At 38.6% G+C, this 57,671-nt stretch carries 55 protein-coding genes and 3 tRNA genes (2 of these 58 cut by a window edge); 36 read left to right on the top strand and 22 right to left on the bottom strand.

The genetic code is table 11. The features are described 5' to 3' along the window. Together AAH582_RS24785 and apaG are read right to left on the bottom strand one after the other, a co-directional pair. Positions 1-282: the 5' portion of an ABC-F family ATP-binding cassette domain-containing protein gene (locus AAH582_RS24785; RefSeq protein WP_343320860.1), read on the bottom strand. Its footprint begins 1,584 nt before the window's first position; the window shows 282 of its 1,866 coding nt (coding positions 1-282); the start codon lies at positions 280-282; its stop codon lies off the left edge, out of view. Between the two features lie 355 nt (positions 283-637). After that, a complete protein-coding gene (gene apaG, locus AAH582_RS24780) occupies positions 638-1,024 on the bottom strand; it encodes a Co2+/Mg2+ efflux protein ApaG (RefSeq protein WP_046673176.1) in 387 nt (128 codons plus the stop codon). Between the two features lie 149 nt (positions 1,025-1,173). On the opposite strand from apaG, the gene AAH582_RS24775 reads away from it, so the two are divergent. The 10 genes from AAH582_RS24775 to AAH582_RS24730 all read left to right on the top strand — a co-directional run bounded on the left by AAH582_RS24775 (position 1,174) and on the right by AAH582_RS24730 (position 11,473). Continuing rightward, positions 1,174-1,884, top strand: coding sequence for an SAM-dependent methyltransferase (locus AAH582_RS24775; protein ID WP_343320859.1), 711 nt, complete (start codon positions 1,174-1,176; stop codon positions 1,882-1,884). Positions 1,885-2,077: 193 nt separating this feature from the next. Next, positions 2,078-2,833, top strand: a complete 756-nt coding sequence (locus AAH582_RS24770; protein ID WP_343320858.1) for an alpha/beta fold hydrolase — start codon at positions 2,078-2,080, stop codon at positions 2,831-2,833. Between the two features lie 22 nt (positions 2,834-2,855). Further along, the gene (locus tag AAH582_RS24765; protein WP_046673179.1) at positions 2,856-3,341 is read left to right on the top strand and encodes a hypothetical protein; all 486 of its coding nucleotides are present in this window, start codon (positions 2,856-2,858) and stop codon (positions 3,339-3,341) included. Beyond that, positions 3,331-4,431, top strand: coding sequence for a Nif3-like dinuclear metal center hexameric protein (locus AAH582_RS24760; protein WP_343320857.1), 1,101 nt, complete (start codon positions 3,331-3,333; stop codon positions 4,429-4,431). Before AAH582_RS24765 ends, AAH582_RS24760 begins: the two co-directional genes overlap by 11 nt. Further along, complete coding sequence (locus tag AAH582_RS24755; RefSeq protein WP_046673181.1) at positions 4,431-5,183, top strand: zinc ribbon domain-containing protein; 753 nt, start codon at positions 4,431-4,433, stop codon at positions 5,181-5,183. The genes AAH582_RS24760 and AAH582_RS24755 overlap by 1 nt, the downstream gene beginning before the upstream one ends. Positions 5,184-5,326: 143 nt before the next feature. Then, positions 5,327-8,644 carry a S41 family peptidase gene (locus AAH582_RS24750; protein WP_343320856.1) on the top strand — a complete coding sequence of 1,106 codons (3,318 nt, stop codon included), beginning with the start codon at positions 5,327-5,329 and terminating at the stop codon, positions 8,642-8,644. A 238-nt stretch (positions 8,645-8,882) separates the two neighbouring features. Beyond that, positions 8,883-9,806 carry a CPBP family intramembrane glutamic endopeptidase gene (locus tag AAH582_RS24745; RefSeq protein WP_343320855.1) on the top strand — a complete coding sequence of 308 codons (924 nt, stop codon included), beginning with the start codon at positions 8,883-8,885 and terminating at the stop codon, positions 9,804-9,806. Further along, positions 9,781-9,990, top strand: coding sequence for a DUF2007 domain-containing protein (locus AAH582_RS24740; protein WP_046673184.1), 210 nt, complete (start codon positions 9,781-9,783; stop codon positions 9,988-9,990). Before AAH582_RS24745 ends, AAH582_RS24740 begins: the two co-directional genes overlap by 26 nt. Before the next feature lie 3 nt (positions 9,991-9,993). Further along, positions 9,994-10,794 carry a phosphatidate cytidylyltransferase gene (locus AAH582_RS24735; protein WP_046673185.1) on the top strand — a complete coding sequence of 267 codons (801 nt, stop codon included), beginning with the start codon at positions 9,994-9,996 and terminating at the stop codon, positions 10,792-10,794. A gap of 7 nt (positions 10,795-10,801) precedes the next feature. Further along, positions 10,802-11,473 (top strand): DUF2461 domain-containing protein, encoded by a 672-nt coding sequence (locus AAH582_RS24730; RefSeq protein ID WP_343320854.1) that lies wholly within the window; start codon positions 10,802-10,804, stop codon positions 11,471-11,473. Here AAH582_RS24730 and AAH582_RS24725 read toward each other — a convergent pair whose 3' ends face one another. Then, a complete protein-coding gene (locus AAH582_RS24725; RefSeq protein WP_343320853.1) occupies positions 11,474-12,670 on the bottom strand; it encodes an anhydro-N-acetylmuramic acid kinase in 1,197 nt (398 codons plus the stop codon). Positions 12,671-12,770: 100 nt separating this feature from the next. Here AAH582_RS24725 and gcvH point away from each other — a divergent pair, with 100 nt between their 5' ends. Continuing rightward, complete coding sequence (gcvH, locus tag AAH582_RS24720) at positions 12,771-13,151, top strand: glycine cleavage system protein GcvH (RefSeq protein WP_046673188.1); 381 nt, start codon at positions 12,771-12,773, stop codon at positions 13,149-13,151. A 63-nt stretch (positions 13,152-13,214) separates the two neighbouring features. Here the strand turns inward: gcvH and AAH582_RS24715 are convergent, their stop codons facing one another. From AAH582_RS24715 to mqnB, 3 genes are all read right to left on the bottom strand, one after another. Beyond that, positions 13,215-13,970, bottom strand: coding sequence for a DUF6263 family protein (locus AAH582_RS24715; RefSeq protein WP_343320852.1), 756 nt, complete (start codon positions 13,968-13,970; stop codon positions 13,215-13,217). A 112-nt stretch (positions 13,971-14,082) separates the two neighbouring features. Beyond that, positions 14,083-15,069, bottom strand: a complete 987-nt coding sequence (locus AAH582_RS24710; protein WP_046673190.1) for a pyruvate dehydrogenase complex E1 component subunit beta — start codon at positions 15,067-15,069, stop codon at positions 14,083-14,085. A 123-nt stretch (positions 15,070-15,192) separates the two neighbouring features. Continuing rightward, positions 15,193-15,834: a futalosine hydrolase gene (gene mqnB, locus AAH582_RS24705; protein WP_046673191.1), complete on the bottom strand. Its 642-nt coding sequence runs from the start codon at positions 15,832-15,834 to the stop codon at positions 15,193-15,195. 580 nt (positions 15,835-16,414) lie between these two features. Between mqnB and AAH582_RS24700 the strand changes: the two genes are divergently transcribed. The 8 genes from AAH582_RS24700 to AAH582_RS24665 all read left to right on the top strand — a co-directional run bounded on the left by AAH582_RS24700 (position 16,415) and on the right by AAH582_RS24665 (position 22,532). Then, the gene (locus AAH582_RS24700) at positions 16,415-16,828 is read left to right on the top strand and encodes a 6-pyruvoyl trahydropterin synthase family protein (RefSeq protein WP_046673192.1); all 414 of its coding nucleotides are present in this window, start codon (positions 16,415-16,417) and stop codon (positions 16,826-16,828) included. Between the two features lie 28 nt (positions 16,829-16,856). Further along, a complete protein-coding gene (gene folE, locus AAH582_RS24695) occupies positions 16,857-17,486 on the top strand; it encodes a GTP cyclohydrolase I FolE (RefSeq protein ID WP_046673193.1) in 630 nt (209 codons plus the stop codon). A gap of 241 nt (positions 17,487-17,727) precedes the next feature. Further along, complete coding sequence (locus AAH582_RS24690; protein WP_046673194.1) at positions 17,728-18,363, top strand: O-methyltransferase; 636 nt, start codon at positions 17,728-17,730, stop codon at positions 18,361-18,363. A 22-nt stretch (positions 18,364-18,385) separates the two neighbouring features. After that, a complete protein-coding gene (locus AAH582_RS24685) occupies positions 18,386-18,910 on the top strand; it encodes a glucosaminidase domain-containing protein (RefSeq protein ID WP_046673195.1) in 525 nt (174 codons plus the stop codon). Between the two features lie 15 nt (positions 18,911-18,925). Then, positions 18,926-19,759, top strand: coding sequence for a glucosaminidase domain-containing protein (locus AAH582_RS24680; protein WP_046673196.1), 834 nt, complete (start codon positions 18,926-18,928; stop codon positions 19,757-19,759). Between the two features lie 70 nt (positions 19,760-19,829). Next, complete coding sequence (locus AAH582_RS24675) at positions 19,830-20,582, top strand: hypothetical protein (RefSeq protein WP_231585235.1); 753 nt, start codon at positions 19,830-19,832, stop codon at positions 20,580-20,582. A 22-nt stretch (positions 20,583-20,604) separates the two neighbouring features. Then, the gene (locus AAH582_RS24670) at positions 20,605-21,666 is read left to right on the top strand and encodes a DUF3078 domain-containing protein (protein WP_343320851.1); all 1,062 of its coding nucleotides are present in this window, start codon (positions 20,605-20,607) and stop codon (positions 21,664-21,666) included. Then, positions 21,666-22,532 carry an N-acetylmuramoyl-L-alanine amidase gene (locus tag AAH582_RS24665; RefSeq protein WP_343320850.1) on the top strand — a complete coding sequence of 289 codons (867 nt, stop codon included), beginning with the start codon at positions 21,666-21,668 and terminating at the stop codon, positions 22,530-22,532. The genes AAH582_RS24670 and AAH582_RS24665 overlap by 1 nt, the downstream gene beginning before the upstream one ends. 25 nt (positions 22,533-22,557) lie before the next feature. Here AAH582_RS24665 and AAH582_RS24660 read toward each other — a convergent pair whose 3' ends face one another. The 6 genes from AAH582_RS24660 to AAH582_RS24635 all read right to left on the bottom strand — a co-directional run bounded on the left by AAH582_RS24660 (position 22,558) and on the right by AAH582_RS24635 (position 28,964). After that, positions 22,558-24,273, bottom strand: a complete 1,716-nt coding sequence (locus tag AAH582_RS24660) for a sodium:solute symporter (protein WP_343320849.1) — start codon at positions 24,271-24,273, stop codon at positions 22,558-22,560. 94 nt (positions 24,274-24,367) lie between these two features. Next, positions 24,368-24,577, bottom strand: coding sequence for a hypothetical protein (locus AAH582_RS24655; RefSeq protein WP_046673201.1), 210 nt, complete (start codon positions 24,575-24,577; stop codon positions 24,368-24,370). A gap of 7 nt (positions 24,578-24,584) precedes the next feature. After that, positions 24,585-27,038 (bottom strand): PIG-L family deacetylase, encoded by a 2,454-nt coding sequence (locus AAH582_RS24650; protein WP_343320848.1) that lies wholly within the window; start codon positions 27,036-27,038, stop codon positions 24,585-24,587. 659 nt (positions 27,039-27,697) lie between these two features. Continuing rightward, complete coding sequence (locus tag AAH582_RS24645; RefSeq protein ID WP_236560329.1) at positions 27,698-27,928, bottom strand: DUF6952 family protein; 231 nt, start codon at positions 27,926-27,928, stop codon at positions 27,698-27,700. A gap of 4 nt (positions 27,929-27,932) precedes the next feature. Next, positions 27,933-28,247 carry a thioredoxin family protein gene (locus tag AAH582_RS24640; RefSeq protein WP_046673204.1) on the bottom strand — a complete coding sequence of 105 codons (315 nt, stop codon included), beginning with the start codon at positions 28,245-28,247 and terminating at the stop codon, positions 27,933-27,935. Positions 28,248-28,331: 84 nt separating this feature from the next. Then, positions 28,332-28,964, bottom strand: coding sequence for a peroxiredoxin (locus tag AAH582_RS24635; protein ID WP_343320847.1), 633 nt, complete (start codon positions 28,962-28,964; stop codon positions 28,332-28,334). Between the two features lie 288 nt (positions 28,965-29,252). Here AAH582_RS24635 and AAH582_RS24630 point away from each other — a divergent pair. The 3 genes from AAH582_RS24630 to AAH582_RS24620 all read left to right on the top strand — a co-directional run bounded on the left by AAH582_RS24630 (position 29,253) and on the right by AAH582_RS24620 (position 30,488). Beyond that, positions 29,253-29,336 (top strand) — tRNA-Tyr (locus tag AAH582_RS24630). A 233-nt stretch (positions 29,337-29,569) separates the two neighbouring features. Beyond that, a tRNA-Arg gene (locus AAH582_RS24625) sits at positions 29,570-29,641 on the top strand. A gap of 172 nt (positions 29,642-29,813) precedes the next feature. Beyond that, positions 29,814-30,488, top strand: a complete 675-nt coding sequence (locus AAH582_RS24620) for a phosphatase PAP2 family protein (RefSeq protein WP_343320846.1) — start codon at positions 29,814-29,816, stop codon at positions 30,486-30,488. Positions 30,489-30,518: 30 nt separating this feature from the next. Here the strand turns inward: AAH582_RS24620 and AAH582_RS24615 are convergent, their stop codons facing one another. Continuing rightward, positions 30,519-31,706, bottom strand: a complete 1,188-nt coding sequence (locus AAH582_RS24615; RefSeq protein ID WP_343320845.1) for an MFS transporter — start codon at positions 31,704-31,706, stop codon at positions 30,519-30,521. A 539-nt stretch (positions 31,707-32,245) separates the two neighbouring features. Between AAH582_RS24615 and AAH582_RS24610 the strand changes: the two genes are divergently transcribed. From AAH582_RS24610 to AAH582_RS24595, 4 genes are all read left to right on the top strand, one after another. Next, a complete protein-coding gene (locus tag AAH582_RS24610) occupies positions 32,246-35,449 on the top strand; it encodes a S41 family peptidase (protein ID WP_343320844.1) in 3,204 nt (1,067 codons plus the stop codon). 296 nt (positions 35,450-35,745) lie between these two features. Continuing rightward, on the top strand, positions 35,746-36,507 hold the full coding sequence (locus AAH582_RS24605) for a hypothetical protein (RefSeq protein WP_343320843.1): 762 nt from the start codon (positions 35,746-35,748) through the stop codon (positions 36,505-36,507). Positions 36,508-36,642: 135 nt separating this feature from the next. Beyond that, positions 36,643-36,715 (top strand) — tRNA-Lys (locus AAH582_RS24600). Positions 36,716-36,963: 248 nt separating this feature from the next. Next, positions 36,964-37,428, top strand: coding sequence for a response regulator (locus tag AAH582_RS24595; RefSeq protein ID WP_046673283.1), 465 nt, complete (start codon positions 36,964-36,966; stop codon positions 37,426-37,428). Between the two features lie 98 nt (positions 37,429-37,526). Here the strand turns inward: AAH582_RS24595 and AAH582_RS24590 are convergent, their stop codons facing one another. The 5 genes from AAH582_RS24590 to AAH582_RS24570 form a co-directional block, all read right to left on the bottom strand. Continuing rightward, positions 37,527-38,612 (bottom strand): hybrid sensor histidine kinase/response regulator, encoded by a 1,086-nt coding sequence (locus AAH582_RS24590; RefSeq protein WP_046673284.1) that lies wholly within the window; start codon positions 38,610-38,612, stop codon positions 37,527-37,529. 81 nt (positions 38,613-38,693) lie between these two features. Beyond that, positions 38,694-40,844: a sensor histidine kinase gene (locus AAH582_RS24585; protein ID WP_046673285.1), complete on the bottom strand. Its 2,151-nt coding sequence runs from the start codon at positions 40,842-40,844 to the stop codon at positions 38,694-38,696. Positions 40,845-40,853: 9 nt separating this feature from the next. After that, positions 40,854-41,618 (bottom strand): methyltransferase domain-containing protein, encoded by a 765-nt coding sequence (locus tag AAH582_RS24580; RefSeq protein ID WP_046673286.1) that lies wholly within the window; start codon positions 41,616-41,618, stop codon positions 40,854-40,856. After that, complete coding sequence (locus AAH582_RS24575) at positions 41,618-42,427, bottom strand: hypothetical protein (RefSeq protein ID WP_046673320.1); 810 nt, start codon at positions 42,425-42,427, stop codon at positions 41,618-41,620. The genes AAH582_RS24580 and AAH582_RS24575 overlap by 1 nt, the downstream gene beginning before the upstream one ends. Before the next feature lie 238 nt (positions 42,428-42,665). Then, on the bottom strand, positions 42,666-44,000 hold the full coding sequence (locus tag AAH582_RS24570) for a metal-dependent hydrolase family protein (protein ID WP_046673287.1): 1,335 nt from the start codon (positions 43,998-44,000) through the stop codon (positions 42,666-42,668). Between the two features lie 212 nt (positions 44,001-44,212). Here AAH582_RS24570 and AAH582_RS24565 point away from each other — a divergent pair, with 212 nt between their 5' ends. The 5 genes from AAH582_RS24565 to AAH582_RS24545 all read left to right on the top strand — a co-directional run bounded on the left by AAH582_RS24565 (position 44,213) and on the right by AAH582_RS24545 (position 48,359). Further along, complete coding sequence (locus AAH582_RS24565; protein ID WP_343320842.1) at positions 44,213-45,070, top strand: LytTR family DNA-binding domain-containing protein; 858 nt, start codon at positions 44,213-44,215, stop codon at positions 45,068-45,070. Positions 45,071-45,170: 100 nt separating this feature from the next. Further along, the gene (locus tag AAH582_RS24560) at positions 45,171-45,953 is read left to right on the top strand and encodes a CPBP family intramembrane glutamic endopeptidase (RefSeq protein WP_343320841.1); all 783 of its coding nucleotides are present in this window, start codon (positions 45,171-45,173) and stop codon (positions 45,951-45,953) included. Positions 45,954-46,055: 102 nt separating this feature from the next. Then, on the top strand, positions 46,056-47,273 hold the full coding sequence (locus tag AAH582_RS24555; protein WP_343320840.1) for an SH3 domain-containing protein: 1,218 nt from the start codon (positions 46,056-46,058) through the stop codon (positions 47,271-47,273). A gap of 134 nt (positions 47,274-47,407) precedes the next feature. Further along, positions 47,408-47,884, top strand: a complete 477-nt coding sequence (locus tag AAH582_RS24550) for a hypothetical protein (RefSeq protein WP_343320839.1) — start codon at positions 47,408-47,410, stop codon at positions 47,882-47,884. A gap of 7 nt (positions 47,885-47,891) precedes the next feature. Further along, positions 47,892-48,359 carry a hypothetical protein gene (locus AAH582_RS24545; RefSeq protein WP_343320838.1) on the top strand — a complete coding sequence of 156 codons (468 nt, stop codon included), beginning with the start codon at positions 47,892-47,894 and terminating at the stop codon, positions 48,357-48,359. 127 nt (positions 48,360-48,486) lie between these two features. Here AAH582_RS24545 and AAH582_RS24540 read toward each other — a convergent pair whose 3' ends face one another. From AAH582_RS24540 to AAH582_RS24525, 4 genes are all read right to left on the bottom strand, one after another. Continuing rightward, positions 48,487-49,236: a LytR/AlgR family response regulator transcription factor gene (locus tag AAH582_RS24540; RefSeq protein WP_343320837.1), complete on the bottom strand. Its 750-nt coding sequence runs from the start codon at positions 49,234-49,236 to the stop codon at positions 48,487-48,489. 125 nt (positions 49,237-49,361) lie between these two features. After that, positions 49,362-50,429 (bottom strand): sensor histidine kinase, encoded by a 1,068-nt coding sequence (locus tag AAH582_RS24535; RefSeq protein WP_343320836.1) that lies wholly within the window; start codon positions 50,427-50,429, stop codon positions 49,362-49,364. A gap of 6 nt (positions 50,430-50,435) precedes the next feature. Continuing rightward, entirely contained in the window at positions 50,436-51,050 is a 615-nt protein-coding gene (locus AAH582_RS24530; RefSeq protein ID WP_343320835.1) for a tetratricopeptide repeat protein, read from the bottom strand. A 152-nt stretch (positions 51,051-51,202) separates the two neighbouring features. Continuing rightward, the gene (locus tag AAH582_RS24525) at positions 51,203-53,350 is read right to left on the bottom strand and encodes a TonB-dependent receptor (protein ID WP_343320834.1); all 2,148 of its coding nucleotides are present in this window, start codon (positions 53,348-53,350) and stop codon (positions 51,203-51,205) included. 271 nt (positions 53,351-53,621) lie between these two features. On the opposite strand from AAH582_RS24525, the gene AAH582_RS24520 reads away from it, so the two are divergent. From AAH582_RS24520 to AAH582_RS24495, 5 genes are all read left to right on the top strand, one after another. Then, positions 53,622-54,590, top strand: a complete 969-nt coding sequence (locus AAH582_RS24520; protein ID WP_343320833.1) for a D-2-hydroxyacid dehydrogenase family protein — start codon at positions 53,622-53,624, stop codon at positions 54,588-54,590. 23 nt (positions 54,591-54,613) lie between these two features. Further along, entirely contained in the window at positions 54,614-55,660 is a 1,047-nt protein-coding gene (locus AAH582_RS24515; protein ID WP_343320832.1) for an 8-amino-7-oxononanoate synthase, read from the top strand. 247 nt (positions 55,661-55,907) lie between these two features. After that, a complete protein-coding gene (locus AAH582_RS24510; protein WP_046673299.1) occupies positions 55,908-56,192 on the top strand; it encodes an HU family DNA-binding protein in 285 nt (94 codons plus the stop codon). Between the two features lie 18 nt (positions 56,193-56,210). Beyond that, positions 56,211-57,047, top strand: a complete 837-nt coding sequence (locus tag AAH582_RS24505) for a tetratricopeptide repeat protein (protein ID WP_343320831.1) — start codon at positions 56,211-56,213, stop codon at positions 57,045-57,047. Between the two features lie 304 nt (positions 57,048-57,351). Next, positions 57,352-57,671, top strand: the 5' portion of a protein-coding gene (locus tag AAH582_RS24495; RefSeq protein WP_046673301.1) for an Rne/Rng family ribonuclease. Its footprint extends 1,234 nt past the window's final position; 320 of the gene's 1,554 nt are visible here — the first part of the coding sequence; its start codon is at positions 57,352-57,354; the stop codon falls past the right edge of the window.

Below are 57,671 nucleotides of genomic sequence, written 5' to 3'. Positions count from 1 at the left end.
TTGATCGTTGTCTGTACTATAAATAAAATCGTTGATTGATTTTAATCCTGTGAAATCAGGATCCTGTTCTAAGAAACCAATTTTTATACCTTTTTCTTTTACAACTTTTCCTGAGGTTGGTAAGATTCGCTCTGCTAAAATAGCGAGTAAGGTTGATTTACCTGTGCCGTTGATTCCGACCAAGGCCACACGTTCTCCCTTCTGGAGACCGAAATGTAAATCTTTAAAAAGCCATCGATCATGGAAAGAATGGCTTACTTGTTCTGTAGCTAAAATACTCACGTTATATCACCCTAAATTATATTCAGTCAATTTACACGCCAAAACACGACCAAAAGGTTTCTTCTTTTGATAGCTTCTATTGTGTTGATAATCAGTATTTTAACTGTATTATTACTGATTATCAGTTATTTATATATTGAATCAATAATCGTTTTGATTGCTGACTAATGTAATCTATTGGATGGCATACGATCAAATAATAGCCTTTGCCGTTGGGTGAAATGATAATTTGCGGACCCCGAGGTTAGCTTATTGATTTGAAATGCTCGCAAAAATAAAGAAATAGTTTCTTATTCGATGCGAAAAAAGCTTCGTTATTTGATTAATTGGCAATAATGATACTGCCTTGATAAAATTAATTCAATGCGTAATCCGCTATCAGATTGAAACGTGGTATTTCAACTTGAAAGCTGCCGTTGTCCAGTGTTCGGATCATATTGTAATATCCTTCCATGAATCCGAATTCGCTATTGAGATTGCAACCGGAGGTGTATTGATGCGTCTGACCAGGTTCTATAATAGGTTGTTCGCCTACTACTCCTTCTCCAGATACCTCCCTATAGTCTCCTTTTGCATCAAAAATTTTCCAATAGCGACTTATCAATTGAACCGTGTAATCGCTGAGATTTTCTATGCTGATGTGATAAGCAAACATGAAATGTTCACGGTCCGGATTCGAATACTCCGATTGATAGATGGTTTCAACCGAGATTTTTACGCCTTCTGTAATTTGTGTGATCATTTGAATGATGTTTATTGTTGCAATGAATATTTACGCTAAAATACTAATAATGAGTTTAAAAATCTAAATTATAATCATTTTAAAAGGTTAAATAATGCTAAGTGTAAAATTAGTATAGCCAAATGGACCTTAATTAGTAGGTTTGTATTATGGCAAATGGTATCTTATATTTAATTCCTGTTCCATTGAGTGACGACGCAGCTTTCCAGTCATTTACTCCGTATTTAGTGGAAACAATCAATTCATTGGATGAGTATATTGTAGAAAATGAAAAAACGGCTCGCAAGTTTTTAAAACTTGCAGGTTTAAAGATTCCGCAGAGTGAGCTAAAAATCCATGATTACGGGAAACATGTGCGAGACAAGGGAAATATAAATGATTTTTTTGAAGGCTTGAAACATGGCAAAAGTGTTGGTTTAATGTCCGAGGCAGGATGTCCTGGTGTTGCAGATCCTGGAGCTTCTATTGTAGCACGGGCACATCAATTGGGTATTAAGGTCGTTCCTCTTGTTGGACCAAGCTCAATTCTACTGGCACTTATGGCTTCGGGGTTTAGCGGTCAAAAATTTGCTTTTCATGGTTATTTGCCTATCGATAAAATTGATCGAGCTAAGGAAATTAAAAATCTCGAACAGCAATCAGCACGTGAAAAGCAGACACAGATTTTTATTGAAACTCCATTTAGAAATAATCAGCTTTTAGCCGATCTATTCAAAATATGTAAACCTTCCAGCTTACTCTGTGTTGCGTCAAATGTAACAGCTGCCGACGAAAATATACAAAGTTTGACAATTGCTGAATGGCGAAAACGATCGTATGATTTTCATAAAAAGCCTACTATTTTTTTACTTTACGCATGATTTTTTTTAGAGCTCTCCCCTACCCTATCTTCATGATGAAGTTTAGTTAAGGGATTTTTACTCGAGGGAAATGTGTTTTAATAAAGTAAGTGAGCGCTTACATTTTATTTTTAAGTAAATATGTAGACTGCGTTATCAAAATAAGAGCTGAATAGCGTTTGTTAAGTGTTAAAATAATTGAATATATAACACAATGAATTACTGTAGATTATTGCGTTTAATGTTTTGTTTTTCATTATCTATTTTAGGTAAAAGTCTTTATGCACAGTCTTCTACTTACGTAATAGTTCATGGGGCATGGGGCGGTGCCTGGCAGTTTAAAAATACGGCCAGCGAATTGGAGAAAAAAGGGAACAAGATTTACCGTCCCACACTAACTGGTTTGGGGGAGCGTTATCATTTAGCAGATACTTCTATCCGATTGCAAACCCATATCGATGATGTTGTGAATACGATCCTGTTTGAGGGCCTCCATGATATTATACTGGTGGGACATAGTTATGGTGGTATGGTTATCACGGCTGTGGCTGATAGTCTTCCGGATAGAATCCGTAAATTGGTTTACTTGGATGCTATACTTCCGGAGGATCAACAATCTGTAATGAACTTAATGGGTAAATCTAGTGCAGCAAATGGACTGTTAAAATTAGAAAAGGATGGTTATATTTTTCCTTTCTGGGTGAGAGACATTAAGAAGCTTCCTAGGGATGTCCCCCACCCGTTAAGAACAATGACAGACAAGATCAGTTTAAAAAATCCGAAACGACTTAAAATTCCAGGTACTTATATTTTGACTTATGAGGATGGCAAAACAATTGAGGATGATGATTTTTACCCGTTTTATAGGAAGGCAAAAAATATAGGTTTTAAAACAGTCGAATTTGTTGGAGATCATAATCCACAAATAAAAAAGTTGAAAGAATTAGTAGATTTGTTGGAACAGGAATAATAAATAAGCAATAGATAGTTCAATGACGCAAGAGGAATTAATAAGAGAGTTAAGTAAGCCTGAAGTAATTTATACCGCTATGGGTATTGTTGCTATACGTATTATTGTATGGCTTCTATTTGCAAATACAATTCGAAAGACACTAAAATTGGTCGCCAAAGAAAATAGATTAATGACGCCTAACCAATCGTGGTTAGTTGCCATTCCGCTGGTCAATATTTATTGGAATTTTCAGGTAGCCTCCCGTCTAAGGGATTCTTTGATCAATGAATTTTATGATCGAAAAATAGCTGTGGAAGAAAACCCTACCTTTAGAAAAGGATCGCTATATGCATGGATTTACCTGGCGACAAATATTCCGCTCCCACTTTCTATTTCCGGTGTACTGATCATTATGCATTTTGTGACATTGGCTAATTATTGGTTTGAAATTAACGCGAATAGAAGAATTTTAGAGGAACATAATAAATTTAGAGAAAAGGAGGTAATTGTAGACCATGAAAATTAAAGAAGTCATTGACTATTTGGAGCAATTGGCTCCTTTAGATTTGCAAGAGTCTTATGATAATGCTGGCCTTATTGTGGGCGACGCCAATAGAGAGATTACAAAGGTGCTCATTTCGTTGGACTGCACAGAAGATGTTGTAAAAGAAGCCATTGATAAGGGATGTAATTTAATTATTTCGCATCATCCTATTGTATTTAGGGGGCTAAAAAAATTTAATGGAAGAAATTACGTGGAGCGTACGGTTATTAAAGCAATTGAACATAAAGTTGCATTATATGCCATTCATACGAATCTAGACAATGTTACCGGTGGAGTGAATACGAAAATTGCCGATAAATTGGGATTAGAAAATCAGGCTATACTGCAATCTAAAACAAATGTATTGCGAAAAATGGTCGTTTTTGTACCTAGGAGTCATGTTGAAGATGTCCGACAGGCATTGTTTGATGCGGGCGCAGGTAAAATCGGAAAACACTATGATCAATGTAGTTTTAATACGGCGGGTTATGGTAGTTTTAGACCATTAGAAGGGGCCGATCCTACTCTTGGAGAGATTGGTGTTCAAGAGCGTGTTGAGGAAACACGAATTGAGGTTATCTACCTGAAATCTATTGAAAGAAAGTTACTCTTGGCACTCTATGAAGCTCATCCTTATGAGGAAGTAGCTTATGATTTGTTTGATATTCAAAACACGGCTGCTGAAATTGGTGCTGGAATGATTGGAAATTTGGCTGAACCAATGGCTGAATTGGAATTTTTAGCTTATCTTAAGGACAAACTGAGGTTGAATGTCATTCGTCATACAGCCTTATTAGATAAAAAAGTTAGTCGTGTAGCCGTCTGTGGTGGCTCGGGTGGATTTTTACTCGCTGCAGCCAAACGTTCAGGCGCTGATTTTTTTGTTACAGCAGATTATAAATATCATGAATTTTTTGATGCTGAAGGTGAAATCGTGATTGCAGATACGGGACATTTTGAGAGCGAACAATTTACGCAAGAATTATTGTACGACATTATTACGAAAAAATTTCCTAACTTTGCAACCTTAACAACAGAAATAGATACAAATCCTATAAAATACTACAGTTGATGGAACAAACCGTAGAACAAAAATTGAAAGCATTATGGCTTTTACAAGCCATACATACTAAAATAGACAAGATTCGCCAAGTTCGTGGAGAATTGCCTATGGAAGTTGCAGATCTTGAAGATGAGATTGCGGGTTTAGAAACTCGTATTGAGAAGATCAGAATAGACTTAGACGATTTAGAAGATTCGATCGTTAAGCGTAAAAACATGATTAAAGATGCCCAAGCTGCGATCAAAAAATATGAGTCGCAGTTGAATGAGGTAAAAAATAATCGTGAGTACGACGCTATTTCGAAAGAAATTGAAATCCAAGGTCTTGAGATTCAGGTTTGTGAGAAACGAATCAAAGAAGCTGAATTTGAGATTCGCAACAAAACAGAAAACTACGATACTACTGTAGGTAATCTTGAGTATAGCAAAAATGAGCTTGAGGGAAAAAAGAAAGAATTGGAAACAATTACTTCTGAAACTCAAAAAGAAGAAGATGCATTGTTGGCTAAAGCTGCTGAGGCCGAGGCTAATATCGAAGAACGTTTGGTAAAGGTATATTACCGTTTACGTAACTCATTCAAAAACGGGCTTGCAGTTGTTTCGATTGATCGGGATAGCTGTTCAGGATGTCATAATAAGATTCCTGCTCAAATGCAATCAGAAATACGTCAACGTAAGAAAATCATCATTTGTGAACACTGTGGTCGCGTTTTGGTTGATGAAGGAATTGTGTTAGAAATCGAACAAGAATACGGTTTCTAATCCTCAATAGATAAAAGAAAGTCCTGCTGCAAAGTGGGACTTTTTTTTTGTCATATTTTTTATGCAACTTTGTTGATATACTAACAAGGTCCACTTTACAAAAGTGTAGTTTTGTGTGTGGTAAATTTAACCTTTAAACGTTTATGAATAAAACTCATTTCAAGTTATTTGCTGCCTTTTTGCTCGGTACATCCTTTCTGCAAACAAAAGCGCAAGAAACCCTATTGCTTCGAAACCCAAGTATCAGCGCCAACAATATTGCTTTTGTCTATGGTGGAGATATTTGGATTGCCGAAAAAAATGGAGCCAATCCGAGACGCCTTACAACAAATCCTGGTGTGGAACAGAATCCAATGTTTTCTCCAGACGGCAAGAAAGTTGCATTCACAGGAAATTATGACGGAAATACAGATGTGTATGTCATCCCTGTGACGGGTGGTGAGCCCAAACGGATCACTTATCACCCTTCGTCGGATGTATTGCGGGGATGGCTCAATAATGATGAAGTATATTATACGACATCTCGTGATTTCACCTATGCTTTAAGTCCACGATTATACAGCTCCAATATTCAAATGTCGGGAATGGACAAGGCGCTTATTATGCCTGAGGCGACTCAGGGAAGCCCTTCTGCCGATGGTCGTTACTGGGCTTACATCAAGAACACTGACCCTACTGAAAGAGATCGAGTTGCCTTTAAACGTTACCGGGGTGGTGGTATGCCGACAATTTGGATCTTCGATACGAAAACCAAAGAAATAGAAGCTATTCCGCAGGTTAAAAGTAATGATGTTAAACCATTGTGGTTGGGAAATAAGATCTACTTCCTTTCCGATCGTGATAAAATTGTTAACATCTATAGCTATGATACCAAAACCAAAAAGGTAGAAAAGCTAACGGATTTTAAAGATTACGATGTGCGTTCGCTGAATGGAAATGGGACTGAGTTGATCTTTGAATATGCTGGCGTATTAAATACGCTCAATCTCAACGATAATAAAGTCACTCCTTTGCATATTACGGTGAATACAGATGTAATGTATAAAAGACCGTATTATAAAGACATTAAGGACGATATACGTTATGCTACCCTATCGCCAACAGGCCAACGGGCATTATTAGAAGCCCGCGGAGAGATATTTACGGTACCTAAGGAGAAAGGCGAAGCCCGAAATTTATCTAATTCTCCGGGTTCTCATGAGCGTTTTCCGGATTGGTCTCCAAATGGAAAATGGATTTCTTATATTTCAGACAAAAATGGATCTTATCAGTTGGTGCTGATGGATCAATTTGGAAAAGATAAACCCCTGTACTTTAACTTAGGGGAAACGAACTTCTATTTCGAACCAACATGGTCACCGGATTCAAAGAAGTTGTTTTACAATGATGCACATCTTAATCTGTTCTATATTGATATCGCTTCAAAGGCCATTGTTAAAGTTGCAGACGATAAATTGAGCGGTCAAACTGGCCGTGTATCCAATCATTTCCAACCAAGCTGGTCTCCAGATTCAAAATGGATATCCTTTATACGTACACTGGAAAACGGGGTACCCGCTGTGTTTATGTTTAACTTAGATACAAAGAAAACTCAGCAAATTACGGATGGTATGAGCTCTGCACGTAGTACAGCTTTTTCTCAGGACGGTAAATATCTATTTTTTACAGCGAGTACAAATACAGGGTTGACAAATTCTGGCTTACATATGTCTGCTGTACAGCGTAATGTTGATTATGCCGTATATGCCTTTATTTTATCCAGCAAAACGCCATCATTCTTTAAGAATGATAGTGATGAGGAACAAATCCGTGAGGATAAGGTGGATAAAAAGGAAGAAGGAGATGGTGATAAAAAAGATCGTGTAAAAGAAAACGATAAAAAATCACCTAAAAAGGATAAAAAGGAAGAGGCAGTAGCAAGTAAGCCCATTGATAAATCTATTCAAGTTGACTTCGATCGTATAGAAAACCGAATAGTTGCCCTCCCTTTGCCTGCTGGTCCTTACTGGAATTTGAATGGTTTAGTGCCAAATCAATTGACTTACCAACGTGGGGGAACAATCGGAGCATATGATTTTAAAGATCTCGAAAACAAAACCTTAGTCGAAAATGCCCGCAGTTTTGTTATTAGTGCCGATGGTAAGAAGATGTTATATCAAACGGGAAATGGATTCAATATTGTAACGGCTGGGCAAAAAGTGGCCTCTCCTACTGCCGGCGAAGTTAAGCTAGGCGGAATTCAGCAATTGGTGGATCCTGCTGCAGAATGGAAACAGGTATTCAACGAAGTTTGGTCAATGCAAAAAGACTATTTTTATGTTGAAAACATGCATGGTGCTGACTGGAAAGCGATGAAAACCAAATATGAAAAATTCCTGCCTTTTGTAAACCATCGTTCTGATCTTGGTTATTTATTGAATGAAATGATGGGAGAAATGGTCGTGGGACACAATTATATCTATCCTGGAGATCAACCTTCCACGCCGTCAGTTTCAGTTGGTGTGTTGGGAGCAGATTATACCGTAAAGAATGGTTACTATCAGATTGCTAAATTGTTTACGCGTCTTGAATGGAATCCATCGTTCAAAGCCCCATTGGCTGAACCGGGATTAAACATCAAAGAAGGAGACTATATTGTTGCTGTTAATGGTGCTGAATTGACTGAAGATAAGGATATCTATAGTTTATTTGACAATACTGTTGGTAAACAAGTTACGTTGAAGGTCAATTCAAAACCTTCATTGGTCGGCGCTCGTGAAGTAATTGTTAAACCGATCTCGTTTAGCGATGAGATGAATTTGCGTAGCATGGAATGGGTCGAAAGGAACCGTAAGAAAGTAAATGAATTGAGTAATGGGCAAATAGCTTATGTATACATGCCAAATACCGGTGCTGAAGGATATACCTATTTCAATCGTTATTATTTCGCTCAGATGGATAAAAAGGCTCTTCTGATGGATGAAAGAAACAATGGTGGTGGCTGGGTCGCCGATTATGTCATTGATCTTTTGTCCCGTGAACTGATTGCTGGTTGGGGAATTCGTGATGGAAAAGGATTTACTACACCAGGAAATGGTATTTATGGACCGAAAGCCATGATCATTAATGAAAATGCAGGCTCAGGTGGCGATATGATGCCATATATGTTCCGTTTTAAAGGGCTGGGCAAATTGGTCGGTCGTACGACCATGGGAATTTTGGTTGGTATAAGTGGCTATCCTCCTTTGTTGGATGGCGGCCGTATTACTTCGCCAAACTTCGGTGTCTATGACCTAAAAGGAAATTGGATTATTGAAAATGAAGGTGTGGCTCCTGATGTATTTATCGAACAGTTGCCTAAAGATCTTTTGGAGGGTCGTGATCCCCAACTTGAAAGAACGGTGAAGATATTGTTGGAAGAAATGAAAACGTATCCTTACAAAAATTTACAAAAACCAGCCGATCCTATTCGGGTGAATTAAAAGAGTATAAATCTAAGGGCTTTGATGAAATTCAAAGCCCTTTTTTGATCATATAGTTTGTATGTAACTGCATCCATATCCGAGATGATTGAATATATCTCGTGTGGTTTTTATCGTAATTAGATCATATCATTCGTTTTCATTAGGCCAATACAAACCAGATGCTAAAATTTGATTGGACATGACGATTTTAATAAATCTTGCTTTTATTGTTATCTTTAACTGATATTTACTAGATATGTTTCCTGAACAAACACCCCATCCGTTTCAATCTTTGTTACGTTTGATCTTAATGGTTATTGGTTTTTCCATTGTTTCGCAGATTATTGCCATTCTGATTATTGCAAGTTATTATTCATTTACAGGGCAGGTCTTCTCCTTGGAGTCTATACTGAATGGCTCTGCTAATGATATGCGATTTATGTTGTTAATGAGTAGCTTGGGATCTTTTGTTGTGCCAGCTTATCTGATGAATACACGCGAAGGATATGGTATAACCTATTTTAAATTGAAAAATTGGCCTAGCGGAATGCAATTTGGCTATATATTTTTAGCAATGCTTTCTTTTATGCCTTTGATGAGTCTGATCGGTCATTGGAATGAATCCTTACAATTGCCCAATAATATGCAATCTTTGCAGCGTTGGATGGAGCGTAGTGAAAAGGAATCGGCCGATTTAATCAAGGGTATTATTATGGAGTCGAGTGTAGCCGGCTTTTTGTATAATATTGTTGTACTGGCTTTGATGCCGGCCATAGGTGAAGAATTGTTGTTCCGCGGTGTTTTGCAAAAAATAATAGGAAGATGGTTGAGCAATCAGCATGTGGTTATATGGCTTGTTGCCATTATTTTCAGTGCGATACATCTGCAATTTTTTGGTTTTGTTCCCCGCATGTTATTGGGCGCTTTTTTTGGCTATCTTTATGTATGGAGCAAGAACATCGTACTGCCCATCTTTGGACACTTTGTCAACAATGCCGGAGCCACAATCGGGGCATTTTATTACGTAAGAGAGGGAAAGAGTTATGATGAATTCAATGCATTTGAATTACAATCTTGGTGGATATATCTTGTAGGCTTCATTTTTACTCTTATTTTTGTATTCTTATTTTATAGATCAACGCAAAAAGAAAATAATGGAGAACGATTGGAAAAAAATTAAAACATATACAAATGCTATTCAGGCCGAGATAGTCAAGCAAATGCTGGAAGAAAATGGTATTCCTACTGTCGCAATGAATAAACAAGATTCTTCTTATTTATTTGGGAAAATTGAACTCTATGTCAGTGAAGGATCTATTGATGTGGCCGAAACATTAATTGAGGAAGCAGAAAGAGGGCTTTAAGAGATGAAAACAAGAGCAATAACGGGGGTAATCTTTGTGGCTGTCATGATAGCTGCCACTCTTTTGGGCGCTTATGTCTATTCCATTTTTTTTACACTGCTCAGTACATGGTGTCTTTATGAATTCTATGGAATAGTTTCATCCGAAGAACGCGCCCCAAATAAGTGGATAGGCATAACACTGGCCTTACTCCTATTTGTTTTGGGCTCATTAGTTTCGATGGACCTGCTTGCGGTAAAATTTTTAGCACTGATTATCCCATTTATAAGTGCGACTTATATTATTTCACTTTTTCAGAAGAGAACTTTTCCTTTCAATGACATTGCCTATACTTTTTTGGGTATAGCTTATGTTACATTGCCTTTCTTCCTATTTTCCAAATTAGGGTTTATGCAAGGTACTTTTAACTATGTACTACCCTTAGGTTTTTTGATCTTATTGTGGACAAACGATACCGGGGCATATCTCGCTGGACGAAGTTTTGGAAAACGTAAATTATTCGAACGGATCTCACCAAAGAAAACATGGGAAGGTTTCTTTGGGGGCTTAATCTTGGCTATTGTTGCTGCTGTAAATCTGGAAAAATATTTTGGTTATCTTCCACTTTGGCAATGGGTAAGTATTGCGGCAATTATCAGTATTATTGGAACATTGGGGGATTTAGTAGAGTCGATGTTAAAGCGTAGTTTGCACGTAAAGGATTCCGGAAATATATTGCCTGGACATGGCGGTTTTTTAGATAGATTTGATGGGTTGTTATTAGCGGCACCTATGGTCTATGTTTTCTTAATTTTAATCAATTGATTGTATTATGAGTCACATTCAAAAATCTACATTTGATTTTTTAACGGAATTGAAAGCCAATAATTCTCGGGAGTGGTTTGCCGATAACAGAGCTAAATATGAAGCTGCATTGGCTGATGTGAGAAATTTTTTGACAGATTTAATTGCTGCATTGAGCGAGTTTGACCCTAAAATTAATACTTCCATTCAAGCAAGTAAATGTTTGTTTCGTATTTACCGAGATACACGTTTTTCAAATGATAAAACTCCTTATAAAAGTTGGTTTGGGGCAGGAATTTCTGTTGATGGAAGAAAGTTGCAGGGACCAGAGTACTATATTCATATTGGAGCAGAAAATTCATTTATCGCCTGTGGGTATTGGCGTCCTGAAAAGCAACATTTAGAGGCAATAAGACAAGAAATTGATTACAGTGGTGATAAATTGGATGAAATTTTAAAAACAGTATTGACTGGCAGTAATATTGCGCTTTTCAAAGAAGATTTACTGAAACGTGCGCCGGCCGGCTATAGTGAAGATAATCCGTTTATTGACTTTATCAAATTGAAAAGTTTTGTGTTGGATAGATCTTTAACTACAAAGGAGTTATCTTCAAAAAATGCACTGGATAATATCGTGGCTTCCTATAAAAGTATGCTTCCTTTTAAAGAGTTTTTACAAGAAGCCATCGATACAGAATAATTATTCAGGTAAGCTGATTTTGCCCATACAGACAGCGGGAGAGTCTTTAATTTGTGCTACATTGGATTTGTTACCTACCAAAGCCTCATTTGCTAATAGCGCAAAAAGAACAGCCTCTTTTGCATCTGGGTTGATACCCAATGTTGCAAAACTTTCAACATTACAGGTAGGTAAGCCTCTTTTGATGTAATCGAATAGCAATGGATTGTGTAGTCCACCACCACTAATGTACACCGCTACATCAGATAGCCCTTCTGACTGCTTGCGAATGCCATTGACCATCGCATGAGCAGCAAAGCGATTGAGGGTAGCCATAACATCCTCATGTGGGATATGGTTTGTTTTCGAACAATCCTGTGCCCTTTCGAGATAAGCGAGATTAAATAGTTCCGGTCCGGTGGTTTTTGGAAAGGGCAGCGTTAGAAACTCCTCCGTTAATAATTGATTCAATAGCGCATCATTTACGTGGCCCTTTTTAGCCATATAGGCATCTTTATCCATTTCCTGATCAAAATTCGCCTTCATGTATTGGTTCATCATTGTATTGCCTGGACCGAGATCTGTTGCATAAGCTTTCGCCTTTGTTTGATGGCTTGGGATAAATGTGAAATTAGAAATACCGCCAATATTCAGTAAGAATCGATTTTCTGTTGCATGCGAGAAAAGAAGGTAGTCGCCATACGCTGCCAAAGGTGCCCCTTCTCCTCCTGCAGCAATATGTTTTTGCCTAAAGTCAGATAGGGTTATGATACCTGTATCTACCGCGATATGATCTCCATCTCCAATCTGTAAGGTGCTGTTGGGCCAATTGCGGTCTTTGGTCAACGATTGAGGAGCATGGTATACGGTTTGCCCATGGCTGGCTATACAATCAATATCGCTGCTTGATATATTCCATTGTTGCAATGCTGTATTGATTAATTTGGCATGCGTGACTCCAATATAAGCATGAAGTCCCGAAAATAATTGCTGGTCGATATTTCGTTTTGCAAAAACTTCACGCACCCGTTCTCTAAAATCATCCTCATAATCCATTGTAGTAAAATTCTCGAGCTGTATTTTCGTTGTTTTACCTGCATTTTCTATGCGGCACACGGCGATATCAAGACCATCCAGGGATGTTCCGGACATCAGGCCAATAATACGACGTTCTTTCTTTTGTGAAATTTGGTAAAGTCTTTCGATTTGAGGATTCATAGCTTAAAAATAAACACAAAAATGTTATGATGAATATCATTTTTGACAATTAAAGATATTTTGTAACTTCACGGCATTAAAAATCAAAAAATTAAATACAATGAATTTTCCAGCAGAATTGAAATACACCAAAGATCACGAATGGATTCGTGTTGAAGGTGATGAAGCAGTTGTAGGGATTACCGATTTCGCTCAACGTGAATTGGGTGACATCGTTTTTGTTGACATAAACACTGTAGGTGAAGAAGTAGCCGCTAATGAAGTTTTCGGTACAATTGAAGCCGTAAAAACAGTTTCGGATTTGTTTTTACCTGTATCAGCTACAATTTTATCGGTGAATGAAGCTATTGATGCATCTCCTGAATTGGTCAATTCTGATCCTTACGGTGAAGGTTGGATTGTTCGTATTAAATTGAACAACGCTGCTGATGTAGACGCTTTGTTATCTGCTGATCAATATAAAGAAGAGATCAACGCATAATTTTGATATATAAAAAAATAAAATAGGGGCTAAAGCCCCTATTTTATTTTTCTTTCCAGTCGTTTACTGACTTTTTAAGGTGGTCTTTATTTTCGCTTCAGGCATATCCACCGCACTTGTCATTTCTGTTATCTTGGTAAGGCAGGTCTTTTTATCCAAGACATAGAAACCCTGTACGTTTCCGACCTGATTTGCATCCGAACCGAACATTTTTCCTTCAACATTCACTTTGTAGCCTAGCTCATTTGCTTCTATTAAAGTCATTTTGCTTTCCACCGAAATGCCTGAATCATCTGATTCAGTTTTAGATGTCCATGAATCACCTAGTTTAATTGGTTGTTCAGGTAATACAGTACTTATATTTTCGAACATACTTTTATCAAATGGCAAGTTGATACCCTCAGGTAACTTGATATCTGAAGATTTACCAAGTTGATCAACATTAAAGCTGATGCTATTTTCGAGTAACTTACCTAAGGTAGCATGCATCTGCTTAGAAAATTCATTAGCCTCGGGATTTTTGGAGTCGTATGACATGTCCATCCCTGCCATATTCATTTTCATGTTGATTCCAGTATATTTAAGATCGAACGCAAATATGTTGTCTTTTTTCGTCGTATTGGTGATATCAAAGCCCATATTAAGGTCTGTCACCATTTTTTGGCCAGCAGCGTCAATATCCATGGTCATCACAAGATTTTGTGATATTTTTTTTCCTGAATCGGGATTTACGCGTAATGTGTATTTCTTTTGTGCGGAAGCAGATATCACTAGAAATGCAAATACAGCCATTAAAGAGGCAATTCTTAATTTTTTCATATATGGAATTTTAATTTTTTTAGTAAGCAACAATTGGCCAGTTTAAATATAAAAAAAAATCCCTTTTACACAGTAAAAGGGATTTTAATTTTTTTTAAGGATGTAATTCGTATTACTTCTTGATATAAGATACTTCTTTCACAGCTTTAACAACTTTCTCAACGCTAGGTAAAGCAGCTTCGATCAATGTTGGAGCATAAGGAAGAGGTACATCTGCACAATTTACGCGGATAACTGGGGCATCTAAGTAATCAAATGCATTACGTTGTACATTGAATGCTAAGTCGGTAGAAATAGACGCTAGTGGCCATGCTTCTTCCACGATTACCAAACGGTTTGTTTTCTTAACAGACGCGATGATTGTAGGGTAATCGATAGGACGTACCGAACGCAAGTCGATTAATTCAACGCTGATACCTTCTTTTTTCAATTCTTCAACTGCAGGAATGACAACGCGAGGGAGCATTTTACCAAAAGATACAACTGTTACATCCGTACCTTCTTGGATAATATTAGCTTTTCCGATTTCCAAGTAATATTCTTCTTCAGGAACTTGCCCTTTATCACCATACATTACCTCAGATTCCATAAAGATAACAGGATCTGGATCAATAATAGCTGATTTCAATAAACCTTTAGCTTCATATGGATTAGAAGGCACCACAACTTTTAAACCAGGTGTGTTTGCAAACCAGTTCTCGAAGTTTTGAGAGTGTTGGGCTGCAAGTTGACCAGCATTTCCTGTAGGGCCACGGAAGACCATTGGAATGGAGAACTGCCCGCCGCTCATTGAGTGAATTTTAGCTGCTGCATTAATTACTTGGTCAATTGCAACAAGTGAGAAGTTGAATGTCATGAATTCAACAATTGGCTTCAAACCATTCATTGCAGCACCAACAGCAATACCAGCAAAACCAAGTTCGGCAATAGGTGTATCAATGATACGCTTTGCGCCGAATTCATCAAGCATACCCTGACTTACTTTGTAAGCTCCGTTATACTCAGCAACTTCTTCTCCTAATAAAAATATTTTGTCGTCTTTACGCATTTCTTCGTTCATTGCTTCACGAAGTGCTTCTCTGAATTGTATTTCTCTCATCAGTTGTAAAATAGTGTCAATTTTTAGATTACAAATCTACTATTTAAAATTGATATTTTGAAGATTTGAACCCGCTAATTCTATAGTTTTATGTCATTTTTTAATAAGTAAATGACTTTTGTATTAAATTTTTGAATATAAGTTGTTCAGATATTCCAATGTTTTTATAAGTGCCTTATTACTATTCATTATCGCTAGTGGAATGTTCCACGTGGCACGGTTCCTTTTCTCCACGTAATTTGAAATGCCGCGGATCTCGATCACGGGAACTGTCATTTTATCGGCAGCATAGAAAACAGCAGCTCCCTCCATACTTTCGACAAGACTATCGGGATGCAGGTTTTGAATTTTTTCGATACTTTCTGTACTGCCATGGACTTTGTTAACGGTAATTCCTTCCCCCTGCTTTAGAAAAGGAAGCCTAAGGTCCTTATCTTTCCATAAACAGGAGGTAAATGAAGACTTTCCATAGCCCAATTGATCTATTGGAATGAAATTATGACCGTCTTCCGCTCCTAGTTCAACGAATGATTCTGTAACGACCTGGACAACCGAGCCTATTTCAATAGTACGATCCAAACATCCGCCTATCCCGATATTAATGAGCAGATCATATTTTTTTTCGTGCAGCACTCTCCCCAGCTCAAAGGCTGTGGCAACCATGCCTACACCAGTAACTAGGGTATCACATTGATCGTAATTTGATATCACCTCGAGAAAAGGCTGCAATTCAAATGAAGTAGCCGCAATCACTAATATTTGCATGACGAGTTCGTTTTGATGGTAAATTACAAATTATCTTGTACGCAGACCTCTTTTTAGAATAAAAATATCTCGCTTGCAGGAAGCCCTTCTTATAAATGTCAACTAGGAGTATATAATAAAGGTTAGCTGATCCCTTGCTACGAACTAATTTCTGATCATCATGTCTGAACTGTCTCGTTTTTGTCTGACTGAAATCAGAAACACCCAGGATCTCCTATATATTAACTTAGCTTTTATATATTCTTAGCCTAGGGTTAGTTTAGGGTTAGTATAGGTTGAACCTAAACTAACCCTAACTAAACCCTAAACTAACCCTAACTAAACCCTATCTAAAAAGAAAATAAAAGTATACTGAAGAGTCGATATTATCGGCAACGCTTTTGTCAACAGGATGCATACAAACACGCGCTGCAAAAGTCTTAGCAGATTAAATTACCGACATCACATTACAGCTAAAACGAGTTTTTTGTCCCTGTGTGATAACAAAAGGGAGGCGCACTTCATTATATTACTATATTCTGACGGCATTGGTTAAAAGGAGATGTTAAAATTGCCGCTAAAGCCTTATCTTTGTACTATTATGGTATTTATAACTCGTCGTGAACGTTTTTGTGCCGCGCACAAGCTCTATCGTGAAGACTGGAGTAAGGAGCAGAATGAACAGGTATTTGGTCTTTGCTCCAATCCAAATTGGCATGGGCACAATTATGATCTTTATGTAACAGTTAAAGGAAAGGTCAATCCGGAGACTGGTTTTTTGATCGATTTAAAGATTATGAAAGAAATAATCAATCGCAGTATCATTGACAAAGTCGATCACCGTAATTTCAATTTAGATGTTGATTTTATGAGAGGTGTCATGGCTTCTACGGAGAATATCGCAATCGAAATATTTAAGATCTTAAAACCGCTGTTTGATGAACAGGGTGTGATCTTGCATAGTGTCCGTTTGCATGAAACAGAAAATAATTACGTCGAATATTTTGGCGATTAATCTTTAATACATTTAAATAGTAGAAACTATGAGTCAACACTCATTTGACAACGAAGAGTTGGATGGATATATTAAGATCGACAAATACAATACTGAAAAGGTAGATCGCATCGCTGCTCATTATACAGATATATTGGAATGTCTGGGGGAAGATCCAAAACGCGAAGGTTTGGTGAAAACACCAGAACGTGTTGCAAAGGCATTGCAATTTTTGACGCATGGATATGATATCGATGCTGCGGAAGTGTTACGGGGAGCTATGTTTGAGGAGGACTACAGTCAAATGGTCGTCGTCAAGGATATTGAAGTATATTCTCTTTGTGAGCATCATATGTTGCCTTTCTTTGGTAAAGCGCATATCGCATATATTCCCAATGGTCATATTGTAGGTTTAAGCAAAATACCACGTGTCGTTGATATTTTTGCGCGTCGTCTGCAGGTGCAGGAACGTCTTACCAATGAGATCAGAGATTGTATTCAAGAAACTTTGGGCGCTCGTGGCGTAGCTGTGGTCATGGAATGTAAGCACATGTGTATGGCCATGCGTGGTGTTCAGAAACAGAATTCTGTAACGACTACCTCTGCATTTACTGGAGCATTTCAAAATGATGTCACAAGATCCGAATTTTTACGCTTGATCACTGCTGATCTTGCTTAATATATTTGTTGTTTAATAATAAAAAATAGCCCGCTAAAATATCACCTTTTAGTGGGTTATTTTTTTGATAAAATTTGAAAGCAAAATAGAAAATCAAAAAATGGCAATAGCGCTTTTTTATGCATCTGACGCGATTTGCGAAAAATGTTCTTTACAAAGTTGTAATTGTATTTGACTGATATTCAGTTTTTTGTAAAAAAAAGTTTTTATCATAAAAAAGTTTTTTGGTACCTTTGTGGTTATGGAAATTGTTGCCGACGATTTAGAGTCCTATTTGGAACATACTACAGACGAAGAAAATTCGTTACTGAAAAGGGTAAATCGGGAGACTTATTTGAAGGAAACAATGCCCCATATGTTATCTGGTCATTACCAGGGAAGAGTTCTTTCTTTATTGAGTAAATTGGTTGCTCCGAAACGTATCTTGGAGATAGGAACGTTTACGGGATATGCTACATTATGTCTCGCAGAAGGGCTGCAAGAAGATGGGATATTATACACCATTGATATCAATGCAGAACAACAAGAACGCGTACAAGGGTATTTTGATGAATCGGCATTTGCAGATAAAATCAGCTATCATATTGGAGATGCTGCGGTCATATTACCTACATTAAATGAAACATTTGATTTGGTATTTATTGACGCGGACAAGAAGAGAAATTTATATTATTTCGAAACGATAATAAATCAAGTTCCGTCTGGGGGACTTATTTTGATTGACAATGTCTTATGGAAAGGTAAGGTGTTAGATTCAAAACCAGACAACCAAACAAAGCAGATCATTGATTTGAATGCACGTTTAGCTCAGGACAAGCGCGTAGAAAAGGTAATATTACCGATTCGAGACGGACTTTTTGCCTTACGCAAGAAGTAATTTGTGAACTAAAACATTCTTCATGAATTTAAAACAATTAAAAAGCTTTGTACTGTTACTAGCTTTGGGAACTTTTGGATTGACAAAGGTTTCAGCTCAAAGTAATGCGGCATATGTCGATAAGTACAGTCCAATAGCAAAAGAAATGATGGAGGAACACGGTGTTCCAGCATCGGTTATCTTAGCCATCGCTATGCATGAAAGCGGAAATGGTGGTAGCAGGGTAGCAAAGAATTTGAATAACCATTTTGGTGTCAAAGGAAAAAACAACAGTACCGTTATTCGGTCAGCTTACAAAGGTTATCGGTCTGTAATGGACTCTTATGATGATTTTGTAGGAATAGTAAAAAGAAAAAAGACTACTCAGAGTCTTTTTGAAAAACATCCTGGTGAAAAATACGAAGCTTGGGTAAAAGCGATTGCTCGTTCGGGTTACTCTACGAGTAAAGGTTGGACAGCAAAAGTACTCGCTACTATTAGACAATATCACTTGGATATGTTTGATAATGATGCTAAGCAAAATAGATTCTCGTCAACAAAAAAATAAGCGCGATAGTATTGCATGAAGAAGTTTTTTTATGGCATGTTTGTATTCATGATGTTGATTACATCATGTTCAAGCCGGAGAGGCACAATATCCTCCTCTAAATCTGGCTCCAATTCAAAAACTTCTTCATCCTCTTCTGTGGGACGACCGACCATGGCTGGCAACGACTATATTGCTCATTACAAAGATGTGGCCGTTGCAGAAATGAATAAATATGGTATTCCTGCGAGCATTAAACTTGCTCAGGCTTTACTGGAATCAGGTAATGGTAATAGCTATTTAGCACGTGAGGCCAATAATCATTTCGGTATTAAATGTGGTGGCGTTTGGAAAGGAAAATCCGTGACTCGTCCCGATGACAATATCAATGACTGCTTTCGTGTTTATGAAAATCCCGAACAATCTTTTCGGGATCACTCAGAGTTTCTGTTGCGACCACGATATGCGGCACTTTTTAAGTTGGATAAGAACGACTATAAAGGCTGGGCCAAAGGCTTGAAAGCGGCTGGATACGCCACCAATCCGCGTTATCCGGAATTGTTGATCGAAATGATCGAAAGATACCATCTTGATCAATATGACCGTGGTGAATCGCCGCGTGAAAAAGTTGTACGAGAAGAGACTGTACAGGTCGAGATCGTACAAAATGTACAAGAAACACCTCCTGCCGTTGTAAAAACAGAAGAAATCAAGAGCCCTGTGGCGATGCGTATTCATGAGGTTAAAGCTCAGGATACGTTATATTCGCTTAGTAAGCTATACAATGTATCCGTTGATCAGATCAAATCCCTAAACGGTCTTGCCGATGATGCCCTATCTTTAGGTCAGCTATTGGTTATATCTAAATAGTTACGCTTTAAAAGATGTTAAATATTTCGCTTTTGTACAGCGATATAGTAGTTTTACGAAAGTGATACTATTGCGATATATTTTTCTACTTATTGCCCTTGTGGGCTTTACTTCTCCACTTTTTTGCCAAGATAAAAAAGTCGAGGGTATCGTTTTTGATAAAAATACCAAACAACGTATCGGAAATGTAAAGCTGGCCAACTTACGTACCGGGGAGGTCAATTATAATACCATTAAAGGAGAGTTTGTCTTTAATGCCCAGCAGGGAGATCATATTGTTGCGCTATGTAAGGGCTATTTTCCAGATACACTTCAGGTGGATAACCGTGGAGTGTTGCTGTTTCATCTGGTGCGTGAATCTTTTTATATTGATGAAGTTCAGGTTTTTGCACGCAAGACGCCTGAAGAAATTTTGAAAAAAGCAAAAGAGGATTATGAGAAGGCATATCGTCTTGCGGGTTATGGAGACGTATTTTCTGTTGGTCAAAATGGTGCTGGATTAAGCATTAATTCAATCTATAGTTTATTTAGCAAGGAGGCTAAAAGAGCACGTCGACTAACTAAAACCATTGAGAATGATTATAAGGAAAATGTGATCGATTATAAATTTACGAAAGAGCTTATCAGCAAGATTACAGGCTTAAATAGCGAAGAAGCTGAACGATTTAGAAGGATATTTAGACCCTCCTATTTCTTTATACTCGCAGCGAGTGATTATGAACTGGCGAATTATATCAAGGATTGTTATTCACGGTATCAATTGAACCCTTCGCAATATTTTATTGAGCCTTTTCCAACAATTAATTATAAATTAGTACCGTAAACAAAAAATAGACGTTTTCAGAATGAAGTTATTCAATTTTGCCGGCATAGTTATGCTTTGCCTTTCTATTACCAGCTTAAAAGCACAGGATCTGAAAGATCTTCGAGCAAAACCAGATACCGTAATTTCTGTACAGAAAGAACAACCGTTAAATATTAAAACGATTCGTCCTATAGTTCCAAAACTAGACCTGGAAGTAGACTATTGGAAACATTGGACAAAATTCGGGATAAATTTAAACCAGGCGTCATTTAATGATAATTGGAAAGGTGGTGGTGTTGGTTCTATTGCTGTAGGATTGAATGCGAATCATAAATCGGATTATACGAAGGACAATTTCAACTTTGTGACCGAAGTTGATTTGCGGTATGGAAAGATAAAGAATACCAATAATATTGCGAAGAAGAATAATGACCGTATATTTTGGGATAATAAGCTTTCTTATAAATTGTCTGCCAATTGGGCATTGTTTACGTCGGTGACATTTGAGTCGCAATTCGATGCAGGCTACAAATATAAGCCTGTTAATGGAAAGGATACAATTGACTATATTGAGAACGCTTTTATGGCACCAGCTTATCTGACAGAATCTTTCGGTCTTGAGTATAAGCCTAATAACGAATTTTCTTTGCGTTTTGGTACGGGTACTGCACGCCAGACTTTTATCTTGGATGAGCGAGTTAAGCCTCGTTCGGCAGAAAGTTTCTATCAGAAATATGGCTATTATCTTTTGCCTGATATGAGTAAGCCAGAATCTGAAAGCAATAAGCGAAAAGGTACTGGTGAACGATTTGGTGTAAAGGAAGACCGTTCTTTTGCCAATGCACTGGCATTTCAGCTAACGGGTAACTTGGACAAAAACTTCACAGATAAACTGAATGTCAAGGCTCGTTATAACCTTTTTGCTGACTACGAGAAACTTTCCAATCCTACGCACCGTTTAGATGTAACTGTAACAGCAAAAGTCACTAGAGTCATCAATGTGAACTTAAATGGTATTATGATTTATGATCCGGATGTCATTTCAAGAGTACAATTAAGCCAGTCTTTGGCGATGGGTATAGTCTATAGTTTACCAAAATAATGTTCAGATCTGTGTCGGTAGGGATATTACTTTGTTCATTGCTGTCTTTGGCGAGCTGCAAGTCGAAGATACAGCCGGTGGTTGCAAAACCGCTAGTGGCGTCTTTTGCCTCTGCATTAGTTGTAGAAGAAAAGGTCGAAGCTAAGCTAGATACCAATTTATTGACACCAGAGGAAAGAAAGGTTGTGTTTTTACAGAAGTCTGGAAGCCATCCTTATTGGCGCCAAGAGGAGGCCATACATTATGATGTACGTAAACCTAACTTTGTCATCATTCATCATACAGCACAAGATAGTATTGGGCAGACGATCAAAACCTTTCAGATTCCAAGAACTAAAGTGAGTTCACATTATGTGATTGGCCGGAATGGCGAAATTATACAGATGCTGAACGATTATGTTCGGTCTTGGCATGCGGGGGTGGCAAAATGGGGTTCTATCGTCGACATGAATTCCTGTTCTATTGGTATCGAATTGGATAACAATGGTAGGGAACCCTTTCCTGAGGCACAAATTAATTCATTGATGACTGTGCTTGACACCCTGAAATCGCGTTATTTAATCCCCCCCAATAATTTTATTGGGCATGCCGATATTGCACCATCTCGCAAGAATGACCCAAGCGTTTTTTTTCCGTGGAAGAAGCTTGCAGAGCGGGGGTTTGGGATATGGTATGATGAAGGTCAGCTAGTAGCCCCTCCCGACAGCTTTAATGCCATAGATGCGCTTAAAATTATTGGTTATGACACATCCAATTTAAAAGCCGCTATCGTTGCCTTTAAACGAAAGTTTGTCGTTCGGGATACAACCCCCGAATTGACCATATACGATAAGAGTGTATTGTACAATATCTATAAAAAATACTGAGCCTGATCAATCAGGCTTTTTTATTTTACTCAAGATCCATTTTGTCTTTAATAGACCGAGGCGCTTTCATTCCCAGCTGTAATATATAAGCGATTAACATGACAGCTACGCAGCCAATAAGATTTAACCAGAGAAAAGGAATCTTATTCATAGTCCATATTGCTATCACGATAATTTCGGAAAGAATGGCCGCAGAAAAAACAGCTTTGCCTTGGATCTTCTTCATGTAGAAGGCGACGATAAAAATCCCCAGGATAGTACCATAGAATAGTGAGCCTAAGATATTGACCGCTTCGAGGAGATTGCCCAATCGGTTAGCATACAAAGCAACAATAACAGTAAATATACCCCAGATCAATGTAAATAAACGCGACCATAAAAGGTCTTGTTTTTCAGATGAATTGCGGTTAATAAATCTTTTGTAAATATCAATGGTCGTTGTTGAGGCCAATGAGTTTATAGCACTTGCCGTAGACCCCATCGATGCGAGGAAAATGACCGCTATTAGTAGCCCAATTAGGCCCTTCGGAAAGACACTTGTCACAAAAGAAAGAAAGACATAATTATTGTCGTTCGTTTCTGCTGTGGGGTTGTTCTTTTTGATTAAGTCCAAGGTCTCTTCTTTTACCGCTTGCATTTTTCCATTAAGTTGACCCAGTGAGGATCGATAATCAGCAATTCTTTTTTCATCGTCGTGATCCAATGCTGTATTGAGCTGCTGAACCACAGATTCACGTGTTTTAAATAGCTCACTATGCTTTTGTTCGAGAATCTGGTAGTCAGGAGCATATTTGCTTTCCTTGAGCTTCTTGATCTCGACCTGATTGAAAAAAATGGGCGGCTGATGGAATTGATAATAGGCAAATACCAGGACTCCAATCAATAGGATAGCAAATTGCATGGGAATTTTCATTAATCCATTCATAATCAACCCTATGCGACTTTCTTTGATCGAAGCCCCAGTCAAATAACGGCCTACTTGACTCTGGTCGGTTCCGAAGTAGGAAAGCTGTAGGAAAAAACCACCGATTAGTCCTGTCCAAAGCGTATAGTTATTATTGAGGTCAAAAGTAAAATCCAAAGCGTTGGTTTTTCCTGATTTTCCTGCAATATGAAGTGCTTTTGATAATCCAATAGACGCTGGTAGGAGATGGATAACTAATATGCCTGCTACGAGTAATGATCCAAAAATTATGCTCATCTGAAGCAACTGTGTATGAGATACGGCTTTGGTTCCTCCATAGGTCGTATAGATAACAACGAAACTTCCTATGGCCAACGTGGTCCATGTTAGATCGATATGAAGGATGGTCGATATAATTAAAGCTGGTGCAAAGATGGTAATACCCGTTGATATACCCCGTTGTATCAGAAAAAGAATGGCAGTGAGCCCTCTGGTTTTGACGTCAAAACGTTTTTCTAGAAATTCGTACGCTGTAAATACTTTTAGCTTATGAAAAATAGGGACAAATGTAATGCAAAGCACAATCATGGCCAATGGAAGGCCAAAATAGAATTGGACAAAACTCATTCCAGAAGAATAGGCCAGTCCGGGGGCGGACAAAAAAGTAATGGCGCTCGCTTGCGTCGCCATTACCGATAATCCGACGTGATACCAAGGTAAAGAACGATTACCTAGAAGATATCCATCAATATTTTTTATACCCCTACTCTTATAAACGCCATATAGGACAATAACTAAGAGTGTCAGAAATAAAACGACCCAATCTGCTGTACTCATGAATAGTGGTTCGTGAAAATGTACAGAAAAAGGATGAATACAAATAGCCAGATGACGACCAACCAGTAGATACGCTTCCAGCTATTCATCTTTCTTATCTATCTGAAGGCTTTTGAGGATAGATAACGCTATTAAAAATAGCAGCGATAATCAATCCGACAATAGCACCACCGAAGATGCTTAGAAATGTCTCGTTTGCAGTGAATCCAATTAATGCACCAAATACTACAGCAACTAAAAGAATAATTCCTTTTGCTTTGCCAGCATCTATTGAAGTGCAGTTGTTGTCAATCTGATTTTCCATTATAATATTATTTTGATTTTGATAACAAATTTACAAATAATCTGTAAGCTCCGGGAATTCCGGCAGGTAATTGTCTGAAAAAAGACAAAGATGTATAAACAAATTTACCTTTTCCATATTGCGCAATGAGTAATGAGCCATTATGTAACGGTTCGCCGGGATCCTGCAGGGTGATCGGAGTGCGGTACTTTTTATCAATATCTTCCGCAAAGTAGAGCCCCCGCTCCTGTACCCAGTGATCAAAGTCCGCTTCACTGATCTTATTTGGGTAGTTGAAAATCGGATCATTTTTATCGAAGTGCACCTTTGCAAGTTCATCCGTTACGCGGCTTCTGCCGATGCTAAAGGGATAGGGGCCAAAGTTTTTTGAGATCAGCCCATTGTTTACATTGTATTGTTCTACGACTGTTCCACCCATTTTTACATACGGCAGTAGTTTGTTTTGGAGCTGAGCAATTTGTTTGTTAACATTGAATATTCGGACACCCAGAATTACCGCGTCATAGCTAGAAAGATCTGTTTTTACAGCTTGTTCGGTACTTAACACATCGACTTTGATGCCAATGGCAGCCAACGACTCCGGAATTAGATCCCCTGCTCCATGGACGTATGCCACTCGCTTTACGTCGTTGATCAGATTGATATTGCTCATTTTTATAGCGATATCTGGGAAATACACAATATTGGGGATATGCGGATAATCAATGGCTTTTATCTCTTTCAAACTTTCATTTTGCGCCAGCAGAAATCCAAGCGTATCGATAGAAGATCTCGAGGCGTTTAAGGGTTTTATGCTGATCTCTTTTGAAATTGTACGGTCGCCTTTATTAAAAGAGAGCGAAAAGGAATTGGGCGAAATTTCCCAGCCTTCAGGTAGATTAGGTGTGACATTAAAAGTCGCTGTCTCTGCCTGTCCATTTTTTTGAAAGGTTAAATTTACTTTGACGCCAGCAGCATTTTGTGTAAGTGCCAAAGGGCTGGAACTTTTAGCCGTCAACTGTGGGACGATCACAATGGGATCGTAGATTTCACCACGGACAGGATCGGTATATTTATATTTGATGGGTTGACTGAGTGTGATATTTTCTCCATTGATACGGAGTTGAAATGATACCTCTGGAACGTAGGGATTTTCGGGATAGCCGGTCAGGTTGAAATCGCTGACGTTAAATTTACCTTTCCCATGCGGTTCAATCAACCAGTAGGGTTGTGTCGTCCTGTCGGCATGTATAAGAACAGAGTCTCTGTGTAGCTTGTTGATTTGTAGTGTTTCATGAATGCTATTTCCATTTATTTGGGTCAGCTCTACGGTTACATTTGGACGTCGAACAATAATGGCATGTTCCACTTTGATCTGATCTTCCAAGGCATAAGATGGATTTTTGGCGATACTTTCGAACCAAATTCCACCGCAGGCAAGGATTAATTTTTCAACCTCTTTTTTCTTTTCAGACTTCCAGTATTCATCATCAATTTGATCCAATGTTTTGTAAAGTTGGATCAATTCAGTAATGATCAATTCGGGCTTATCGATTTGAAATGTTTGATTGATGTGATCAATGGATGACTGGATTTTACTGCTGTTTTGCATTCTTTTCCATGAGGTGTCAACAGCATCCAAGAGTGCATTTTCTGCAGGTACGCCATCTACATATTCAAAGTATTCGATTGATGAGCCGCGTTGGCTAGCCGAACCGAAGCCTTGGCTTTTGTGTGATGAACGGCTGTGTGCGGCGATTTCACCATAAGAGGCTCCTAGAAGAGCATTGTAATCCCCGATATCTATTTTTAACTGATCTTCACGGGTATTGTTTTGACCTCCGAAATTAGCTGTATTCCAAAGGAGGCGCTTAGCTTTCCAGGGGCGTACAAATTGAAGTTGCTCTGAGAATTGATTTGAATCAGCAGCAGCTTTAAAGGCTTCGTGTGCTAGAATCGCAGAAGCTTGATGATGACCATGGCCACCCCTTGGATCGGGAGGAAAACGTGTGATGATAACATCGGGCCTAAATTTGCGGATAATCCATACGGCTTCGCGGAGAACACGCTGTTTATCCCAGAATTCGAAAGTTTCCTCTGGAGTCTTCGAGAATCCAAAATCGTATGCCGAGGAAAAAAATTGCTCACCCTTATCGATTTTTCGAGCAGCCAGTAATTCCTGCGTTCGAATCAATCCGAGTTCAATACCTTGTTCTGTTCCGATGAGGTTTTGTCCACCATCACCTCGCGTTAGGGATAAATAGCCTGTTTTATATTTTTTTTCTTGCGCTAGCCAAGCGATTAGCCGGGTATTTTCATCATCAGGATGTGCTGCAAAATAGAGTACCGACCCCAGTACGTTCAGTTTTTCTAGATGAAGTTTAATTTCAGCAGCGTTCCACTGTGGATTCTGTGCTTTAACGATTGAAGTTGACAAGATGCCAGCCAAAATAATGATAACAGAGAGAAAAGGTCTTCGCATATTTAAAGATAAAAATTTTGATGAACAACGGATTGTTGGAGATTGTAATTTTATTGCGTGTCTTTACTATTGACAATCTTTAATTAGCCCACTTGTGACGTTGGTATATTGCTTTGACTTACGGATATTAGGCTAATTAAACTTAGGGCCATAAAAAGAAGCTAGTTTGAGTGATGATGTAAAGGGATAGATCGCTAAATATTAAAATATAGGCATAAATAAAAAACGGAAATCCCAATCAAGCTGGAATTTCCGTTTAACAATTAAAATATTTTTTCCTGAAACGAATTTTTAGAGAATAGTTATTTTGTCGCTTCGCTCCAAGTGGCAACCTTTAACATAAGTAAATATATGTAGAAAATATTTAGTTCTGTCAGATTACCTTAATTAGTTTTCCACATTGCTAAATTTTGTCAACATTTTAGCTTTTGGAAAACATATAATATAGTGGCGTCATGCGTTTAAGATGCTGCAATACAATGATATTTAAGGTAAGATAGGTTTTCCGCTACCTTCAAAAAAATCTGTATTGGTCTAAATCCAATTGCATATTTGTTTGACAAACTTCAATTGATTTTAGTTTCTATGTTTCAAATGCTCAAAAACGACAGGAACAACCTTTAAAGAAAGTTTCACACGAATATTTTTGGGACCAAACACTATTTATCAATGGCGCCTAGAACACGCTTCATAAACATATTTAATGCGTCTTTTTTGGAGTTACCTTCTTTAATTAATTTATCTACCTCTACAGCTCCGTATAGGTTTGAAATCAATTCACCAAGAACGTCAAGTTCTTCATCTTTCAAAGGAGCTTCGGTTAAAGCTTCCAGTGTCTCGATTGTTTCCAAGACATAATCTACATCATTCTGCTCGATGAACTCTGTCAAATGCTTAATTACTGGTAGTTTCATTGAATAATTCTACTAATGCGTCTAACTTATTTGTTTGTACCTGATTGACTAATTTACCGTTTTTAAAAGCAGCGAAAGTGGGTAGGTTATTGACATTTGCTAGTTTGCGGGATTCAGGAAATTTTTCTGCATCAGCAATAACAAAAGGTACGCTATCATTTTCGCCGGCCAGTTTTTTGAATTTCGGTTTCATGATTTTACAGTTACCACACCAAGTTGCGGAGTACTGAACCATTACAATATCGTTATTGTTTACAATTTCTTGTAAATTATCGTTTTCTAATTCTTGTAACATGATTTTATTTTTAAGGTGATTGTTGGAGAAATCAACAGGAGCCGGGAAAAGCTCCTGTCGAAAAGACACTGTGGTCTTGTATTGTTAGTGGTTAGCTAAATAATCAGCTACACCTTTTCTATCTGCGTTCATTGCATCTTTACCTTCTTCCCAGTTTGCAGGACACACTTCGCCAAATTTCTGTACGTGAGCGTAAGCATCGATCAAACGTAAGTATTCTTTAACGTTACGGCCCAAAGGCATGTCGTTTACTGATTCATGGAATACACGGCCAGTTTCATCGATCAAATATGTTGCTCTATAAGTAACTGCAGAACCTTGTGCCAATGTTCCGTATTCAGGATGTTCAACTTCTTGAACATCTAAGATTCCCAATATACTTGATAAGTTGCGGTTGGTGTCAGCCAAAATAGGATATTCAACACCTTCAATTCCACCGTTATCTTTTGCTGTGTTTAACCAAGCAAAGTGTACTTCATTTGTATCGCAAGAAGCGCCGATTAAGATTGTATTGCGTTTTTCAAACTCAGCAGCTGCTTCTTGAAAAGCGTGTAATTCAGTAGGACATACGAAAGTGAAATCTTTTGGATACCAAAATAAAAGCACTTTTTTACCTTCTTTAACTGCTTTTTCAAAAATGTTGATCTGTAAATTGTCGCCTAAATAATCAATTGCATCTACTGTAATGCTTGGAAAACTTTTACCTGTGAAACTCATAATATATCTTTCTTTTTTTTGTTGACACAAAGATACAGCAACTCGATCCAAAAAGCGAATTGATTTTACCAATACACTATCGTCAAAATCTATTATGACTAGATTATAACATTAAGTTTTTATTATAATAATGATAGGTTGATCTGATGATTAACAGACCATTTATATATTGCTTGAAAATAAATGAATTCATACTGCGCTAGTTACAGATTTATGCCCTAAAATAATTGCAGTTTTGCAAATCAAAAGCTACTTTTGCGACGTTCAATTCTAGAACAGCACAATGCTGGAGGGGTTCCAGAGCGGTCAAATGGGACGGACTGTAAATCCGTTGCTTCGGCTTCGAAGGTTCGAATCCTTCTCCCTCCACCATTTTTTCTTTTCTAAATCCAGTCTATTTTACAGGTTCTAAATTTGCGGTTGATCGTGACTATTCCATCGTACGTGAAACGATTTTGATATATATTTTGGCTATGGTCAATGTTAATCGCGTTGGCATAACGGGGCTATATAGTGGCTGCCTCTCTTTTTTAAAAAAATATAACAGGATTTTAGACTAGCTCTTGACTTATATATAAAATAAGCCTAAGTTTGGCTTCTGAAAGGGCCCCGTAGTTCAACGGATAGAATAGATGTTTCCTAAACATTTGATAGCAGTTCGATTCTGCTCGGGGCTACTGAGAAAAGCGATGGATTTCCATCGCTTTTTTTGTTTATTTAATAAAGCTTTTCCTTTTCTTATCAAAATAAATAGGTAATAGAATTGTAAATTTTTAATGGAATTATTATTTTCGGATAATTATTTACAGCAATTTTACTTTTGGCCTGTAATCCGGTAATATAGATTGAATGGGAAAATTTTTATTATACCAATTTAGAAAGGTATATGCAGCTAACCCTGCTTTTTTTGCTTGCTTTAGCATTTGGATAGTCTTAATGACAGCTGTTGTCGTATTTATTCCGAAAGGAGATGCATTCCATTTTATAAATACACATCATGCATTTTGGGCCGATATTCTTTTTACAATACAGACTTATTTTGGAGACGGTCTTTTTGTTATAGGTGTTTTTATTGCCTACTGCTGTACGCAGCAATGGAATTTTGCTCGAGCTATCCTCGGGACCTATATTTTCTCGGGACTGATCTGCTGTGTTCTGAAAAACCTTTTCGATGCCGATAGACCGGCAACCGTATTTCATGGAGATCCTACATTCCATGTTGTTTCTTGGTTGCGTGTAGCGCACTTTAACTCCTTCCCTTCCGGACATACAACTTCGGCCTTTGCGCTGGCGGCTACGTTAGCTATTCTCTCAAAAAATAAAGCTTTTGGTCTAATTTTATTTGTTCTCGCTGCATTGACAGCCTACTCTCGCGTGTATTTAGGACAACATTTTGTAGAAGATGTTTGGTTTGGATCAATTTTAGGAACTGGTACGGCTTGTTTTTATTTACTTGCAATGCCTTATGTCTTGAAAAATAAACGCATGTCATTTAGCACGAGATTTCTTCAGGTCAAACTTTAAATTCAGTAAGAAGGTACTTCCATCGTTCGATTAGGTTTGGCTTGTATCTTTGAATAAAGATAATCGTCCAACCATTATAAACATCAATAGTCCGAAGCAGGCAAAAACACCATAGGAATAGCGTAGGCTAAAAGCTTCAGCAATATACCCAATTAAAGGTGGTCCCATTAAAAAGCCCAAGTAGCTAATGCTTGAAACCATGGCTAAAGCCACCCCAGAGGGCACATTTTTGTTCTGTCCGGCAATACTGTAGATGGAAGGAACATTGCATGCTACACCGATTCCGACCAACATGAAAGCTAGGGTACAGATGATAAATTCAGGAAAAATAACCGATGTCATCATCCCGATGAACATCAGCAGGCCACTGTACTGCAGGGTTCTTTTTCGGCCCAATTTCCGAATGACAACATCACCAACAAAACGCCCCGTAGCCATCATGATCATAAAAGAAGCGTAGCCAACGACAACAAATTTCTCTGGCGCCTGAACGATCTCCTTGAAATACACCCCGCTCCAGTCGAACATTGCCCCCTCAGTTGCCATGCTGAAAAAGCCGATGATGCCGAGCTGAAGTAAGCCACCTTCTGGTTTAGAGAAAAAACTGCGCTTTTCCTTTTGAGGAGATTTGCCAGGAACCAAATACTTTTGGTTGATTAGTGTATTCGCTGTGACAATGACTAATATGATTAAAAAATGGTAAAAGGTGTTCAGTCCAAAATTCATCGTTAACAGGCCTACTAGTGCTCCTGTGAAACCAGCGATACTCCAGGCCCCATGAAAGGAAGTCATTATTGATTTTTTGAAAATCTGCTCCGTTGCAACGCCCTGGGTATTAACGGATATATTGCACATATTGCCTGTTACGCCAAATAGAAATAGTATACCCCCTAACTGCCAGGCATTCTGCGCAAAGGGGATGGAGCACAAGACCAAGGTGTAAGCGATGGGGACGATACGCAAAACGCTAGCACTTCCATATTTTGTAACTAGTTTTCCTGAAAGAGCCATCGTTGCAAGTTGTCCGACTGGAAGCATTAGTAAAATTGTCCCCAATTGACCCTCACTTAAGTTGAGATGAGCTTTAATAACGGGGATGCGGCTTGCCCAAGAGGCAAACGCGATCCCTTGGCAAAAAAAGAAAAGCGATACCGCAATTCTTATGCGATTTCTTTTCTTATAAAGGTCTTCTTCTGAGTGAGTTAACGTTGCGTCCATAGTTTCTGATTTGAGGGTGCAAAGTTAAGGATAAGTATCCCATTAAAAAATATAATGATTCAAAAAATATTTGAACGTTTAGGTTGCAATAAGGATACGAAATATGCCTATATTTAAATAGCATATCGGCGTGATGATAATTATATGCGCTAGTTTCGATAATTATCTTCTGTCTCAATCTTCTGGTAAGAAAATAATACGATGTGCTTTTTGAATTCGGCTAAACCTATTTATTCAATATCATATATTGTACATAATCATTCCTTGTATAGGAACCGAAAATAGACACATTTGTTTCAGTTTATTTTTATGCATACTTTAATTTAAAAAGATATTCGGTATGGTAGTCAAAAATAGAAGAGGTTTGGGCTTCCATTTCATTAGAAAATAATAGCAGTGAAATAACGGGAGGAAGTCAACAATTAAATGCTGATATAGTGAGGGAATAAAAATATAAAATTCTTCACTTTTTCATGGTGGTTTGTTCAATACCTATTCTACCTTTGTATTGGCAAACAATTATTAGCCTCCTAGATAACATGATAAAGAAACTAATTTTAAGTACAGTTCTAGCCTATGCTGGAACAACCTGTGTTATTGCCCAACAACCCACGTTTTTATCCCATCCGACTTTAAGTCCCGATGGAAAGGAAATGGTTTTCAGCTACGAAGGTGACCTTTGGAAAGTTGGAAGTCAAGGTGGTGTTGCCGTACGGCTGACAGGAATGGAAGGAAATGAGATCAATCCAAGAATTTCCCCAGATGGAAAATGGTTGGCTTTTTCAGCCAATCAAAACGGTAATATGGATGTCTATGTAATGCCCTTGGCGGGTGGAGATATACGGCAGCTGACATCGCATGATGCTTCGGACGAAGTGGACAGCTGGAGCTGGGATAGCAAATCGCTTTATTTCACATCATCGCGTTACAATAGAATGAGCGCTTATCAAGTTGCTTTGGATGGAGGTACGGCGACAAGGTTATTTCCACATGTCTTTAATTATATCAGTAACGTGGTGCCAACTCCTTCGGGAGAATTGTTATTCAATGACAGCTGGGAAGGCTATAGCGCGGCGAACCGCAAGCGATATAAAGGTGCTTTCAATCCAGATATCAAGTCTTATGATCCCAAAACAAAGGCTTTTCAACAGTATACAGATTATATCGGTAAGGATTTTTGGCCCACTGTGGACCAAAAAGGAAACATATTCTATGTGTCCGACGAAAACAATGGTGAGTACAACCTTTATCAACTAACGGGAAAGTCGAAAACCCAATTGACTTCTTTCCAAGAATCAATCAAACGTCCGTTTGTCGCAGCAGACGGTACTAAAGTTGCATTTGAAAAGGGCTATCAGCTTTATATTTATGATGTCAATGGAAAGAAAACCGTACAGCCCAACATCGCACTTAACCGCAATCAGGTGCTAGGAAAGCTGAAAGAGTTTAACATTTCAGGTAACATCAGTAATTTCGACGTTTCTCCGGACGGAAAGAAAATGGCATTTGTATCACGTGGCGAATTGTTCGTTTCGGATATAGAAGGAAAGTTTGTTCGTCAGATGCCCGGTCAGGGAGAACGTGTCATGGAGGTTAAATGGCTTAAAGACAGTAAAACATTACTCTATAGCCAAACGTATCAAGGCTATCAAAACTGGTTTTCACGCACAGCAGACGGTAAAGGTGAGGTAAAGCAATTGACACAAGATCTGCGTAACAACCGTGATATTACATGCAATGCAGATAGGACAAAAGCTGTGTACCTCAGTGGTCGTGATGAAGTACGTATATTGGATTTGACAAGTTTGAAGAGCCAAACAGTTGTTAAAGATGAAATCTGGGCATTTCAAAATTCTTCGCCCTCATTCTCCCCTGATGGAAACTATCTTTTATTCACGGCTATGCGCAATTTTGAACAGGATATCTTTGTGTATAACCTGAAAAATGAGCAAACGACTAATTTGACAAATACAGGAGTTACAGAAGCAGCACCATATTGGTCTCCTGATGGTAAATATATTTATTTTGCGAGTAATAGGACTAAGCCTTCTTATCCTACCGGTATGCAAAACTCCAGCATTTTCCGAATGGCATTGACCAACTTTGACCAACCTTACCGTAGTGCAAAGTTTGATGAATTATTTGTAACACCCGAAAAGAAAGATACAACAGTAAATAAAACTGGTACAGCTAAGAAGGAAGCTGGCGCTAAGGATAAAAAGAAAAATGATGCCGATAAGGGCAAGCCAACCGCAATACCAGTAGCCGAACCCAAGAAAGCTGGTTTGGTCCAATTGGATTTAGAAGGACTGCGTGATCGAATTGAGCAAGTGAGTCCTGCATTTGGAACACAATCTGATCCTTTGGTGATACAAAAGGGGGATAAATCCTATTTGTTCTATTCATCCAATCATGAAGGGAAATATAGTACATATCGTACCGTATATGAGTTATTTACACCAGCCAAAACCGAAAAAGTCGCTGACGGAGGCATGGAGCATTTTGTAGAGTCGGCGGGAAAATATTTCGTATTGACCCGAGGAACGATTCAGAAATACAATCTTGACTTGAATAAGCTTGATGCGGTTACAATGAGTTTTAAATTCAATCGGGATCTCGAGAAAGAGTTCAATCAAATGTTTTATGAAACATGGGCCAATCTGGAGGAAAATTACTACGATAGCAACTTCCATGGAGTGGATTGGGTTGCGATAAAAAAGAAATATGAAAAATATCTTCCAGGTATCAACGATAGGACAGATTTGCGCATCCTCTTAAATGATATGTTGGGCGAGCTCAATTCGTCGCATCTGGGTTTCAGTTCAATGGGACAGGAAGAACGTAAGCCGTTTGGTTTTGTAACGAATGAAATCGGTGTGACCTATGATTCCAGCAATCCTTACAAGATCAGCTATATTGTTCCGAATGGCCCCGCCGCAAAGAAAGAAGCTGATATTCATGCTGGTGATATCCTCATAGCGATTAATGGAACAAAATTGAATACGCAGGCAGACCGCGATAGTTATTTTACTTGGCCTTCACTGGAAGAAGAAATTCAATTGACCTTGAATCGTAATGGCAAGGAAATTCAGACAAACATTCGTCCGGTATCAAGCGCCATGTTTAGAGACCTCCTCTACGACCAATGGATTAGAGAAAACCGAAGTCGAGTTGATCAGTTGAGTAGCAATAAGATAGCATATTCACATATGAAAAATATGTCGGATACTGAGTTACAGCGGTTCTTGATCGACATGGCCGAACAGGAGAATAACAAACAAGGGATTATTTTAGATTTGCGTTATAATACAGGCGGAAATGTACACGATGAAGTTTTACGATTCCTGTCTCAACGCCCTTACTTACAATGGCAATACCGAGGTGGTAAACGTGCGCCACAAAGTAATTTTGCACCATCTGCCAAGCCTATTGTTTTATTGATTAATGAGCAATCGCTGAGTGATGCTGAAATGACTGCAGCGGGCTTTAAAGCACTTAAGTTGGGGAAAATCATCGGTAATGAGACCTATCGCTGGATTATTTTTACTTCTGCTAAAGGCTTAGTCGATGGATCAAACTATCGACTTCCGTCTTGGGGATGTTATACGCTTGATGGTCAGGATCTCGAACAAACTGGAGTTGCCCCAGATATTCTTGTAAAAAATACCGTGCAAGATCGGATGGAAAATAAAGATCCGCAGTTGGAAAGAGCTATAAAAGAAATTCTTGACACTATAAAATAAAGAAGTTAGCGCTAGCATTACTTACTTTAAATAAACTGTCCAAAGTTGCAGTGCCCCCAGAAAGTTAGATACTTTCTGGGGGCATTTTTATGAACCTGATCTTCCGATTTCTGCCACATCGCCCTTCAGCGCATGATGTACTTCATTCAGGACACCCTTTCCCTAAAAAGTCAACATATAATTTCAAGTTGTATTATTAATTGCTTGTTTATCAGTATGTAGTGATTTTTTTGCTGTTTCATTATGCAATTGTCGATTTTCCCGCATCCCTTCTCAAAATATAAAAAGGAGGCAACATGGAAAAGATTATATTACAAGTGAAGGACTCTTGCTCTGCAGATTGGGATAAGATGACGCCACAAGAACAAGGGCGTTTTTGTGGTCAATGTGAGAAGATGGTTGTAGATTTTTCACAGATGGATGATCAGGAAATTGTGGATCAAATAAAAAAAGCCGGTAGAGGGCTATGTGGTCGATTTTATGAAGATCAGTTGATGCGTGAATTGGATATCCCTTTTTCTTTTTCTAAAAACCCTATTTGGCAAGGAAGATGGCCGGGGATCGCTGCGGGACTCTTGTTGGTTGGATCCTTGAGCTTTCATGCTGCTCAAGCACAAAACAAATTGACTGGAGAAGTTGTCGTTGTCCAAACAAAAACAGAAAATGATCAGATAAAGCAGCAGAGGCAGGTTAGCTCATCAACAAATGATAATTCAACATTAAAGGGAAGCCCCGATAGTACAAAAGTAAGCATAAAAGGTAAAGTAGTTTGTGCTGGAGGCGATGTAAGTATGATGGGAACAGAGGTATCCTTAGGAAATTATCGTACGCAAGTGGATGAAAATGGAAATTTTCAACTTTGGGTACCGCAAGCTCTGTTTCGGGTAGATCAAGAGCTCCGTGCACAGATGTTAGGCTATAAAACTATTGTGATTCCAATCAAAAAGGGGAGTAAAATGCCGCTGGATAAACCAATAAAAATGGAAGTTAAACCAATGATTATGGGAAAGATTGCTGTGGCAAGGAAACAAGACATTATAGAGCGAAAAAATAATTAGTTTAAATGACTTATTTGAGTCTGTTTTTTTATAAAGTAGCTGCCAAAAATCTCGCTTGAATGTCATAAAAGTCAAAAAAATATTCTTTTCCACTTGACTTTCTCTTTGGTGAATCTTACATTTGATTTATCGAATGACTTCGTAGCTCAGTTGGTAGAGCAACAGACTCTTAATCTGTGGGTCCTGAGTTCGAGCCTCAGCGGGGTCACTTGCAAAAAGCTGTTTTACGTAAGTAGGATGGCTTTTTTTGTTCTTAATGCAAATTGAATTATTCCCGTTTTGCAGGTATCAAATTGAAATGGTTTTTCAGTGTCGAATGCTAAAATTGTCGGACAACTAATCCATTATTTTTATCAGCTGTCACGTATTATTTCTGCTAGGAAAACATAAAACTCTTTAATCTGTTATTAATTCAGCGAATTTATTATGTAAATTTGTATTTCATACGATAAGCTTATGGAAGACAAGAAGATTTCGATATTGTACGTTGACGACGAAGAAAACAATCTGTTTTCTTTTAAAGCGACATTTCGACTAAAGTATAAAGTGTTTACGGCAATTAGTGGTGCCGATGCGATCGATATTGTCAAAAACAACCAGATACATATTATCATTACTGATCAACGGATGCCGGAAATGACCGGAGTAGAGTTTTTGGAAGAGATTATTAAGATCAATGCAGCCCCAATGCGTATCCTTTTGACGGGATATACAGACATGGCGGCTGTTGTTGATGCGGTCAATAAAGGAAAGATCTTTCATTACCTCAATAAGCCTTGGAGTGAAGAAGAGCTCGATCAAACGATTCAACGCGCTTATGATGTCTATGCTGAGCGTCAAAAGATTGTGGAGACTAATTCTCAACTTGAGACTTCAAATGATCAGTTGGAGTTTCTGCTTCGGCAAAAGCTACTTTCCTAAAAGATTATCATTTTAGGAAAGTCGACTTTTATTTAAAATGTCTGTTTGTTAGTGATACTCTTCGCTACAATCGTATAGGGTTGCCGAAAGAGAGGTGCTTATTTGCTCGGTATGACGACGGTAAAGGTTGTGCCCTGATTTGGTTGTGATTGTACCTCAATTTTCCCTTGTAGTTTTAGGAGTGCATTCTGAACATTATAGAGCCCAAATCCCATGCCCTTCGCTTGATCACTGGCTCTAAAGAATAATTTAAAGATATCTTCAACATACTCTGGAGATATGCCTATTCCGTTGTCACTCACCATAATCTTAGCTTTGCGTTCTGATACGGATACAGAAAGTTTGACGTATTGGTTTTCCTGTCCTTTACGTTGGTATTTAAAAGCATTAGAAAGAAGATTGTGCAATATTAGTTCTAGAAGCGCTTTGTCTCCGCTAAAGATTTCTTTTTGTTCCACTGAAATTTCAAAAGCAACATCTTTATTTTGCGTATACATGCTGTAAAACTGACGTATGTTGCCAAAGAGCTCTTCGAAATTTATCGCTGACAACATGAGTTCCCCTCTGCGTAAAAGATAATAGTCGCGCAGACTGTCAATATAAGCATCTAAGCTGACCAAGGAACTATCCATTAGTGATAACAACTCATGGATACGATCTATGCTGTCAAACTCTAATCCAAGTTTCACCGCAGAAAGAACCCCAGTCAATGGATCACGAAGATCATGGCTAACGCTATAAGCGAACTTATCTAATTCATCATAAGCTTTTTGTAGCTCTTGATTCTTAACCTCTAGCATAGAGTTTGCAACATAAAACTTATTGGCTTCTTCTATTGCGGAAACGATCTCTTCATTCATCCAGGGTTTTCGGACAAACCTAAAAATATGCCCCTTATTAACGGCGTCGATTACAGTTTCCATATTGGCATAAGCCGTTAAAAGAATACGGATTGGTTTTGGAAAATCTTTTTTAATGCGGTGCAAAAAATCGATGCCCATCTCATCCGGCATACGTTGGTCACAGAAGATAATACGAATATCAGGATGAGCATGAAGGATCGTTTCGGCCTCACTCGTATTGGATGCCGTATGGATAGCATAATCGTATCTAAAGTTCGCTTTAAAGCTAACCAAATTGTTTACTTCGTCATCGATATATAATATTTCAAGCTCCCTCTGCATAATTTTATTATATGGTTTTATCCCTTACAAAAGATATGAAAAAATAATAGTTAATTGAACTATTTTAAGTTTATAGTGGTATTAATTGTTTTGTTGAATTGGAATGAGGAGTGTAAAGCTTGTACCCTGTCCCACTTCTGAGTCCACAATAATTTTACCATGATGTTTCGCGATGGTATTATAGGCTATGGACATTCCCAAACCAGTACCTTCGCCAACGTCTTTTGTTGTAAAAAATGGTTCGAATATCCGCTCATGGATTTCTTTTGGAATACCTATACCATTGTCTGCGATTTTGATAAAGACGGAGGTATTATCCGCATGAACTCCGGTCTCAATCCAGATTTTACCACCAACATCGTGATTAAACTTCTTATTCACGGCGTAAATAGCATTTGTCACAATATTCAAAAAGACCTGATTGAGTTTGCCGGCATGACATTCGACCTTTGGCATATCACCATAGATCTTATCAACTTCAATCGTGTTATTTAATAAACTATTGAGGATAACCATTGTTGACTCCAACCCCTCGTTTAGATCTGCAAATTTTAATGTATCCTCGTCTACGCGCGAGAAGATCCGCAAACTCTTTACTATTTCGGCAGTCCTATGGGCCCCATCATGCATCCCTTTTAAAAGAAAATCTACCTCTGTTTTCAGATAATCAATATCCAGGTCATCTTTGAATTTTTTGATCTGCAATTGCTTTTCCGTATCGGATATCCCCTCTTTAAAAGCTATACGTTCTACCTCCTCCAGCGTTTCCCAGATCATCTTGATATCACGCTTTAATGGAGCGACATTGGATGTAACAAAGTTGATTGGGTTGTTGATCTCGTGCGCAACCCCCGCAGTCAGTTGACCAAGAGAGGCCATCTTTTCGGCTTCGACAAGTTGAGATTGTGTTTCCTTCAAGTGAGTAAGAGTGGTTTGTAGAGACTCATTGGATTCTGTTAATTCACGTGTCCGCTCATCTACTTTTTGTTCCAATACGATATTTTGCTCGCGTATCAACTTTTCGTTTTCTAATGAGATCGCTAATTCCCTGACTTGTGATGCTTCTTTCTCTTCTTTTAAGATATTGATACTATAAGCTAGACCGAAGGACAATAAAGCCATCTCCACGACAGATGCAATTTGTACGGCGTTACTCGTAAAATCGTTATATTTCAAGATGCCATAATCTTTCAATAAAAAGACGACAGAACCTAATAGTAAAATTGTCCAACCGTAAACAAAATATTTAGCCGGTTTATAGCCATTTATCATTACCCGATAGGATAAGTAAAGGACAAATAAAGACCCTGCTCCTGTTGTTAGCTGCATAACCATGAACGCTGGTTGTGTGAGATTGAGCAGTGTAAGAAGGCTACCCGCGACAAAAAGGATGATAAAAACAGTAATCACACGCCTTGACCGAGGAGCATTTTTCGGTAATTGAAGAAATGAATCTGCAAAAAGCAGGGCGCATAAGCCTGATAAACATCCGAAGATAATAGGACCTTTTGTCGCAAAATAAGTCCAATTTGGCCATAAATATTGAAAACTGTAACCTTTAATACCCATTTGTGTTATTCCTGCACAAAGAACATAAAGGACATAATACAGATACCCCCTTTCACGGACAGAAAAAAATAGGAACAAATTGTATATCGCCATAATACCGACAATACCAATATAGATGCCACTTAACAAACTGTCGTCATTCATCTCTTTTAAGAAACTGCGTTCGTTACTTAAATAGATCGGAAGAATAATCTGTTCCGTACTTTTTACGCGAAGAAAAAAGATGGTCTTCTCATTTCCGGGTAATTGGATGTCGAATGCGTAATTAGGAACCTTATATTTTCTAGCCGAAAAAGATTGATGTTCGCCCAGCTTGACCGATTTATAATGCCCATTTGATGATGGTACAAAAAGTTCGACTTCATCCAAGAGAGGGTAGGCAATTTCGAGCAAGAGTTCAAGTTTCTCTTTGCCCTTATTTGTCACAGGCAATCGGAACCAGATGTCAGTGGGTGATATGCCCAAATTGGGTACCTTGCTTCCTAACGGCTGGAAGGAGGAAGCTGAAGTATCCGCAAAGTTAGGCTCTCCTCTCCCCATATAACGCTCGAGACCATATCCGATCAATACACGCTGCGTTGGTTGATCGATAATAACCTCTCCAAAACAAGTTGAGCTGCAGGTAAAAATAAATAAGAAGATCAAGTTAAGCCAGCATTTCATCACTATATGCTATTTTTTTGCTTCGGCAATAACTAAATTCATAGAAACAAGGAAACAACCCGCTTCATCAGCTTGGTCCAATGTGTTTTGAAATTCCTCCATTTCGGCTGTGCTCAACTTCCCTTTTTCGACCATCTCCAAAAGAATTTTATCTAAGAAAAGATAGCGGTTGGCTTCTTCTTTCGAGCGGGCTACCATACAGAATGTTTGCAATTGAACTTGTTTAAAGCCTTGAGTCAATAGGTCTGAAGTTAATTTATTCCCAGCCCAGCCATTGTTGACTTTTTCTTCGGTCAAATAATGGCATATCTTAGCCTCAATACCCACATGCTTGCTGTAAAATGTCAGGCTATTCCAGATCGTCTCGACGATGACTAGGGGTTGACCTTCACGCAAAACACGGTGAACCTCAGCAAACATTTTCGGTGCTTCCGGCAGATGTTGTACAACACGTTCCATTCTGATGCCAGCAATGGAATCATCTGTAAAGCTGAGTTGATTAACTTCACCCTGAACAAAGTCGACGTTCTTTACCTCCACACTGCTTGTTTTGGCATGTTCGATTAAAGCCTTATCATGATCCAATCCAACGACAAGAACGTTATGGCCAAGCATATTGGCCAAATTGATGGCATCCATTCCAGTTCCACAACCAAGATCGACGACAACGCCTTCTTTAATCGTATTAAAAGGAGTATATGAATGTATTTTTAATTGTTTAAGAAAATCACCGGTATCCATTAAATAGCCGGCGCCATAATGTTTAGTGTCCATTACAAGATATTTAAATTACGATCATCTGGTTTGTGATCTAATGATGTATGTTTCAGGTTTTTAATAATTTCATTTAAATCCCATTGATTGAGATTCGGAATATCGATTTGATAGTGAATTTCAATCTCCTTATTCCGCAAAGTTTCTATGCGGACAATATTGGAATTATTGCGAAGCGACAAAATTGCATCTTTGTTTTCTTCATCGGCCTCAGTCAAGGTGTCTAGATTGCGCATAATCATTACCGTAGCCAGCAGATCCAGCTTCGGATAATAGAATGTGCCATTATTTCCAACGCTTGTATCAATGCGATAGCCAACACTCTCTGCTAATTTCACTGTATAAGGAGCACATAACGCAAAGAGTGATTTAATGCCAATCTGTGTGCTGATAGCAGCACCAGCCCTCGTCAAAAATATGCTGCCAATGCCATATCCAGCAATTTCCCTGGAGTTCCAAAGGCCACAACCTTCACCGGTCCCCTGTTGCGCATAATCATAAACAAGATCTAAGACTTTGGCATCCATCGCTCCCGTGGCCTGTTCAATCGGAAGTGGTTCGCTTCCTCCAGATACGTGTATACGTACTCCACCATAGACTTTATCACCATCAAGGGATTCTACGATCAGGACAAATGATGCCGGATTGTACATCCAGTCATTTTTGGAAGAAGTTACTTTTTTTACGCCTATAGCAGTTAACACATGCGCGTGTCCTTCTATGAAACGTTCACAGGTTTGGGGATCGTCGATAGCCCGAAATGCTCTTAGTCTTACTACTGGACGCCCGTCGTTGAATAATAATGCCACCGAATGCTTTGATTTATCGTTTAAACGCAAAACTAATCAATTAAATGCAAAGGTGTTTACTCTTCAAATAAATTATACCGTAATGCAACCGCCTGCACCATGTGATGGTAAAATTGTTTGATTCCTTTTTCACCTTGACGAGCCAAAATAGCCCGTTTTAACTGATGTCATCGAAAATACATTTTATCATCTTAAGATGCGGTATTTTCGAGATACAATAAATTTAGCCATGTAAATATTAATGCTTCTGGAGGCTATTTTTATGAATCTGACCGTCTTTCATGATTAACAAGAAGTTTTTTTCCGGATCTGCCAATAGTTTTAAATTCTTAAGCGGATCTCCGTCTACGAGGATCAGATCTGCTAATGCTCCTTCTTCTACTGTTCCCAGCTTGCCAGGATAAGGACTTCTTAACCCCGAAAGCTGCAGAAGTTCACCGTTGTCTTGGGTAATCATTTTAATGATCTCAGCATTTGTAAACCACTTTTGAAGGCGCAAAATAAAAGCATTCTGCATTTTGTTCAGTTCCGGTTCAAAAAGGAAGTCTGTCCCCCAAGCCAGCTTTACTCCATATTTTTTAGCCATAGGCCATACTCTTTCCTGACCTTCAATAACAGGTTTACGCTTGATTCTTCGTTGTGGATCCATATCGGGTGTATCTTCCACTAGGTTTTGTAAACTAAGCCAGATATTCTTTTCTGCGATTAGCTGCAAAGTTTCTTCGTCGAGCAATTGTCCATGTTCTATACATTTTACACCAGCTTCGATCGCTCTTCGAATTGCTCTTGGCGTATACGCGTGTACGGTCACATAAGTTCCCCAGTCTTCGGCTGCCTCTACCGCTGCTTTCATTTCGTCTAACGTATATTGAGTAACATCCACAGGATCATATGCTGAAGAAGTTCCTCCTCCTGCCATGAGTTTAATTTGACTTGCCCCGAATCGCAGATTCTCTCGTACTGCCGTCAGGACCTCATCACGACCATCGGCGATGAATGTTGCTCCATATCGCTCCGCACGGGAGACAATGCCGAAAAAACGGCGCGATTTTTCCGCCGGTGTCCGAAAATCTCCATGTCCCGCAGTTTGACTGATAACAGCACCAGAAGGCCATATTCTAGGCCCCAAAAGCTTACCCTTGTCAATCGCTGCTTTTAATGGAAATATAGGACCACCGACATCACGTACACTTGTAAAACCCCGCATTAACATCTGTTGCGCCGAGAGCCCCACCGTGTTGATCAAGAATTCCTCAGATAATTCATTTGTCATCATTTGAGGCATTGTCAAAGCGCCAAATACCAAATGGACATGGACATCAATCAATCCGGGCATTAGGGTTTTGCCTTTAGCGTCAATTCTAACGATATTCTTAGCTCGCGCGTCAATAGGAGATGTACTAATGGTCTGAATCGTGTTCCCGTTTATCAAAACATGTTTTGCTGCAGTTAACGTTTGAGTTGTATAGTCAAGCAGTTTAACATTTTCTATTAAAATTTGCTTTTCCTGTGCTTGGACAACAAGGATAAAAGTCGAACAAAAAAATAAAGTAAGTAGTTGACCTAAACGCATAGCTTGGAGAATTACGTTAATATATAATATGACAAATCAATTTTAATTCCAGCGGCCTAATATATGCTTGAAAAAATATCTTCTAAGTTAAATTATAAATTCAATATATTTCACTTTTTTCGCTATAAATTTTTGTTCTCTCTACCTTTTTTGAAGAAGTCTTTATTACTGTACGCTTTTAATTACAAGAAAAACGCTAAATTTATGCAATCATGATCTATAAAAAACCTGTTTTAAGTTATTTAAATAGCATAATTCCCGAAATTGTCTCCATAAGAGAGCTGTTCATATATGCCTTCTTACTCGGCTTATCAGCGTATGTATTCCTGCTGGTTTTTCAGCCATTTGGAACGTATAATTTTGAGCATGCCCATAAATTTAGCTTGTTATCTGGATACGGGGTTATATTATCCTTTGCATACGTCTTAATTTCTATCCTCTTACGTAAAAAAAGGGGAACGGTTGGGATAGAACTAATTCGTATTTTTCTTGTGTTCCTATTATCAAGTTTTTTAAATTTTGTCTATCATGGTTGGATCATCAATAAAGCCCCTTTGCAGTGGGATAACCTCCCCTATATTGGATGCTATACGCTTTCACTTTACAGCCCTATCGCTACGATTTATTTTTTGCTTCGAGTTGATAAGCGTCATTCACATCATAAAAAAAATAACTCGCCGATTGGAAGTCTTTCGATAAAGCCGGCTATGATATTGAGCCAAGGGAATGACTGCCATTTGGCCATGGTCGATATTCCCAATGGTAGTCAACTTTTGAAGTTGCTGCCAAGCGATTTTATTTTTGCGAAATCGATGGATAATTATTGCATGATCTATTTTAGGATGGATGGTGCGGTGAAGAAGCGGCTGGTGCGAATTACGTTAAGTCGCTTGTCTGAACTGTTCAATACAAAGTCTATTCACCGATGTCATCGGTCCTTTCTTGTCAACTTTGAAAAAATCATTGTAAAGGAAGGGAATGCCAAGGGCTTTTTGTTACGTTTTGCAGATACCGAAGATTGTGCTGTTATTTCGAGGTCTGCTTTGAAATCCGTTAGCCCCTACTTATAGGGCAGACCACCCACGCTATGGTCAATCATCCCTAAATCTTGCCATACGCCACATAACTTTGTATACTCATCGTTAAGGGCATAATTTTGCTCAAAAAAAGATGAACACAAAAAGTTTAAACCTACTGGTATTATTTCTTTTCTTCGGAATATACTTTATCCTTGATTATTTGTTTTTTGCAATACTGCAATCCATGATAGGCAACTATGTCCACAGTAGATTTTTGGGGCATGTACTGACGTATGCAATTAGCCTTATACCACTGCTTTTAGGGGCAATGCTACTTAAACCGAAAGGGCAGAATGAATTCTTGGAAAAATTTGGGTTAAAAGGCTCTTTTTTACAGGGGCTTTCTTTTGGAATTATAGCCACCTTACCCATGTTCTTGGGGTATGCCATTGTTTTTACCTTAAATCGCAAAATAGATCCAAATGCGCTATTAATAAATAGTGTGTCATCGGGTTTTTTTGAAGAAGTGATCTTTCGTGCCTATTTTTTTGGTTTAGTTTTTCGCTATACGCGACTAGGTTTTATTCCATCCATTTTAGCCACCTCATTCCTTTTTGCTATACTGCATCTTTATCAGAGTCAGGATTTCGTAGAATTGACCCTGATTTTTTGTACGACTTTCTTCGGCTCTATCCTATTTTCGTGGTTGTATGCCGAATGGAGTTTTAATCTTTGGATACCGATAGCACTTCATGTTTTGATGAATTCGGCATGGATGATTTTTGATGTTGCAGACAATGCTGCAGGAAATGGATGGAGCAATTTTTTCCGCTTCTTGACCATCTTTATCGCTATCATTAGTACCATTGTGCATGCACGGAAGTCAGAGGCCGGTTTACAAATTAAAGGGAAAAATTTATGGCTAAGAGACTAAAAATTCCTCAGGTTTTTAACGAGCCTTTGTGGCTATAGATATCCTATTCAAAGGATCTCGTTCAAATTTGGAATGAGCTTTAGATTTTACCTCGCTAAAACTGTGAACCTTTGGATAATCGTATTGGCTCTCGGAGAACCCCTGAAAACCAGTATTTTTTTTGGCATGGGAATCGCTACCTTGACCTTTATGAATAGACAACTATTTTCACCCCTATCTTTATTCCTTGGAGCAACATTATTCATGGGAATCTTGAGCTGTGGTCACAATACGAAGGTTAATAATACAGATTTAAAGGATTCTTCTGAACTTAAAACCATTGCCGTGAAGGATACGATGAATGCTGCTAAATTTCCTCCTTTGCCGATTGACTATGACAAGACAAAGGTTTTAAAAAACACCTATGTTGTTGATCGTGCTGGAGTCGAACTTAGACAAGGTGCAGATGGAGCGGCTCCGCTATTAGGAAAATATCCCTATGGCACCAAGCTGGATGTGATCGGTGAAGAAGGAGAATGGGTTGCTGTCATGGACCGTATACAGCGCGATTACAAAGGGGAAAATGGCGAAACAGGTGATATTACACGATGGGAAAAAGTGTATGTAGCGAAGTCCAGGCTGGGGAAACAGGATCAGATTACAATTTCCCCCAGAGATTTAAATTCAATCGTCTCTCTTACTATAAATGGTAAAGAAATGTATTATGAAAAGGGGCATTCTTTAGATAAGTATCTCCAGTTAGAGTTGATTGATAAACAAACGTTCCTAGCCGCTCAGAATACGGCCAAAAATTATTTGATCAAGGATACCCTGTCTTATCCTAAAAACGGAAAGATCTTGGAATTGCCTTTGACCAATGGGAAAAAGTTAACTTTTACGGATAAGGATATCGATAATGAATTGGAAGCCAGTTATTCTTATAAAGGACATTATGATTTTCTAAATGCTTTTGCCGTTGATGGGAATTACTGGGAAAGTGCTGATGTGCGACTTTTTGATAAACGGGATGGTCATCTAATTGTGGAATGTGGGGATTATCCCTACTTTTCTGCCGATAAAAATTATCTGATGACTTTGCACGCCGATCCATATGAATCGACAGGTGACTTGCAGCTCTTCCACGTGAAACAAGGAAAGGTGACGCCGATGCTTTTTGTTAGTTTTAAAGAGTGGATGCCAACCTGGAAAGAGGAATTGATGTTCTGGGGCAACGATGGATGTATATATACTGCTGCCAACCATATTGATGGCTATTGGGGCGATGAAGGATCGTTGAACGAACGATCACAGTTTATCCGAATCAAGATATTACCTTATTAAAGACCGGCCTAAACTATACTTTTGTTCATCAACTGTGTGTGTATATATTTACTGTTTTTCTGTCTTAAGTAAAACTATTCTGGTATGCACCTGTTGTATTCCATAAAATAGATTATAGTTTGTAATTTAGCTGGATGAAACTAAGAATATTATCGTTATTTACTATCCTTTTTCTCTTTACTACGTTGTCTAAAGCACAAGATAAGCCCTGGAAACAACATAATAAATGGATCTGGGGTCCTTCAGTTGGCTATCAGTATCAAAGTGGCAATTTTCTGAAAGTTTCGGGCTGGGGCTTATTTGCACCTAATGATTTTCAATATATGAAAATTGATGCCGGAGCTAATTTCAGCTGGATGGAAGATAAAACGACGGTTATTCCAGAGCTGGGATTTACTTACTATCTAAATGATTTTGTTCTTTTCCCTTTTGTGAAAGCAGAGTTAACACCTTACACCATAACGCCAAAAGTGGGGGCCAGTCTATTCTCCATTGTGGATCTGGGAATAGGTTATGGATTTGATTATAATACGAAGAAAAATTTTAAGCCGATTGACGGAATTACCGTTTCAGTGGGGGTAAATATTCCGCTCAATTTTCATATTTATTAATTGGAAAATGTGCAGTAAGACGATCTATAAACTCCTGGGGCCGCTTGTTGCGTTGTTAACGCTGGTTAGCAACCTAAAAGCGCAAGATTATTTAATCGGTCCTTCACTGAGTTATCAGTTCCAAAAAGGCAGTGTATTAAAAACGGGTGCTTATTTCGCATTCCCTTTTAGTGGAGATCATATACTGCGAGCAGATGCAACAGCAAACTTTACTTGGACACAAAAAAAGTTTGCCGTAATCCCTGAGGCTGCAATAACGTATTATCCCCAAACCTATGTCTTGACTCCTTTTGTTCGTACAGAACTTACTCCATATACCATTACCCCCAAAGTTGGGGTGAGCTTGGCTACATTGGTGGATCTTGATTTTGGTTATGGATTTTCAATCAATGAAAAAAGAGATTATAATCCGATAAAGGGGTTTGCGGTGTCTCTTCGATTTAGTATTCCGCTAAATTATCGAATCAATATGTAGCTTAGTTTCGCGCTTTGTCTTAGCTTGGTTATGTCTGCCAAACGCTAAATTTGACGGGCCATTTTTTATGCTAGCCTATTTCTCTTGTAAAGCAATTACCCTATCGTACTTTTTGGGAACGGCAAGACTAATTGTCAAGCCATTTTTTGAAGACTGAGACTTTCTCCCGGGAGACAATAAGCTCATCCGATTCATAATGTTTAAGGTATATTTTTAGCCGGGCATTGGAATGTACAGCAATATTTTTGATGGCATCAAATTGAATAATCGTGCTTCGATTGATCCTAAAGAAATCCTTAGGAGATAGTTGTGGCATCAACGCATCCAATGTCTGATCCAAAAGATAGTTTCCATTTTCGTTGGTATAAAGGTAAGTGCCTTTGTTTTCGCTGTAAATGCATTCAACTTGCTGGCTTGTCACAACTTTTAGACTTTGGCCAATTTTGATTGTAAAGCGTTCCTTAAATGTTGGGTTAGGGTTTCTAAACAACGCTTCAAGCGATGCCAGATCGAACGGAGGATTGGGGTGTCTAAATTGGCGGAATTTTTCAATTGCATTTTCCAATTCTTCATCTTCAATTGGCTTCAGCAGGTAATCGATGCTATTTTGTTTAAAAGCACGCAACATATATTCATCGTATGCGGTGGTAAAAATAATGGCCGAACTGGGTTTCACCTGCTCCAGGATGTCAAATGAAATCCCATCCGCGAGCTGAATATCCAAAAAAAGGAGGTCTGGGTCACTGTTTGACATAAACCACTCAATGGATTCTTCCACCGTTTGCAGTACAGCAGATACGGTATAACCGAGCTCCTCAAGTTTTCTTTGAAGTAATCTCGCCGATGGAAGTTCGTCTTCTATAATTAATATTTTCATTGCTTATCGTGCTTCTTATCGATTATCAAATCTTTGTGCCGTTTAATTTAGTGAGGCACAATGCCGCTGGGTAGATGTTGTCTTTCAGTGCTTAGCCGCATGTATTTATTGAAGATTCCATGGTTCTAGGGGGTTATTTCATTGATGATGGGCAATCCGACAGAAAATAATAGATCAGTTTCCTGAATATGCACCGCTAGATTGGACAGGATAGCATAACGTTCCTGAATATTTTTCAAACCGATTCCCGAATGATCATGGAGCACTTTCTTTTTTTGAAGATTGTTTTCAACATAGAGGTAATTATTTTTTCTATAAATCTTCAATAAAAGCGGCTTCCTGATCGAAATAATATTGTGTTTGATTGCATTTTCGATCAGTAATTGAAGGGAAAGCGGTAATATAAAACCAGTATGCTGCTCCGCATTGATCTGTAGATCGATCTGTATACCGGCTTCGAAGCGCAGACTCAAAAGGTTTAAATAAGCCTTTGAAAAAGTAAGCTCTTCCTGTAAAGAAACGAGGCTTTTGCCCCTTTGTTCCAATACATAGCGATATATCCTAGAAAGGTCTGTCGTAAACATACTGGCTTTTTTAGGGCTTTCCTCAATTAATCCATTCAATACATTCAAACTGTTGAACAAAAAATGTGGGTCGAGTTGATGCTTGAGCGACTCAAATTGTGCTGCTATTTGTTGTTTTTCCTGATGAGACTCTTTGATTTGGTAATCTTTGAATCTTTTATAGAAATAGAAACCAAAAAAAATCATTGAAATGCACCAAGATATCATCGCGGTTTGAAAATAATATGCAACACGTTGTTGATGAATAAATTGGTGAAAACGCTGAGCGAAATTTTTGGGAACACCCGGGTTAAAAAGTCCAGAGAAAAAAGCATTGACAATAAAAACGACCAGTACGGTCAAGAAGAAACTGATACTGTAAAAAACAATTATCTTCTTCACAAAATCTTTACTGTTTGGGTACTTTTTCCCAACCCATTTCGATAGATAGCTATGACCTAGAAAGAGAAAAAATCCGTATAGTAAACCTCGGACCATATTAGGGTGAAAGATGATGGATATCCAAGGGACATCGTTATGGTCAAGCTTGGCCACAACCACAAAATAGATGGTCACGACCAAGCTTGCGAGTAGTGCTTGTATAATCGCTTTAAATGGTGCTTTTTTCACAATGTGTTATTTGCATTCCTTTACGAGTTGTTCTGCCCGATCTTTGCCCCATGAAGGTGCAAATGGCGTAGTAATCTTCTCTTCACCGAATAAAGATAGTGCTTTCTTTGCATCCTCACATTCTTTGCTGGTATCCTGGTTGAAATATTTTTTTGCGTTTATTTGGAATTCCGCTAGTCCCAATACCGCACGTGGATTGTTTGGCGCAAGGCTGATGGCTTTTTGATATAGACCTATAATCTTAGGCGAAAGCTCTTTGCCTTTTGTCATGGGGTCTGTAATCATCAATGCTGTTTGGTTCATCGCTCTCAGCACGAGCCATTCCGAATTATTTTCCTGGGCACTATTGTTTAGTATTTCTTCTGCAGACTGTATATATTTTGCCTGTGTCTCTTTATTTTTCTCCCTGAAGGATGCTGTTGTCAGTACCATGGCCTGATAATAGGCAGGAATCCAATTGTCCTTTTCTGCCTGTGCAATACGCTCTAAAAGAGCGGCCGCTTTTTGTGTCTCTCCCGATTGCCATAGACTCATGGCTTGTCCCATACTTTTTTCAAAATTGCCTTGTGCAAACGCGCTGCCGCTTATAAGGCAGATGAGGACGATAATAAATGATTTCATGATCTTTCGTTTTTAGTTTAAATATTTTTCTAAGTTATTGTTGTTGTGTGTGATGTATATTTTATTGATTGTTCTTGAAGTTGGCAATCCTTCGCTGCAAATAGAAATAATTTTGGATGGACCGACATATTTCGATGATGAGTTGATGCTTATTATAGATTGTCCAATTGATTGTCCTTTTCATTTTTACTAATTGTCCAGAAATAGCCCAGAAACACAAAGCGCTTGGCGGTAGGGACAATCGGTCTACGGTCATAGATTCCTTGTGAATTTGGTCGGTCTGCATATTGATAGCCATAGATTGGGCTAGCGCCAAGAACATTACTGACGGAGAAATGGATAATTTTTTGCTGGCTATAAAGGAACGACCAACTCATAGAGAGATTATTGTAACCTTTTGTATGGCTATTCATAAATACTGTTTGATTGGGATCATTGTAATTTCTGCCGGATACAAACGAATTTGTCACACTGAGCTGTGAACGTAGACTGGGTAGCCAGTATTTCCCAACGATATAGAAACTGTGTTTGTAGATATATGGGGGAGTGACTGTCGTCGGATAGTTCGCTTCATTTCGCTTACTGTCCGTATAGGAATATGAAATCCAGTATTGGAGGTTTTTGATGCTGCTGCTGTTTTTATAAAATAAGTCAAAGCCTTTGACCTTACCGCTCCCGTTATTGTCATATTGGCTGTCGTATTTTGGCGTCGCACTGTTGTATTTTACCAAATTGTTATATTCTTTGCGATAAGCTTCTAAGCGAAGTAAGTGGCCGCCACGCGCATAGAAATAATTGGCGATATAGTGATTGGCCTCCATCCAGTCAAGCTGAGGGGCATATTTTAATAGAGGTGTTGGCGCCTGCTGATGGAAGTTCCCATAGGCAAGTGAGAGCTGCGTATATTTATTTAATGCGTAGCCCAGCGAAGCTCTTGGTTCTAACGTGCTCTTCGCCTGCAAATTGGAGGAAGTTTCTCGTAAGCCAATCTTTCCGATTAAGTTCGGGAGGATGCCGAAGGTCGTTTCCGTAAATACGGCGGTCATCTTGCTATGATACCCGTAGCGATAATCAATGGTTTGTCGGTGATATTCTTCTTGATAATTGGTGTCGAAATATTCTATTCCGCCAATACTTTTAATCTTATTGTTCCAGATCTTACTTAGCGTTCCTTTTAGATGAAGACTCTTTTCTTCATTAGGCAGGTAGATTTCATCGTAGTGTAGCTTATCGGTCAGGTAGCCTAGGCCAATACCGGACTGGAATGTCCATCGATTTCCCAGATTCTGACTGTAACTGATGTTGGCGTAGGCATTGTTGGATTTCTTTTTCAATGGGACAGGTTGCTCATAATTGATGTCTGCTTGGTAAAGGCTCATATTTTCGAAATTGTATGCCCCATAGATATTTAGAAAGCCTTCTTTAAACTGATGACGATAGATCATTTCTCCGGAGGCGTTTTCATAGGGTTTTGTCCATTTGATATCTGGCGTAATAATTTTGGAATAAGGTTTTAAGTTGGTATAACTGCTGTTGAAGGTGAGGGAGTTTTTGCCCCATTGTAAGGTATGTCCCAAACCTAGTCCAACGGAAGATAGTGAAAACTCTGTTTTGCGCTGTTCTATGGTATTTTCGGTGTTTAGGGCTAGAATGCTGGATAGCGCATTACCAAATTCTGCCGAATAACCACCTGTAGAGAAATTTACGCCTTTAAAGAGCATGGGTGAAAATCGACCCCTTACAGGAACTTCATTGGGTGTTGCGGTGTAAGGTTGGGCTACTCTGATTCCATTGATGTAGGTCTGTGTTTCGGAGGCATCTCCACCGTGAACCATAAGACGTCCATTTTCTCCCCCAACCTGTGCACCGGGCAATGTTGCTAATGCGCTGATGATGTTTCCCATGCTGCCTGCCGTAGTGACAATATCCAATGGACTCATTACCGTGTTTTTTCCGGAGCTATTGGCTTGTAGCACCCCTGCCTGAATCGTGACTTCCTGTAGGCGATTCTCACTTTCTTGCATTTGAATAATAAGCAATTCTTTCTGAGGAAGCTGGATAGACTTACTATATGTTGGGAGGCCCACAACAGACGCTTTCAGCATTATAGGACCTTGTTCACTAGTTTCAAACATAAAGTTTCCAAGCGAATCGGTCGTGCCGCCATCATAGGTGCCGTCAATAAAAACATTGGCTAAATATATCGGTTTGCCGTTTTTGCCCAGTACTTTCCCTTTTAAGATAGACTGTGCCGATACGATGGTAATACTTAAAAATAGTAAGGTTAATAACAGCTTCATTTTTCTTTATTTTTATTCAAATATCAGCGGCTGTAAGTGCTTCTGCGAAAAAGAGTGGATGGAATGTCAAAATATCATGACGAATTGCAGGATTCCAACTTTATGCTGTAAATTGATATCGAAAAGCAAAATTTCCTTCCTAAATAAGTTCCGCAATGGAAAGATGGGAACGTACTATATTGCTTTTATATGCGATGAAGTTATAGGCATATAAAAGCCTTTTACTTTCGTTGGATATTGAAAATAAGAGTTTAAAATTAAGTCAAAAAAAATGCGAATAACCATTTTAGATGACTATCAAGACGCTGTCCGACAGTTGGACTGTTTCAAAATTCTTGATGGTCACGATGTCCAAATATTGAAACAGTCCTATTCAGATCCGGCTTTACTGGCGGAAAAATTAAGCGATACGGAAGCGCTAGTGCTCATCAGAGAACGGACCCAGATTACAGAAGATCTGTTGTCCCAGCTTCCCAAACTAAAGTTGATCAGCCAAACGGGCAAAATTTCAAATCATTTGGATTTGGCTGTTTGTAGCAGCTTTCATGTGGCTGTTGCTGAAAGTATGGGTTCTCCTGTCGCTCCAGCTGAATTGACCTGGCTTTTGATCATGAATGCACTCCGAGGTTTACCTAAGGCTCTTTCAGATATGGACAAAGGGCTATGGCAAACGAACATAGGAGAATGTGTCTCCGGAAAAACAATAGGGATATGGAGTTATGGAAAAATAGGGAAGCGAATAGCGCAATATGCAAAGGCTTTTGGTGCCCAAGTAATTGTTTGGGGAAGCGAAAATTCCCGAGAAGAAGCTGTAAAAGACGGTTTTTTAGCTGCAACAAGTAAATCCGATTTTTTTCATTTTTCAGATGTTGTTACTTTACACCTTCGGTTAGTGCCTGCGACGCGAGGTATCGTAAAGCTCGAGGATCTCAGGTCTATGAAGCCGACTGCACTTTTTGTCAATACTTCCCGTGCTGAGTTGGTTGAGGAGGGGGCACTATTGACCGCTCTCGAAACAGGTGTTCCGGGAATGGCTGCGGTAGATGTCTATGAGTCCGAGCCAATCTTTGATCCTAACTATCCTTTATTGCAGCTACCAAATGTGCTTTGTACGCCACATATTGGCTATGTGGAGAAGAATGGTTATGAACGATTATTTAGACTTGCTTTTGAGAATATTGTTGCCTTTTCCGAGGGTAATCCACAGCATATCGCCAACCCCGAAGTATTGACCCGCTAATTAAATGAATCGGCTATACATAGATGAATAATTTTACACATTTAGAACAACCAACAGGTCGCGTTATCACAGTGGACGGTAAGGAATATCTTTTTTTCGGTGGAACTTCCTATCTAGGACTGGCAACAGATCAAGCATATGCTGCGATTTTCATAGAAGGTATACAGCGATATGGTATTAACAATGGCACTTCACGAAATAATAATGTGCAACAGGCCATATTTGATCAAGCGGAAGAATATGCTGCAATGCGTTTTGGTTTTGAAGCAAGTCTGTTGCTCTCAAGTGGATATCTGGCGACGCAATTTCTTGTAAGAACCTTGGCAACTGAAGGCGAAGTATTGTACGCACCCGCATGTCACCCTTCTTTATGGTTAGATAAAAATCCTGCAGCAACTGGACATTTTGTTGACTGGGCCAATGCAACGATCGAGTATATCAATCATTCACCCCAAAAATCATTTATCATCGTTAGTAACAGCTTGGACAATATGCGACCGGAATTATACGATTTCAGTGTTTTCAATCGTATTGATCCGGACAAAAAAATTATACTCCTCTTGGATGATTCTCACGGAATAGGAGTTTTGCGCAAGAATGGCATTTCATTAGATAAGAGTAGTTTTCAACAGGCTAATATTGAGCTGATTGTCGTCGCATCCTTGGCAAAAGGCCTGGCAACAGATGCTGGATTGATTTTGGCCGATGAAGAACGAATTAAGTATTTCAAGCGATCAAACTTTTATACAGGGGCTTCTCCAAGTTCGCCAGCGAGCTTATATGCATTTATCCATGGAGAGCAGATCTATTTACAGCAATTCGAAAAGTTGCAGAATAATATTGATTCATTCAAAGCACATATGGGGTCTGGATTAAGTGCTGTTGCTAATTTTCCGGTGTTTTCATCAACGGATACGGGCCTTTATGCGAGGCTGATGAATGCCGGAGTACTGGTGTCAAGTTTTCCTTATCCTCTTGGTACAGATCCCCTATTAAATCGGATTGTGGTAAATGCACACCATACTAAGGCAGATTTGGATCAGCTAAGTCATGCAATTGGCATATATTGATTTTTATATGACAACTAATAAGTCAACATCTTGTAAATTAGATAATTGTTTTTATTTTTGAGATTTATTTAAGGGTTGGTCGAACGTAATGTCTCGTTAATTGATTGTAAATGTTTGGCTTTTGGAAGCTTATTTATCAAAAAAGTATTTAAATAATTTCCATTACTCATTTTAAAACAATACTTTTGCATCCCCAAACATTAGTTGGCTTAAGGGTTGAAAAATAAATAATTACAGTAAAATAGATATGACTAAAGCAGAAATTATTGCAGAAATCTCTACCAAAACTGGCTTAGAGAAGGTAGATGTTCAAGAAACCGTAGAGGCGTTCTTTAAAGTTGTCAAAAACGCAATGATCGGAGGAGAAAATGTATATGTAAGAGGTTTTGGTAGCTTCGTAGTCAAAAAAAGAGCTGAGAAGACTGCAAGAAACATTTCAAAAAATACAGCAATCATTATCCCTGAACACTTTGTTCCTAGTTTCAAGCCAGCAAAAATTTTCGTAGAGAAAGTAAAGAATGGCAATAAATAATCTTTAAAATAGATTAAAATGGCAAAAACCAAACAGATAATAGTCATAGGATCAGTAGTAGCCTTGGTTGCTGTGCTTTTAGCGCAGCCTATTAAAGGTTTGGTGAACAAAGAAAAACAAACTGCTGCAGCATCTGAGTCGAAGCCGTCCAATGAAGTGAATTTGGAAAATATATCTTCGATGACAAAACAAGGTTTAGATGCTAGTTTAGTCAAAGAAATTTCCGATATTGAGGGCCAAGTTGCAAAAGCTTCTGGAGAGGATAAGATAAAGCTGTTGCAACAGTTGGCAGATAAGTGGGATGATGTCGCAAAACCAGCTCCTCAGGCTTTCATTTATGAGGAAATGGCAAAGGTTTCACCGAAGTTTGAGTATTGGTTGAAAGCAGGTAATGCTTATCGTGCCGCTTATACAAATTTGCAGGATTCTACTTTAGCTCAAGCGTTGAATCAAAATGCTATTCATGCATATGAGGCTGCGTTAAAAGCGAATACAAGTAGTTTAGATGCAAAAACAGGATTGGGTGCCGCAATGGTATCGGGAACGAACAACCCTATGGCAGGTATTGCCTTATTGCGGGAAGTCGTTGCTGCCGATCCTAAAAATTTAGAAGCAAACAAAACTTTGGGATTGTTTTCATTACAATCCCGTCAGTTTGACAAAGCCATCGAGCGTTTTAAGACCGTTATCGATCAAAAACCCGATGCTGAGTCATACTTTTACTTAGCCACAGGCTATGAAAATATTGGGATGAAAAAGGAAGCCGTTACAGCTTTTCAAAACAGTAAGGAATTGGCTGCCGATCCTTCCCTATCACAATTCATCGATCGAAAGATCGCCGAATTGAGCAAGTAATTAATTTATTATTTTATAATCATTAAAAAATTTAGCTATGCCAAGCGGAAAAAAAAGAAAAAGACACAAGATGGCTACTCACAAACGTAAAAAACGTTTAAGAAAAAATAGACACAAGAAAAAATAGTCTTGTGATAAGCTTTTAAACATCTTGGCCCATTTTGCTGAGATAGCTTTACGAAACGATCTACATGTCTGTGAAGGGGATGTAGATTGTTTTTTTCGTAACAACGTTCTTTAAATGTTTAATCGGATACCCAAGATTGCGATAGGATATTGCATAGGTATCAAAAATGAGTAGCTTTTGGTAAAGGAATTAATTATCGATTCAACTCCTGATAAAGGGGTAACTATTGCTTTACTACAAGATAAGCAGCTTGTTGAACTTAACCGCGAGCCCGCAAATAATAACTTCGCCGTTGGAGATATCTATCTCGGACGTATCAAGCGAATTATGCCTGGGCTTAATGCAGCTTTCGTAGATGTAGGCTACGAAAAGGATGCTTTTCTACATTATTTAGATTTGGGTCCTCAAGTTCAATCTTTGCTAAAGCTTACGCGTATAGTGAAGAATGGCAGTTATCAAGAGAAACTGCTCAATAGTTTAAAACTTGAAAAGGATAT

This window comes from Sphingobacterium multivorum (genome assembly GCF_039511225.1).
GTDB lineage: Bacteria > Bacteroidota > Bacteroidia > Sphingobacteriales > Sphingobacteriaceae > Sphingobacterium.
The sequence above is the reverse complement of the archived record's forward strand: the minus strand, read 5'-3'. Positions and strand labels throughout refer to the sequence as shown.

Excerpts from the sequence above, each read along its gene's own strand:
- AAH582_RS24615 (WP_343320845.1), bottom strand. The coding sequence starts at position 31,706 with ATGGACGCAACGTTAACTCACTCAGAAGAAGACCTTTATAAGAAAAGA.
- apaG (WP_046673176.1), bottom strand. The coding sequence starts at position 1,024 with ATGATCACACAAATTACAGAAGGCGTAAAAATCTCGGTTGAAACCATC.
- gcvH (WP_046673188.1), top strand. The coding sequence starts at position 12,771 with ATGAATTTTCCAGCAGAATTGAAATACACCAAAGATCACGAATGGATT.
- AAH582_RS24680 (WP_046673196.1), top strand. The coding sequence starts at position 18,926 with ATGAAGAAGTTTTTTTATGGCATGTTTGTATTCATGATGTTGATTACA.
- AAH582_RS24685 (WP_046673195.1), top strand. The coding sequence starts at position 18,386 with ATGAATTTAAAACAATTAAAAAGCTTTGTACTGTTACTAGCTTTGGGA.
- folE (WP_046673193.1), top strand. The coding sequence starts at position 16,857 with ATGAGTCAACACTCATTTGACAACGAAGAGTTGGATGGATATATTAAG.
- AAH582_RS24605 (WP_343320843.1), top strand. The coding sequence starts at position 35,746 with ATGGAAAAGATTATATTACAAGTGAAGGACTCTTGCTCTGCAGATTGG.
- AAH582_RS24700 (WP_046673192.1), top strand. The coding sequence starts at position 16,415 with ATGGTATTTATAACTCGTCGTGAACGTTTTTGTGCCGCGCACAAGCTC.
- AAH582_RS24620 (WP_343320846.1), top strand. The coding sequence starts at position 29,814 with ATGGGAAAATTTTTATTATACCAATTTAGAAAGGTATATGCAGCTAAC.
- AAH582_RS24745 (WP_343320855.1), top strand. The coding sequence starts at position 8,883 with ATGTTTCCTGAACAAACACCCCATCCGTTTCAATCTTTGTTACGTTTG.
- AAH582_RS24710 (WP_046673190.1), bottom strand. The coding sequence starts at position 15,069 with ATGAGAGAAATACAATTCAGAGAAGCACTTCGTGAAGCAATGAACGAA.
- AAH582_RS24640 (WP_046673204.1), bottom strand. The coding sequence starts at position 28,247 with ATGTTACAAGAATTAGAAAACGATAATTTACAAGAAATTGTAAACAAT.
- mqnB (WP_046673191.1), bottom strand. The coding sequence starts at position 15,834 with ATGCAAATATTAGTGATTGCGGCTACTTCATTTGAATTGCAGCCTTTT.
- AAH582_RS24725 (WP_343320853.1), bottom strand. The coding sequence starts at position 12,670 with ATGAATCCTCAAATCGAAAGACTTTACCAAATTTCACAAAAGAAAGAA.
- AAH582_RS24760 (WP_343320857.1), top strand. The coding sequence starts at position 3,331 with ATGAAAATTAAAGAAGTCATTGACTATTTGGAGCAATTGGCTCCTTTA.
- AAH582_RS24660 (WP_343320849.1), bottom strand. The coding sequence starts at position 24,273 with ATGAGTACAGCAGATTGGGTCGTTTTATTTCTGACACTCTTAGTTATT.
- AAH582_RS24515 (WP_343320832.1), top strand. The coding sequence starts at position 54,614 with ATGAATAATTTTACACATTTAGAACAACCAACAGGTCGCGTTATCACA.
- AAH582_RS24580 (WP_046673286.1), bottom strand. The coding sequence starts at position 41,618 with ATGGACACTAAACATTATGGCGCCGGCTATTTAATGGATACCGGTGAT.
- AAH582_RS24755 (WP_046673181.1), top strand. The coding sequence starts at position 4,431 with ATGGAACAAACCGTAGAACAAAAATTGAAAGCATTATGGCTTTTACAA.
- AAH582_RS24595 (WP_046673283.1), top strand. The coding sequence starts at position 36,964 with ATGGAAGACAAGAAGATTTCGATATTGTACGTTGACGACGAAGAAAAC.
- AAH582_RS24550 (WP_343320839.1), top strand. The coding sequence starts at position 47,408 with ATGAAACTAAGAATATTATCGTTATTTACTATCCTTTTTCTCTTTACT.
- AAH582_RS24735 (WP_046673185.1), top strand. The coding sequence starts at position 9,994 with ATGAAAACAAGAGCAATAACGGGGGTAATCTTTGTGGCTGTCATGATA.
- AAH582_RS24690 (WP_046673194.1), top strand. The coding sequence starts at position 17,728 with ATGGAAATTGTTGCCGACGATTTAGAGTCCTATTTGGAACATACTACA.
- AAH582_RS24545 (WP_343320838.1), top strand. The coding sequence starts at position 47,892 with ATGTGCAGTAAGACGATCTATAAACTCCTGGGGCCGCTTGTTGCGTTG.
- AAH582_RS24670 (WP_343320851.1), top strand. The coding sequence starts at position 20,605 with ATGAAGTTATTCAATTTTGCCGGCATAGTTATGCTTTGCCTTTCTATT.
- AAH582_RS24585 (WP_046673285.1), bottom strand. The coding sequence starts at position 40,844 with ATGAAATGCTGGCTTAACTTGATCTTCTTATTTATTTTTACCTGCAGC.
- AAH582_RS24635 (WP_343320847.1), bottom strand. The coding sequence starts at position 28,964 with ATGAGTTTCACAGGTAAAAGTTTTCCAAGCATTACAGTAGATGCAATT.
- AAH582_RS24715 (WP_343320852.1), bottom strand. The coding sequence starts at position 13,970 with ATGAAAAAATTAAGAATTGCCTCTTTAATGGCTGTATTTGCATTTCTA.
- AAH582_RS24730 (WP_343320854.1), top strand. The coding sequence starts at position 10,802 with ATGAGTCACATTCAAAAATCTACATTTGATTTTTTAACGGAATTGAAA.
- AAH582_RS24510 (WP_046673299.1), top strand. The coding sequence starts at position 55,908 with ATGACTAAAGCAGAAATTATTGCAGAAATCTCTACCAAAACTGGCTTA.
- AAH582_RS24560 (WP_343320841.1), top strand. The coding sequence starts at position 45,171 with ATGAACACAAAAAGTTTAAACCTACTGGTATTATTTCTTTTCTTCGGA.
- AAH582_RS24565 (WP_343320842.1), top strand. The coding sequence starts at position 44,213 with ATGATCTATAAAAAACCTGTTTTAAGTTATTTAAATAGCATAATTCCC.
- AAH582_RS24570 (WP_046673287.1), bottom strand. The coding sequence starts at position 44,000 with ATGCGTTTAGGTCAACTACTTACTTTATTTTTTTGTTCGACTTTTATC.
- AAH582_RS24505 (WP_343320831.1), top strand. The coding sequence starts at position 56,211 with ATGGCAAAAACCAAACAGATAATAGTCATAGGATCAGTAGTAGCCTTG.
- AAH582_RS24765 (WP_046673179.1), top strand. The coding sequence starts at position 2,856 with ATGACGCAAGAGGAATTAATAAGAGAGTTAAGTAAGCCTGAAGTAATT.
- AAH582_RS24610 (WP_343320844.1), top strand. The coding sequence starts at position 32,246 with ATGATAAAGAAACTAATTTTAAGTACAGTTCTAGCCTATGCTGGAACA.
- AAH582_RS24540 (WP_343320837.1), bottom strand. The coding sequence starts at position 49,236 with ATGAAAATATTAATTATAGAAGACGAACTTCCATCGGCGAGATTACTT.
- AAH582_RS24650 (WP_343320848.1), bottom strand. The coding sequence starts at position 27,038 with ATGCGAAGACCTTTTCTCTCTGTTATCATTATTTTGGCTGGCATCTTG.
- AAH582_RS24665 (WP_343320850.1), top strand. The coding sequence starts at position 21,666 with ATGTTCAGATCTGTGTCGGTAGGGATATTACTTTGTTCATTGCTGTCT.
- AAH582_RS24775 (WP_343320859.1), top strand. The coding sequence starts at position 1,174 with ATGGCAAATGGTATCTTATATTTAATTCCTGTTCCATTGAGTGACGAC.
- AAH582_RS24520 (WP_343320833.1), top strand. The coding sequence starts at position 53,622 with ATGCGAATAACCATTTTAGATGACTATCAAGACGCTGTCCGACAGTTG.
- AAH582_RS24750 (WP_343320856.1), top strand. The coding sequence starts at position 5,327 with ATGAATAAAACTCATTTCAAGTTATTTGCTGCCTTTTTGCTCGGTACA.
- AAH582_RS24740 (WP_046673184.1), top strand. The coding sequence starts at position 9,781 with ATGGAGAACGATTGGAAAAAAATTAAAACATATACAAATGCTATTCAG.
- AAH582_RS24590 (WP_046673284.1), bottom strand. The coding sequence starts at position 38,612 with ATGCAGAGGGAGCTTGAAATATTATATATCGATGACGAAGTAAACAAT.
- AAH582_RS24530 (WP_343320835.1), bottom strand. The coding sequence starts at position 51,050 with ATGAAATCATTTATTATCGTCCTCATCTGCCTTATAAGCGGCAGCGCG.
- AAH582_RS24525 (WP_343320834.1), bottom strand. The coding sequence starts at position 53,350 with ATGAAGCTGTTATTAACCTTACTATTTTTAAGTATTACCATCGTATCG.
- AAH582_RS24770 (WP_343320858.1), top strand. The coding sequence starts at position 2,078 with ATGAATTACTGTAGATTATTGCGTTTAATGTTTTGTTTTTCATTATCT.
- AAH582_RS24655 (WP_046673201.1), bottom strand. The coding sequence starts at position 24,577 with ATGGAAAATCAGATTGACAACAACTGCACTTCAATAGATGCTGGCAAA.